The sequence below is a fragment of the Gordonia cholesterolivorans genome, from assembly GCF_039531975.1.
GTDB lineage: Bacteria > Actinomycetota > Actinomycetes > Mycobacteriales > Mycobacteriaceae > Gordonia > Gordonia sihwensis.
In genome coordinates this window covers 1-56,261 of sequence record NZ_BAAARB010000016.1, presented here as the reverse complement: position 1 = coordinate 56,261, position 56,261 = coordinate 1, and the positions used below count along the sequence as shown (strand labels likewise).

The 56,261-nt window shown below is 69.7% G+C and carries 50 protein-coding genes and 3 tRNA genes (1 of these 53 running past the window's edge); 33 read left to right on the top strand and 20 right to left on the bottom strand.

The genetic code is table 11. The features are described from left to right. Positions 1–242 carry the final stretch of a YeiH family protein gene (locus tag ABFX36_RS14220; protein WP_006897477.1) on the top strand. The gene continues 781 nt to the left of window position 1, outside the view, so 242 of the gene's 1,023 nt are visible here — the last part of the coding sequence; the start codon falls outside the window, past its left edge; the stop codon is at positions 240–242. A gap of 77 nt (positions 243–319) precedes the next feature. Here ABFX36_RS14220 and ABFX36_RS14215 read toward each other — a convergent pair whose 3' ends face one another. The 3 genes from ABFX36_RS14215 to ABFX36_RS14205 form a co-directional block, all read right to left on the bottom strand. Continuing rightward, a complete protein-coding gene (locus ABFX36_RS14215) occupies positions 320–742 on the bottom strand; it encodes a DUF779 domain-containing protein (RefSeq protein ID WP_006897476.1) in 423 nt (140 codons plus the stop codon). An 11-nt stretch (positions 743–753) separates the two neighbouring features. Continuing rightward, entirely contained in the window at positions 754–2,277 is a 1,524-nt protein-coding gene (gene exaC, locus ABFX36_RS14210; RefSeq protein ID WP_006897475.1) for an acetaldehyde dehydrogenase ExaC, read from the bottom strand. A gap of 110 nt (positions 2,278–2,387) precedes the next feature. After that, positions 2,388–3,665 carry a sigma-54-dependent transcriptional regulator family protein gene (locus ABFX36_RS14205; RefSeq protein WP_346076921.1) on the bottom strand — a complete coding sequence of 426 codons (1,278 nt, stop codon included), beginning with the start codon at positions 3,663–3,665 and terminating at the stop codon, positions 2,388–2,390. A 210-nt stretch (positions 3,666–3,875) separates the two neighbouring features. On the opposite strand from ABFX36_RS14205, the gene ABFX36_RS14200 reads away from it, so the two are divergent. From ABFX36_RS14200 to ABFX36_RS14175, 6 genes are read left to right on the top strand one after another with little or no spacing between them, the layout of a single operon-like run. Further along, entirely contained in the window at positions 3,876–4,814 is a 939-nt protein-coding gene (locus ABFX36_RS14200) for an ABC transporter ATP-binding protein (protein ID WP_006897473.1), read from the top strand. A gap of 26 nt (positions 4,815–4,840) precedes the next feature. Continuing rightward, the gene (locus ABFX36_RS14195; RefSeq protein ID WP_006897472.1) at positions 4,841–5,617 is read left to right on the top strand and encodes an ABC transporter permease; all 777 of its coding nucleotides are present in this window, start codon (positions 4,841–4,843) and stop codon (positions 5,615–5,617) included. Between the two features lie 34 nt (positions 5,618–5,651). Then, a complete protein-coding gene (locus tag ABFX36_RS14190) occupies positions 5,652–6,764 on the top strand; it encodes a sensor histidine kinase (RefSeq protein WP_346076870.1) in 1,113 nt (370 codons plus the stop codon). A gap of 23 nt (positions 6,765–6,787) precedes the next feature. Continuing rightward, on the top strand, positions 6,788–7,399 hold the full coding sequence (locus tag ABFX36_RS14185; RefSeq protein ID WP_006897470.1) for a response regulator transcription factor: 612 nt from the start codon (positions 6,788–6,790) through the stop codon (positions 7,397–7,399). A 5-nt stretch (positions 7,400–7,404) separates the two neighbouring features. After that, entirely contained in the window at positions 7,405–8,532 is a 1,128-nt protein-coding gene (locus ABFX36_RS14180) for an acyltransferase family protein (protein WP_346076869.1), read from the top strand. 10 nt (positions 8,533–8,542) lie between these two features. Continuing rightward, positions 8,543–9,745 carry a hypothetical protein gene (locus tag ABFX36_RS14175; RefSeq protein WP_006897468.1) on the top strand — a complete coding sequence of 401 codons (1,203 nt, stop codon included), beginning with the start codon at positions 8,543–8,545 and terminating at the stop codon, positions 9,743–9,745. 3 nt (positions 9,746–9,748) lie between these two features. Here the strand turns inward: ABFX36_RS14175 and ABFX36_RS14170 are convergent, their stop codons facing one another. Beyond that, positions 9,749–10,198 (bottom strand): acyl-CoA thioesterase, encoded by a 450-nt coding sequence (locus ABFX36_RS14170; RefSeq protein WP_006897467.1) that lies wholly within the window; start codon positions 10,196–10,198, stop codon positions 9,749–9,751. A 100-nt stretch (positions 10,199–10,298) separates the two neighbouring features. Here ABFX36_RS14170 and ABFX36_RS14165 point away from each other — a divergent pair, with 100 nt between their 5' ends. Next, positions 10,299–11,279 carry an alpha/beta hydrolase gene (locus ABFX36_RS14165; protein ID WP_006897466.1) on the top strand — a complete coding sequence of 327 codons (981 nt, stop codon included), beginning with the start codon at positions 10,299–10,301 and terminating at the stop codon, positions 11,277–11,279. Here ABFX36_RS14165 and hisC read toward each other — a convergent pair. Beyond that, entirely contained in the window at positions 11,271–12,341 is a 1,071-nt protein-coding gene (gene hisC, locus ABFX36_RS14160) for a histidinol-phosphate transaminase (RefSeq protein WP_346076866.1), read from the bottom strand. The two genes, ABFX36_RS14165 and hisC, sit on opposite strands and share 9 nt — an antisense overlap. A gap of 112 nt (positions 12,342–12,453) precedes the next feature. Between hisC and ABFX36_RS14155 the strand changes: the two genes are divergently transcribed. Next, a tRNA-Ser gene (locus ABFX36_RS14155) sits at positions 12,454–12,542 on the top strand. Positions 12,543–12,599: 57 nt separating this feature from the next. Then, positions 12,600–12,672: transfer RNA gene (locus tag ABFX36_RS14150), tRNA-Arg, on the top strand. 117 nt (positions 12,673–12,789) lie between these two features. Here ABFX36_RS14150 and ABFX36_RS14145 read toward each other — a convergent pair. Continuing rightward, positions 12,790–13,674 carry a LysR family transcriptional regulator gene (locus ABFX36_RS14145; protein WP_045537891.1) on the bottom strand — a complete coding sequence of 295 codons (885 nt, stop codon included), beginning with the start codon at positions 13,672–13,674 and terminating at the stop codon, positions 12,790–12,792. A gap of 76 nt (positions 13,675–13,750) precedes the next feature. Here ABFX36_RS14145 and ABFX36_RS14140 point away from each other — a divergent pair, with 76 nt between their 5' ends. Beyond that, a complete protein-coding gene (locus ABFX36_RS14140; RefSeq protein ID WP_346076864.1) occupies positions 13,751–14,992 on the top strand; it encodes an acetyl-CoA C-acetyltransferase in 1,242 nt (413 codons plus the stop codon). Next, positions 14,989–15,759: a 3-oxoadipate enol-lactonase gene (gene pcaD, locus ABFX36_RS14135; RefSeq protein WP_006897462.1), complete on the top strand. Its 771-nt coding sequence runs from the start codon at positions 14,989–14,991 to the stop codon at positions 15,757–15,759. The genes ABFX36_RS14140 and pcaD overlap by 4 nt, the downstream gene beginning before the upstream one ends. Positions 15,760–15,771: 12 nt before the next feature. On the opposite strand, the gene ABFX36_RS14130 is transcribed toward pcaD, so the two are convergent. The 4 genes from ABFX36_RS14130 to benA form a co-directional block, all read right to left on the bottom strand. Further along, complete coding sequence (locus ABFX36_RS14130) at positions 15,772–18,345, bottom strand: helix-turn-helix transcriptional regulator (protein ID WP_346076862.1); 2,574 nt, start codon at positions 18,343–18,345, stop codon at positions 15,772–15,774. An 83-nt stretch (positions 18,346–18,428) separates the two neighbouring features. After that, positions 18,429–21,221 carry a benzoate 1,2-dioxygenase electron transfer component BenC gene (gene benC, locus ABFX36_RS14125; protein WP_062366163.1) on the bottom strand — a complete coding sequence of 931 codons (2,793 nt, stop codon included), beginning with the start codon at positions 21,219–21,221 and terminating at the stop codon, positions 18,429–18,431. A 9-nt stretch (positions 21,222–21,230) separates the two neighbouring features. After that, positions 21,231–21,764, bottom strand: a complete 534-nt coding sequence (benB, locus tag ABFX36_RS14120; protein ID WP_346076860.1) for a benzoate 1,2-dioxygenase small subunit — start codon at positions 21,762–21,764, stop codon at positions 21,231–21,233. A 44-nt stretch (positions 21,765–21,808) separates the two neighbouring features. Further along, a complete protein-coding gene (benA, locus tag ABFX36_RS14115; protein WP_346076858.1) occupies positions 21,809–23,227 on the bottom strand; it encodes a benzoate 1,2-dioxygenase large subunit in 1,419 nt (472 codons plus the stop codon). A 246-nt stretch (positions 23,228–23,473) separates the two neighbouring features. Between benA and ABFX36_RS14110 the strand changes: the two genes are divergently transcribed. The 6 genes from ABFX36_RS14110 (at position 23,474) to ABFX36_RS14085 (ending at position 28,115) form a co-directional block, all read left to right on the top strand. Beyond that, positions 23,474–24,397 carry a LysR family transcriptional regulator gene (locus ABFX36_RS14110; protein ID WP_062366168.1) on the top strand — a complete coding sequence of 308 codons (924 nt, stop codon included), beginning with the start codon at positions 23,474–23,476 and terminating at the stop codon, positions 24,395–24,397. Then, complete coding sequence (locus tag ABFX36_RS14105) at positions 24,394–25,497, top strand: mandelate racemase/muconate lactonizing enzyme family protein (RefSeq protein WP_006897457.1); 1,104 nt, start codon at positions 24,394–24,396, stop codon at positions 25,495–25,497. The genes ABFX36_RS14110 and ABFX36_RS14105 overlap by 4 nt, the downstream gene beginning before the upstream one ends. A gap of 58 nt (positions 25,498–25,555) precedes the next feature. After that, positions 25,556–26,413 carry a catechol 1,2-dioxygenase gene (gene catA, locus ABFX36_RS14100; protein WP_006897456.1) on the top strand — a complete coding sequence of 286 codons (858 nt, stop codon included), beginning with the start codon at positions 25,556–25,558 and terminating at the stop codon, positions 26,411–26,413. A 4-nt stretch (positions 26,414–26,417) separates the two neighbouring features. Next, positions 26,418–26,699, top strand: a complete 282-nt coding sequence (gene catC, locus ABFX36_RS14095) for a muconolactone Delta-isomerase (protein WP_006897455.1) — start codon at positions 26,418–26,420, stop codon at positions 26,697–26,699. A gap of 111 nt (positions 26,700–26,810) precedes the next feature. Further along, complete coding sequence (locus ABFX36_RS14090; protein ID WP_346076854.1) at positions 26,811–27,503, top strand: hypothetical protein; 693 nt, start codon at positions 26,811–26,813, stop codon at positions 27,501–27,503. Between the two features lie 15 nt (positions 27,504–27,518). Beyond that, positions 27,519–28,115, top strand: coding sequence for a putative glycolipid-binding domain-containing protein (locus tag ABFX36_RS14085; protein WP_346076852.1), 597 nt, complete (start codon positions 27,519–27,521; stop codon positions 28,113–28,115). Between the two features lie 10 nt (positions 28,116–28,125). On the opposite strand, the gene ABFX36_RS14080 is transcribed toward ABFX36_RS14085, so the two are convergent. Beyond that, the gene (locus ABFX36_RS14080) at positions 28,126–29,079 is read right to left on the bottom strand and encodes a prephenate dehydrogenase (protein ID WP_428832063.1); all 954 of its coding nucleotides are present in this window, start codon (positions 29,077–29,079) and stop codon (positions 28,126–28,128) included. A 69-nt stretch (positions 29,080–29,148) separates the two neighbouring features. Here ABFX36_RS14080 and ABFX36_RS14075 point away from each other — a divergent pair, with 69 nt between their 5' ends. From ABFX36_RS14075 to ABFX36_RS14055, 5 genes are all read left to right on the top strand, one after another. Continuing rightward, positions 29,149–29,670 (top strand): tRNA adenosine deaminase-associated protein, encoded by a 522-nt coding sequence (locus ABFX36_RS14075; protein ID WP_006897451.1) that lies wholly within the window; start codon positions 29,149–29,151, stop codon positions 29,668–29,670. Positions 29,671–29,678: 8 nt separating this feature from the next. Next, entirely contained in the window at positions 29,679–30,182 is a 504-nt protein-coding gene (locus tag ABFX36_RS14070) for a nucleoside deaminase (RefSeq protein WP_346076848.1), read from the top strand. Between the two features lie 103 nt (positions 30,183–30,285). Beyond that, positions 30,286–30,615 (top strand): mannosyltransferase, encoded by a 330-nt coding sequence (locus tag ABFX36_RS14065; RefSeq protein ID WP_346076846.1) that lies wholly within the window; start codon positions 30,286–30,288, stop codon positions 30,613–30,615. A 67-nt stretch (positions 30,616–30,682) separates the two neighbouring features. Continuing rightward, positions 30,683–30,770 (top strand) — tRNA-Ser (locus ABFX36_RS14060). 113 nt (positions 30,771–30,883) lie between these two features. Beyond that, positions 30,884–31,513: a PepSY domain-containing protein gene (locus ABFX36_RS14055; protein ID WP_346076844.1), complete on the top strand. Its 630-nt coding sequence runs from the start codon at positions 30,884–30,886 to the stop codon at positions 31,511–31,513. Positions 31,514–31,516: 3 nt separating this feature from the next. Here ABFX36_RS14055 and ABFX36_RS14050 read toward each other — a convergent pair whose 3' ends face one another. Then, positions 31,517–32,590: a D-alanine--D-alanine ligase family protein gene (locus tag ABFX36_RS14050; RefSeq protein WP_346076842.1), complete on the bottom strand. Its 1,074-nt coding sequence runs from the start codon at positions 32,588–32,590 to the stop codon at positions 31,517–31,519. Positions 32,591–32,629: 39 nt separating this feature from the next. Here ABFX36_RS14050 and ABFX36_RS14045 point away from each other — a divergent pair, with 39 nt between their 5' ends. Continuing rightward, positions 32,630–33,946 (top strand): UDP-N-acetylmuramoyl-tripeptide--D-alanyl-D-alanine ligase, encoded by a 1,317-nt coding sequence (locus tag ABFX36_RS14045; RefSeq protein WP_006897446.1) that lies wholly within the window; start codon positions 32,630–32,632, stop codon positions 33,944–33,946. Between the two features lie 137 nt (positions 33,947–34,083). Here the strand turns inward: ABFX36_RS14045 and ABFX36_RS14040 are convergent, their stop codons facing one another. Then, the gene (locus ABFX36_RS14040) at positions 34,084–34,542 is read right to left on the bottom strand and encodes a hypothetical protein (protein WP_346076841.1); all 459 of its coding nucleotides are present in this window, start codon (positions 34,540–34,542) and stop codon (positions 34,084–34,086) included. A 44-nt stretch (positions 34,543–34,586) separates the two neighbouring features. On the opposite strand from ABFX36_RS14040, the gene tgt reads away from it, so the two are divergent. The 4 genes from tgt to ABFX36_RS14020 all read left to right on the top strand — a co-directional run bounded on the left by tgt (position 34,587) and on the right by ABFX36_RS14020 (position 39,876). Continuing rightward, positions 34,587–35,852 carry a tRNA guanosine(34) transglycosylase Tgt gene (gene tgt, locus ABFX36_RS14035; protein ID WP_428832062.1) on the top strand — a complete coding sequence of 422 codons (1,266 nt, stop codon included), beginning with the start codon at positions 34,587–34,589 and terminating at the stop codon, positions 35,850–35,852. Positions 35,853–35,942: 90 nt separating this feature from the next. After that, positions 35,943–36,761 carry an ABC transporter ATP-binding protein gene (locus tag ABFX36_RS14030; protein ID WP_346076837.1) on the top strand — a complete coding sequence of 273 codons (819 nt, stop codon included), beginning with the start codon at positions 35,943–35,945 and terminating at the stop codon, positions 36,759–36,761. A 4-nt stretch (positions 36,762–36,765) separates the two neighbouring features. Next, positions 36,766–39,348, top strand: coding sequence for an ABC transporter permease (locus ABFX36_RS14025; RefSeq protein WP_006897442.1), 2,583 nt, complete (start codon positions 36,766–36,768; stop codon positions 39,346–39,348). Positions 39,349–39,381: 33 nt separating this feature from the next. Further along, positions 39,382–39,876 carry a hypothetical protein gene (locus tag ABFX36_RS14020; RefSeq protein ID WP_062366338.1) on the top strand — a complete coding sequence of 165 codons (495 nt, stop codon included), beginning with the start codon at positions 39,382–39,384 and terminating at the stop codon, positions 39,874–39,876. A 197-nt stretch (positions 39,877–40,073) separates the two neighbouring features. Here ABFX36_RS14020 and ABFX36_RS14015 read toward each other — a convergent pair whose 3' ends face one another. Next, positions 40,074–40,841 (bottom strand): class I SAM-dependent methyltransferase, encoded by a 768-nt coding sequence (locus tag ABFX36_RS14015; RefSeq protein WP_006897440.1) that lies wholly within the window; start codon positions 40,839–40,841, stop codon positions 40,074–40,076. A gap of 28 nt (positions 40,842–40,869) precedes the next feature. Here ABFX36_RS14015 and ABFX36_RS14010 point away from each other — a divergent pair, with 28 nt between their 5' ends. Continuing rightward, positions 40,870–42,000, top strand: a complete 1,131-nt coding sequence (locus ABFX36_RS14010; RefSeq protein ID WP_045539056.1) for a glycosyltransferase family 4 protein — start codon at positions 40,870–40,872, stop codon at positions 41,998–42,000. 1 nt (position 42,001) lies between these two features. On the opposite strand, the gene ABFX36_RS14005 is transcribed toward ABFX36_RS14010, so the two are convergent. The 3 genes from ABFX36_RS14005 to ABFX36_RS13995 all read right to left on the bottom strand — a co-directional run bounded on the left by ABFX36_RS14005 (position 42,002) and on the right by ABFX36_RS13995 (position 45,612). After that, entirely contained in the window at positions 42,002–42,652 is a 651-nt protein-coding gene (locus ABFX36_RS14005; protein ID WP_045539052.1) for a ScbR family autoregulator-binding transcription factor, read from the bottom strand. Positions 42,653–42,954: 302 nt separating this feature from the next. Beyond that, complete coding sequence (locus ABFX36_RS14000) at positions 42,955–44,682, bottom strand: MmpA family trehalose lipid delivery protein (RefSeq protein ID WP_346076833.1); 1,728 nt, start codon at positions 44,680–44,682, stop codon at positions 42,955–42,957. Between the two features lie 15 nt (positions 44,683–44,697). After that, positions 44,698–45,612: an HpcH/HpaI aldolase/citrate lyase family protein gene (locus ABFX36_RS13995; RefSeq protein ID WP_006897435.1), complete on the bottom strand. Its 915-nt coding sequence runs from the start codon at positions 45,610–45,612 to the stop codon at positions 44,698–44,700. Positions 45,613–45,653: 41 nt separating this feature from the next. Here ABFX36_RS13995 and ABFX36_RS13990 point away from each other — a divergent pair, with 41 nt between their 5' ends. Then, positions 45,654–46,895 carry a polysaccharide biosynthesis protein gene (locus ABFX36_RS13990; protein WP_346076830.1) on the top strand — a complete coding sequence of 414 codons (1,242 nt, stop codon included), beginning with the start codon at positions 45,654–45,656 and terminating at the stop codon, positions 46,893–46,895. Here ABFX36_RS13990 and pgfA read toward each other — a convergent pair. Next, on the bottom strand, positions 46,882–48,006 hold the full coding sequence (pgfA, locus tag ABFX36_RS13985; RefSeq protein ID WP_346076829.1) for a cell envelope lipid trafficking protein PgfA: 1,125 nt from the start codon (positions 48,004–48,006) through the stop codon (positions 46,882–46,884). The two genes, ABFX36_RS13990 and pgfA, sit on opposite strands and share 14 nt — an antisense overlap. Positions 48,007–48,086: 80 nt before the next feature. Here pgfA and ABFX36_RS13980 point away from each other — a divergent pair, with 80 nt between their 5' ends. Continuing rightward, complete coding sequence (locus ABFX36_RS13980) at positions 48,087–49,319, top strand: acyltransferase family protein (protein ID WP_346076828.1); 1,233 nt, start codon at positions 48,087–48,089, stop codon at positions 49,317–49,319. Here the strand turns inward: ABFX36_RS13980 and ABFX36_RS13975 are convergent. Both ABFX36_RS13975 and ABFX36_RS13970 read right to left on the bottom strand, forming a co-directional pair. Continuing rightward, positions 49,276–53,433 carry an alpha-(1->3)-arabinofuranosyltransferase gene (locus tag ABFX36_RS13975; protein WP_346076826.1) on the bottom strand — a complete coding sequence of 1,386 codons (4,158 nt, stop codon included), beginning with the start codon at positions 53,431–53,433 and terminating at the stop codon, positions 49,276–49,278. The two genes, ABFX36_RS13980 and ABFX36_RS13975, sit on opposite strands and share 44 nt — an antisense overlap. A 104-nt stretch (positions 53,434–53,537) precedes the next feature. Next, positions 53,538–53,738, bottom strand: coding sequence for a DUF2613 domain-containing protein (locus ABFX36_RS13970; RefSeq protein WP_045537208.1), 201 nt, complete (start codon positions 53,736–53,738; stop codon positions 53,538–53,540). A 91-nt stretch (positions 53,739–53,829) separates the two neighbouring features. On the opposite strand from ABFX36_RS13970, the gene ABFX36_RS13965 reads away from it, so the two are divergent. Next, on the top strand, positions 53,830–55,026 hold the full coding sequence (locus tag ABFX36_RS13965; protein WP_197078046.1) for a glycoside hydrolase family 3 N-terminal domain-containing protein: 1,197 nt from the start codon (positions 53,830–53,832) through the stop codon (positions 55,024–55,026). A 31-nt stretch (positions 55,027–55,057) separates the two neighbouring features. Next, entirely contained in the window at positions 55,058–55,681 is a 624-nt protein-coding gene (locus ABFX36_RS13960) for a TetR/AcrR family transcriptional regulator (protein WP_006897043.1), read from the top strand. Positions 55,682–56,261: the final 580 nt, after the last annotated feature.

Sequence of the window (56,261 nt, the reverse complement as noted above, 5' to 3'; positions counted from 1 at the left end):
TGTTCGTGGTGGGATTCGTCGCGTGCGCGATCCTGCGGTCCACCGGAGTGCTGCCCTCGGCGGTCATCTCCGTGGGGCACGAGGCGCAGGTGGTGCTGCTGACGATCGCGATGGCGGCTCTCGGACTCGGCGTCCGCATGGAGGTCATGCGCAGGGTGGGATGGCGTCCCTTCGTCCAGGCGGCGCTGACCACCGTCCTGGTGGCCGGTGTGGCACTCGGCGGGGTGCTGCTCGCCGGGTGAGCTCCGATCGGGAAAACTTTGGCTCCCGGAACGGTCTCTCAGACCGTTCCGGGAGCCAAAAATTCTGCGGGTCGCCGCTACACGCCCAGGTCTGCCCCGGTCAGGGGCGGCGAATCCGCGAGTGCGGCGTTCTCCTCATCGGTGAACACCCGCGATCGGGACAGGAACCGGACGCCCTCGGGGGCTTCGAGGGAGAATCCGGCTCCGCGGCCGGGAACCACATCGAGGATCAGCTGCGTGTGCTTCCACAGTTCGAACTGGTCGCCGTTGATCCAGATGCGCACCGCGGGCAGCGGTTCGGGCAGTTCGACCTCGCCGACGAGCACGTCGCGCTGGCCGACCCGGTACTCGCCGACCGGGTAGCACATCGGAGCGGAGCCGTCGCAGCATCCGCCCGACTGATGGATCATGAGCCCGCCGTGAAGCTCCGACAGCTTGGTCAGGAGCTCCACGGCGGAGTCGGTGGCAACCACGCGCGCGACGGTTGCAGGCTCGTTCATCGCACGCCGGCTTAGAAGAAGCCCTTGGCGCTCTGCGCGTAGCCGACCAGCAGGTTCTTGGTCTGCTGGTAGTGGCTGAGCATCATCAGATGGTTCTCGCGGCCGACGCCCGACTGCTTGTATCCGCCGAAGGCGGCGTGCGCCGGGTAGTCGTGGTAGGTGTTGGTCCACACCCGGCCGGCCTGGATGTCGCGGCCCGCGCGGTAGGCGACGGCGCCGTTGCGGCTCCACACGCCGGCGCCCAGGCCGTACAGCGTGTCGTTGGCGATGGAGAGCGCGTCGTCGTAATCGGTGAACGAGGTCACCGACAGGACCGGTCCGAAGATCTCCTCCTGGAAGATCCGCATGTCGTTCTTGCCGCCGAAGACGGTCGGCTGGATGTAGAAGCCACCGGAGAGGTCGCCGCCCAGATCGGCGGGCTCGCCGCCGGTGAGCACCTTGGCGCCCTCCTGCTTGCCGATCTCCAGGTACGACTTGATCTTCTCCCACTGATCGTTGCTCGCCTGGGCGCCCATCATGGTGTCGGTGTCGAGCGGGTTGCCCTGCTTGATGGCGGCGACCCGGGCGACGGCGCGCTCGAGGAAATCGTCGTAGATGCTGCTCTGCACCAGCGCGCGGCTCGGGCACGTGCACACCTCGCCCTGGTTCAGGGCGAACATCGAGAAGCCCTCGAGTGCGCGGTCGAGGAAGCCGTCGTCGGAGGCCATCACGTCCTCGAAGAAGATGTTCGGGCTCTTGCCGCCCAGCTCCAGGGTCACCGGGATCAGGTTCTCCGACGCGTACTGCATGATGAGGCGGCCGGTGGTGGTCTCGCCGGTGAAGGCGATCTTGCGGATGCGGTTGCTCGAGGCGAGCGGCTTGCCCGCCTCGACGCCGAAGCCGTTCACGATGTTCACGACGCCGTCCGGCAGCAGATCGCCGATCAGGCTCATCACGTACAGGATCGACGCCGGGGTCTGCTCCGCCGGCTTCATGACGATCGCGTTGCCCGCGGCCAGGGCCGGGGCCAGCTTCCAGGTCGCCATCAGGATCGGGAAGTTCCACGGGATGATCTGACCGACGACGCCCAGCGGCTCGTGGAAGTGGTAGGCGACGGTGTCCTTGTCGATCTCGGAGATGCCGCCCTCCTGGGCGCGGATGGCGCCGGCGAAGTAGCGGAAGTGGTCGATCGCCAACGGGATGTCGGCGGCGAGTGTCTCGCGGACGGCCTTTCCGTTCTCCCACGACTCGGCGACGGCGATCGCCTCGAGGTTCTCCTCCATGCGATCGGCGATTTTATTCAGGACGGCGGCGCGCTCGGCGACCGACGTCTTGCCCCACGCGGGTGCGGCGGCGTGCGCGGCGTCGAGCGCCAGATCGATGTCCTCGGCGGTGGAGCGGGCCACCTCGCAGAAGGTCTTGCCGTCGACGGGCGACGGGTTTTCGAAGTACTGACCCTTCACCGGCGGAACCCACTTGCCGCCGATCCAGTTGTCGTAGCGGGACTGGTAGCTCATCAGCGAGCCGTCGGCTCCGGGCTTTGCGAAGACGGTCATGATGCTTGCACTCCTTCGTGGATTCACTTCAATCGGTGAGGTGAATCACACACTAGGGGTGGTGTGGTTGCAGTCGCGTTGCATCGCGGCGCGGGGTGCGCCCGGCGCCCTCAGCGCCGCACTCCGAACCGCCGATCGAGCAGCCGGACCCGCCCCTGTGCGACCGCCCGCTGCGGATGTCCGGCGGGGAGCCGCTGGGCGAGCGCGTTCCACGCGGTGATGTCGTCCCGGCCGTGCGGCGAGGCGACCCACGCGTTCAGGGCGACGAGGTCGCCGGTGCCGAACATGCGCGATCGCAGGTCTTCGCGCACTTCGTCGAACAGTTCCACCACGCCGGGGGCGAGGGACTCGGCCAGCAGTCCGCCGCGCCCCAACGCCCGGACCGCCGCGGTCAGATCGCCCGCGGCGATGAGCCCGCGCAACTCGTCGACGTCGGAGCCGGCGTCGACGGTGAGCCGGTACGGGCGGGCGGCGATCACATCGCCGAGGTCGCGCCGCAGCCGCGAGATCTCGGCGCGCACGGTGACCGCGCCGAGCACCTCGTCCGAGAGCATCGTCGCGAGTTGCTCGGTGCCCAGGCCTTCGGGGTAGCTCTGCAGCAGGAGCAGGATCTCCGCGTGCCGCGGCGACAGCGTTCGGGCGGCGCCCGCGGCATCGTGCCAGTGGGCGGGGCCGTCGGTCAGCACGGTCAGCCGGGGGCGCGTGTCGGGTCGGACGAAGGTCTCGGGTGCGGCGAGGTCGACGGCGCGTGATTGCAGTTCCCGCTCCACCGCGGCGACCACCGATCGGACCGCCGCGAGAGCGAACGGTGCCGCGGCCGCGGGTCCGCCGGTGACGTCGACGACGCCGAGCAGTTCGCCCGACACCGGATCGTGCACCGGGGCCGCGGCGCAGTTCCAGTTCTGGACGGGACCGGAGAAATGCTCCGGACCGATGATCTGCACACCGCGATTCATCGTCAGGGCGAGTCCGGGCGCATTGGTGCCGACGGTGTCCTCGCTCCACACCGAGCCCTCGACGAAGTTGATGCGGGCCGCGGCGTCACGGGCTCCGTGGTCGCCCTCCACCCACAGAAGCCGGCCCTGGTTGTCGGTGAGCGCGACCACCACGCCGGAATCGGCGATGTCGTCGAGCATCAGCGACTGCACCAGCGGCCGCACGGCCGCCAGCCGATGCGACGAGCGGTACGCGTCGAAGGCATCACCCGACATGGGGGCACCGGCGTCGTGGCCGGGTTCCACCTCACCGGGATCCACTCCTCGGCTGCGGGACCGCTCCCACGATTCCCGGACCAGCGAGCGCACGGAGTCGTCGGCGGGTGAGACACCGGCGAGGAACTGCTCGTAGGCACGGCGGACGCGAGTCGACACGCCGGCGCCGTCTCTCATCGCGTTCAACTCCCGACTGTTTTCGCAGGTCCTCGTCCTTCGATTGTGCCTGCACGGTGTGACCCGGGCAACGACCGGCCCCGTCGGCGGCCCGGGCTACACCGATTGCCGCGATCGCGAATCGTTGTGCCGGGCCCATGACAAACGTCATGGCGAACCGATGACATCCGCTCTGGGTGACCGGCGTCCCCCGGCGGGAGAGTGAATGTCATGACACAGCGACATCTCACCCCAGCGCGAACCGCGTCGACGGTTCCGGCCATCGCCATCTCCGATCTGTCGAAGCGGTTCCGCGGCTCGAAGGGCGAGACCGTCCAGGCCGTCGACGGCATCGACCTTCAGATCCAGCCCGGCGAAGTGGTGGCCTTCCTCGGGCCCAACGGCGCGGGCAAGACGACCACCATCGACATGATCCTCGGCCTCACCACACCCGACTCCGGCGAGGTGAGGGTCTTCGGCCGCGATCCGCGCGAGGCGGCGCGCGCCGGCCGGATCGCCGCGGTCATGCAGACCGGCGGACTGCTCGACGACTTCACCGTCGCCGAGACCGTCTCCACGGTCGCCGCGCTTCACGGGCGCACCGCCGACATCCCCGAGGTGATGCGCCGTGCCGACATCGCCGATCTCGGCGCTCGCAAGGTCTCCCGGTGCTCGGGCGGTGAGCAGCAGCGACTCAAGTTCGCGCTGGCGTTGCTGCCCGATCCCGACCTCATCGTCCTCGACGAGCCGACCGCCGGGATGGACGTGGAGTCGCGCAGGACCTTCTGGGCCGCCATGCGAGCCGACGCCCAGCACGGCCGCACCGTCCTGTTCGCCACCCACTATCTGGAGGAGGCGGACTCCTTCGCCGACCGCATCGTGATGATGGCGAGCGGCCGGGTGGTCGCGGACGGCTCCACCGCCGACATCCGCGCCCGGGCCAGCCGCCGCATCGTCTCGGCCGTCCTCGACGACGACGCCGTGCCCGGTCTCCAACGGGTGTTCCCGGACCTGGAGATCACCGAACGGCGCGGCGGCCGGATCTATCTGTCTCTCGAGAACTCCGACGTCCTCGCCCGCCACCTGCTGACCAGCACCCGCGCCCGCGACCTCGAGATCGCCAGCCACAACCTCGAAGACGCGTTCGTCGCGCTGACCACCGGCGCCTGACGCGCCGAGACCTGAAAGGCATTGCCATGAGTCTCAATTCCACCCTCGCTGCGAGCAGCGTGTCGACCGTCTATCTCCGTAACGACATCCGCCGCGTTCTGCGGAACCGGCGAGCGATGATCTTCACGGTCGCGATGCCCGCCCTCCTGTACCTCGTCTTCGGCGCCACCCAGAAGAGTTCCGAGACCGTCGGCAGCGGCAACGTCGCCTTCTACGTTCTGGTCGGCATGGCGTTGTACGGCGCGGTCCTGGCGGCGGCGTCGAACGCCGCCGCGGTCTCCATCGAGCAGCAGGCCGGCTGGACGCGCACACTGATGATGACCCCGCTGCGGCCCGCCGGTTACGTCTCGACCAAGGTCGCGCTCGCGTTGACCATGAGCGCACTGCCGGTGGTGCTGCTGGCCGTGGTCGGCGCGATCTCCGGAGCCACCGCCCCGGTCGGAGTCTGGGCGGTGTGCCTGGTGTTGGCGTGGCTCGGCTCGGCCGTCTTCGCGGCGCTGGGGCTGGCCCTGGGCAGCATTCTGAAGTCCGACGGCGCCATGCAGGCCCTCGGCGGCGTGCTCGCGCTGCTGGCCTTCGCGGGCAACGTCTTCGTCCCCCTGAACGGAACCATGCTGCGGATCGCCGAGTTCACCCCGATGTTCGGCGTCGTCTCGCTGGCGCGGTACCCGCTCGACCACGGGGTCACCGTCTACGGCACCCCGATCTCCCTGTGGGTGATCATCGCGAACATCGCCTTCTGGGCCATCGCATTCGCCGTTGCGGCAAGCTACTTCTACAACCGCAGCACGCGCAGGCAGTAGTTCGCGCCGTGCCGGGACCAGTTTGGAGGAACCGATGACCGCAGCGCCCGCCCCCACCTCACCGTGGCGGAGCGGGCGCTGGCTGTTCGCGGCCGTGTGGCTGCTGTTCATGGGGTATCCGATCGCCGGGATCATCACCGCCGACGCGCGATGGCTGATGAAAGCTCTGGCCCTGGCGATCATCGCGGTGTTCGTCGTCGTCTATCTGCTGCTGTGCGTGTACTCGATGTTCGACTGCGATCCCCGCTCCGCGCCGGCGCGCAACGCCGCGATCGCCCTGCTCGCGGTTCTGATGATCGGACTGATGCCGCTGCTGCGCGCGGACGCGTTCTCCGTGGCGCCGTTCGTGATGGCGGCGGTCGCCTTCGCGGCACCGTGGCGGGTGGGGTATTCGCTGGCCGGGGTGGCGGCGGTCCTCGTCTCGGCGGTGGTCGTCCCGGAATTGTTCGGGTGGGAGCTCGACAGCGGCTTCCTGATCGTCCTGCTGGTCGTCGGCATCACGATGGGGTTCTCGCGCGTGATGCGCGACGGCGAGCGCGACCGGGAACTCGCCGCCGAACGCCAGCGGGAGCTGAACGGGCAGCTCGCGGTGGTCGCCGAACGCGAACGCGTGGCCCGCGACGTGCACGACATCCTGGGGCACTCGCTGACCGTGATCTCGGTGAAGTCCGAGCTCGCGGGCCGGCTCGTCGATCTCGATCCGGCGCGGGCGAAGCAGGAGATGGCGGAACTGAACGCGCTCGCCCGGCAGGCGCTCGCCGAGGTCCGGTCGACGGTCGGCAACCTGCGTGCGCCGGAACTGCCGAGTGTGGTCGCGGCCGCGGAGATCGCGCTGACGGCGGCGGAGATCGACGCCGACCTGCCGGATCCGGACGCCTACGACGGTCCGCACGCGGCGCTGTTCGCATGGGTGCTGCGCGAGTCGGTGACGAACGTCGTCCGCCACAGCGGAGCCACCCGATGCGTCGTGACGCTCACCGATCACAGCCTGACCGTCGCCGACAACGGTCACGGCTCGCCGCTGTTGACCTTCGGGAACGGCCTGCGCGGGCTCGCTGAACGGGTCGAGGCCGGCGGCGGACGCCTGACGGTCGATTCCGATGCCACCGGCACCACGGTGACCGCGAGCGTGGACGAGGGACGGTAGGTTCTTCTCCGAGAGGGGGACCGGTGGAGACCATCCGACTGCTGCTGGCCGACGACCAGGCACTGGTCCGCGGTGCGCTCGCGGCGTTGCTCGATCTCGAGCCCGACCTCGCGGTGGTCGCGCAGGTGGGCCGGGGAGACGAGGTGGTGGACGCGGCGCGGTCCAGCGGCGCGCAGGTGTGCCTGCTCGACATCGAGATGCCCGGGGCCGACGGCATAGAGGCGGCCTCCCGCATCACGCGGGAGCTGCCCGGAGTCCGCTCGCTGGTGGTCACCACCTTCGGCCGGCCCGGATACCTGCGCCGCGCGGTGGACGCCGGTGCGTCCGGATTCGTCGTCAAGGACACCCCCGCCGCCGAACTGGCCGACGCCGTGCGACGCGTCCACGCCGGGCTCCGCGTCATCGATCCGACGCTGGCCACCGAGAGCCTCACCAGCGGTGACAATCCGCTCACTCCGCGCGAGACCGAGGTTCTCACCGCCGCGCTCTCGGGTGCGACCGTCGCGACCATCGCGTCGCAGGTGCACCTCTCGGCGGGCACCGTGCGCAATCACCTGTCGTCGGCCATCGGCAAGACCGGCGCGTCGACGCGGGCCGAGGCCGCGCGGATCGCACGCGATCGGGGCTGGATCTGACCCCGGTGCGACGCCGCGTCCCCGCACTGACCGGTGTCCGGACCGTCGCCGCGCTGTCGGTCTGCCTCACGCACGCCGCGTACTGGACCGGCCACTACACCGACGACTACGTGGGTCGGTTGCTGTCTCGTTTCGAGGTCGGCGTCGCGCTCTTCTTCGTCCTCTCCGGCTACCTGCTGTTCGCGCCCTGGGTGCGGGCGTTGCAGGAGACGCAGTCCGGAGCGCCGGCCGAGTATCCGGGGCTGCGGCGCTACACGTGGCATCGGGTGCGGCGGATCGTGCCCGCCTACTGGGTCACGGTGCTGGCGGTGGACGCGATCTTCCTGGTGCGCGCGGACACGTCCGACTTCGGTCACGGGTGGTCGGACCTGCTGCGGAACCTCACATTCACCCAGGTGTACGGGCTCGGACACCTGCACACCGGCCTCACCCAGATGTGGAGCATGGCGGCGGAGGTGGCCTATTACATCGCGCTGCCGCTGGTGGCGTGGCCGATCGCGCATCTGGTGTGCCGCGATCGGTGGCGGCCCGACCTGCTGCTCGTGTGCCTGGGCGGGATGCTGCTGGTCTCGCCGTTGTGGACGGTGGTGGTGCACGGGTCCGACGGCGTCGAACCCACCGCGCGAATGTGGCCGCCCGCCTTCGCGAGCTGGTTCGTCGGCGGGATGGTGCTCGCCGTCCTGGCCCGGACGGTGACGCGGTGGCCCGCGATCCCGAGCGTCGCTGTCGCGGTCGGTGCGTTCCTGATCAGCGGCGGCGCGGTCGCCGGAGAGCCGACGATCGTGCCGGCCGACGCCGGAGCGACGGTCGTCAAACACACGCTCTACCTGGTGGTGGCCCTGGGTCTGGTCGGTCCCCTGGCGATCGGCCCCGGCGACGACGCGTGGTCCCGGGTGTGCGGCAGTCGGCCGATGGTGTGGTTCGGCGAGATCTCCTACGAGTTCTTCCTGGTCCACGTGATGGTGCTGGAGTTCACGATGGATCTTCTCGGGTACTCGGTCTTCACCGGATCCACCCTCGCGGCCTTCGTCGTGACCAGTGTCATCAGCGTGCCCGTCGCGTGGTCGCTGCATCGCCTCACCGCCCCGCTGTGGCGGGATTCTCCCACGCGATCTGTCGGGGTCCGCGGGTAGAATCGGCGCCATGACCTCACCGCAGCGTGCTGTCACGGCAGCCGATCTCCGTCAGTGGACGACGGATGCGCGGGTGCCCGGGCAGCCTGCGGAACTGTCCGACACCGCGTGCATTCTCATCGCTGCCGGCTATCTCGTGCCCACCGCGCGGGCGACGGTGGTCCGCCGCGTCTCGCAGGGACTGCCGATGCCGGTTCCGCAGTCGGGATTCAGTGAACTGCGGCGCGTGCAGCGCGGAATCGTGCACGCCGAGCGCAAACTGGCGTCGACGATGCTGCCGGGCGTCGTGGTCCCGATCATCCGGTCCCGGATGGCCGGGCTCACCCGCCGGCGCGACGAGGCGCACCGCGCGGTCGTCACCGGCAAGGGCGTCTTTCCGTCGGGTATGCGGGCCATTCGCCGAGAACGCCGCGAGAACGTCTACCTCGAGGTCGATGAGCGCGAGCAACTCTTCGCCGGGCTGCTCTGCACACCGGTGGCGAACCTGTCCACCTCGGGTGCCCGCTGGGCCGGCACCGATGCCCTGGACAAAGTGGCGGGAATCGTCGACAAGGTCGCCGGGCGCGCCGGACGCAGGCAGGTGGAGCACTGGGCCGACGAAGTCTTCGGAACCATGCCCACCACGCAGGACTCGTCGCGCGGTTCGAGCTTCGCCGACGGCTACGAGGCACTCCTGTTCGTCGCCGGCCACTACTACGACCGCATCCGGACCAACCCGGCCTGGCTGTCGGACCACTTCGAGATGCAGCGGGTGCAGGTGAACCTGCACGCCGAACTCGCCGAGATCGCCTCCGACGTCGTGGCGCTGCGGGCGTTGCGCGTCGATCTCGACCGCGCTCGGGACAACGGCGGTTTCGATCCCGGCTTCGTCGCCCACATCAGAGAGCGCGAAGAGGCGTTGCGGCCGGTGTGGACCGAACTGATCGACCGCGTCCACGCTCTCATCGACATCTGTGCGACCGTCGAGTCCGCGGCTGTCGAGTTGCGGCTGCTCAACGAGTTCGACCGTGCCACCACCATCGACGCGCGCATCGACCATCTGCTCTCGCGCTCCGGCGACCGCGAACTGTCCGCGGACCATTCCCGCAGGCTGTCGCAGCAGGTGCGCAGCGGCGAAGAACAGCTGCGCATCTACCGGGACGTCCTGCAGGGCAACATCGCTCAGCTCGGCACGGCGGCACCCGCGCAGCTTCCGGAGAAGTACGAGCCCTGAGTCTCAGGAGCGGGTCCACTCGCGCAGACGGTCCTTCTCGGCGGCGGTCAGGCGCCGCAGACTGTGCTTCTCGATGTCGACGACGGCCATCTGAGTGGTTGCGACGCACGCCGGGCGCGCCCCCGCGGGCGCGGCGGCGCCGGCGATCTCGTAGCCGATCGTGAAGTCGACCGATCGGAAACCCTTGATCCACATCCCGATCCGGAGCGGCGAATCGTCGTGGTGCAGCTGTGCTCGGTACCGGATGTCGACGTGGACGATCATCGCGCTCTTGATGTGCGGTGCGTAGTCGTCCCCGGCGCTCAGGAGCCACTGGATACGTGCCTCCTCCATGAGGGTCACCATCCGCGCATGGTTGACGTGACCGAAGGCGTCCATGTCCGACCACCTGACGGGGACCTGCGCGGTGAAGGCGTGGCGACGGCCGTCCGGCAGCGTCGAGGTCTCGGTCATGTCGCCGATCCTAGTGCCGGCCCAGCACGCTGCTCGGCATCGACGTTCACACGGTCGACACTTTCGCCGGGTACGCTGGGCGACCATGTGGTGCGATCGTATGTCACTGAAGCTGGTCACCGCCGGGTCTGTCGTCGCGGCTGCGGCCATGCTGGCGTCGGTGTCGACCGCACCGGTCAACGCCGCTCCCAAGGGGGCGCACGTGGTCGCGGAGAAGGTTCGGAGCATTCACCGGGTGGACCTCACCGTCAAGTCGGCGGCGATGAACGGCTCGGTGCCGGTCACGGTTCTCAGCCCCGGCGGCTCCGGTCCGCGGCCCACCGTGTACCTGCTCGACGGCGCGGACGGCGGAGACAAGGTCAGCGACTGGATCACCAAGGGCGGCGCCGAGTCGTTCTTCGCCGGGCGCAACGTCAACGTCGTCCTGCCTGCCGGTGGAGCGGGCAGCTTCTACACCAACTGGGAGAAGCCGGACAAGAAGCTCGGCAAGCCTCAGTGGGAGACCTTCCTGACGCAGGAGCTGCCGCCCGTGATCGACGCGAAGTTCAGCGGGTCCGGACGTAATGCGGTGATGGGTCTGTCCATGGGCGGCCAGTCGGCGTTCGCCCTCGCCACCCGCCACCCCAAGCTGTACCGCGGTGTCGCCTCGATGAGCGGCTGCCCGCGTGTGTCGGGTCAGGCCAACGAGGCCTACGTCCGCGCGACCGTCGCGAAGAGCGGCGCCAACGCCGACAACATGTGGGGTGCGCCCGGCTCCAAGGACTGGGTGCAGCACGATCCCGCCCACAAGCTGGACGCCCTGCGCGGGAAGGCGTTGTACATCTCGTCCGGTTCGGGTGCGGTGGGACCGCTCGACCTGGCCGCCAAGCGTGACCCCAAGGACGGCCCGGAGAACGCGCAGATCGCTGCCGGTTCGGCGCTGGAGGTGGGCGCGAACCGCTGCTCGCTCGAGTTCGCGACACTGCTGCGCGCCAACGACATCCCCTTCACCTCGGGATTCCGCCTGATCGGCACGCACAGCTGGGACTACTGGAAGCGCGACCTGCCCGAGGCGTGGAACGCCATCGCGCCCTCACTCTGACCGCGCGCCGGCGTACTTCTCCGCGAAGGTGAGGAAGGCGTCGTTCTCTGCGGGATGGGTGACGGTGACCCGCACCCCGTCGCCCGCGAACGGTCGGACGATCACCCCGGACTCGGCGCACTCGGTCGCGAACGGCATGGAGTCGTCGCCGAGCATCAGCCACACGAAGTTCGCCTGTGAATCGGGTACCCGGTAGCCGAGCTCGCGCAGTCGTGCCGTGACGCGTTCACGTTCGGCGACCACCGCGTCGGTCCGTGCCAGCAGCTCGTCCTGTGCGTGCAGGGAGGCGACGGCCGCGGACTGGGCCACACTGCTGACGGTGAACGGCACGTGCACCTTGTTGAGCGCGGTGATCACCTCCGGATCGCCGACCGCGTATCCGACCCGCAGGCCGGCGAGTCCGTACGCCTTCGAGAAGGTGCGCAGGACCACCAGGTTCGGGAACTCGCGCCGCAGTTCGAGGGCGTCGTACGCGAACGGTCCGGTCAGCCGCATGTACTCGAAGTAGGCCTCGTCGAGCGCGACGACGATGTCTGACGGCACTGCGGCCAGGAAGTCGCGCAGCGCCTGCGCCTCGACCACCGTGCCGGTCGGGTTGTTGGGGTTGCACACGAAGATCAGGCGCGTCCGGTCGGTGATCGCGCCCGCCATGGCTGCGAGGTCGTGCACGGCGTCGCCGGTGAGCGGGATCTGGACCGGGGTGGCGCCGACGACGCGCGTCGCCACCGGGTACATCTCGAACGAGCGCCAGCCGAACAGCACCTCGTCGCCCGGGACGGCGGTGACGGTGATCAGGTTCTGGCAGAGGATCACCGATCCGCAGCCGATCTGGATCTCCGCGGGGGTCACGCCCAGGCTCTTGGCCAGTTCGTCGGTGAGCTCCACCATCCCGTTGTCGGGGTAGCGGTTGGCCGTCGCTGCGGCCTCGGCGATGGCAGCGGCCACGCCGGGGAGCGGGGGGTCGGTCACCTCATTGCTGGCGAGCTTGATCGCGCCCGGAAAGGTCTTGCCGGGGACGTAGACGGGCAGGGTGTCCAGATCGGGGCGGATTCGCATGCTCACCCCTCAAATGTACGTCTGACCTGCGGGTCGATGCTCATCCGGTCGGCGATTTGCGTCCCGACGCTCCCTCTGTGTAATGTTTTGCCCCGGCGGCCCGAAAGGACTCCACCAGGGAGGCGTGCCAGAGCGGCCGAATGGGACTCACTGCTAATGAGTTGTTCCATGAAAGTGGAACCGGAGGTTCAAATCCTCTCGCCTCCGCCGACCGGGACACGCACCCGGTACAATTGAAGAAGTGCGGATCGCAAGATCCACTACGCGCCCGTAGCTCAACGGATAGAGCATCTGACTACGGATCAGAAGGTTTGGGGTTCGAATCCCTACGGGCGCACTCCGAGAAGGTCCCCGTCGTTCGCGACGGGGACCTTCTCGTCGGTGGAATACGGCACAAGTTCCTAGAACGACGAACCGGCGCCATTGGGCGGACCGTCAGCGCCCTCGTACCGGCTCACTCCGCGGCGATCCGCCGCAGGACCGTCAGCGCACGCTCGACGACGGGAGACGCCGGCTCGGGAATCCATGCCGCGGACAGATCGATTCCTGCCTCGGGGCGCAGCGGAAGGTACCGGACTCCGGCGATGTCGAGAGCCGACGTCGGCTCGGGAACCACCGACACTCCGAGCCCGGCGGCCACGAGCGTGACGAGAGTCGAGGTCTCGGTCACCTCGTGCCGGATCCGCGGAACGAACCCGGCGTCGGCGCACAGGCCGGTGACCAGTCCGTTGAGCGCCGAGCGGCCGTGGCCCGCGTGCATCACGAAGTCGTCGTCGCGCAGGTCGGCCAGATCCGCCTCGCCGCGTCCGGCGAGCCGGTGACTGTCGGGAACCAGCGCGATCAGTCGATCGTGGCGCACCGGCTCCACCACCACGCGCGCACTGGTGACCGGGGGCCGCAGCAGCGCCAGATCGATCCGGCCGGCCTCGAGCGCCGTCACCTGGTCGGGGGCCAGCATCTCGCCGCGCACGCTCACATCGACGCCGGGCAGCTCGTCGCGCAGTGCTCGCACCAGACGCGGGAAGAGTGAATAGGTGGCCGATCCGACGCACCCGATCGTCAACGCGCCCTGCATGCCCTCGGCCACCCGGTGCGCCTGCTCGCCGGCCGCATCGACGGCGTCGAGGATCTCGCGGACCCGGTCCAGATACACCTCCCCGGCCGGAGTCAGTTCCACGCGACGGGTCGATCGCGTCAGCAACTGGACGCCGAGCTCTTCTTCGAGCTGTCTGATCTGCGAAGACAGCGGCGGCTGCGCGATGTGCAGACGTTCGGCGGCGCGACGGAAGTGCAGCTCCTCGGCGACCACGCGAAAATACCGGAGATGCCGCAGTTCCATGATTGATACCTCTCCTGTTTCAGCGATCGTAGAACATGTACTTCACGATATGGGTCCGGCTTTCTAGGCTGGACGCATGGTTACTGCGTCCGGCATTCGCACCCACGACGACATCGTGATCTGTTCCCCGCTGCGGACACCGGTCGGCCGCATGGGCGGAGCGCTGGCGAAGCTGACGGTCGACCGCCTCGCGACCGACCTGCTCAGCGAGCTCGTCGCCCGGACCGGTCTCGGAGAGAACGAGGTCGACGACGTCGTGCTGGGACAGGGGTATCCGAGCGGCGAGTCGCCGGCTCTCGGCCGGATCGCCGCCCTCGACGCCGGACTCGGCGCCGGGGTGCCCGGAATGCAGCTCGACCGCCGCTGCGGCTCGGGTCTGCAGGCCGTCCTGTCCGGGGCGGCGCAGATCGCCGGGGGAGGGGCCGATCTGATCGTCGCGGGCGGCGCCGAGTCGATGTCCACCGTCGAGCACTACGCGCTCGGCCTGCGCACCGGGGTCGGGCAGGGTGGCGTGGAACTGCGCGATCGCCTCGATCGTGCTCGGTTGACGGCGGGCGGGCAGTCGCATCCGGTACCGGGAGGGATGATCGAGACCGCCGAGAATCTGCGCGCCCGCTACGGACTCACCCGAGAGCAACAGGATCGGCTGTCCGCCGAATCGCATCGCCGTGCCCTCGCCGCCATCGAGGCCGGCCGATTCACCGACGAGATCGTTCCGGTCACCGTCCCGGGCGGCCGCCGCGACCCCGACGTCGTCGTCGACCGGGACGAGCATCCACGTCCCGGCACCACGGCCGAATCGCTGGCCCGACTGCGGCCGATCCGCCTGGCCGTCGACCCCGACTCGACCGTCACCGCCGGAAACGCCTCGGGCCAGAACGACGGCGCCGCGATGATGGTGGTCACCACACTCGCCGAAGCGGAGCGGCGCGATCTCGATCCGATGCTCGCACTGCGTTCGTGGGCCGTCACCGGATGCGCACCCGAGGAGATGGGGATCGGGCCGGTCGGTGCCACCGCCAAGGCACTCGCGCGCGCCGGACTGACACTCGACGACATCGACCTCATCGAACTCAACGAGGCCTTCGCCGCGCAGGTGCTGGCCGTCCTGGCCGAATGGGGAGTCGAGCCCGGCGACGAGCGGCTCAATCCCAACGGCTCGGGCATCTCGCTGGGCCACCCGATCGGAGCGACCGGCGCGCGGCTGGTGGTCACCGCTGCCCATGAGGCGAGGCGACAACGCGCCCGAAACGTGCTGGTCACGATGTGCATCGGCGGTGGCCAGGGACTCGCGGCCGTGTTCGAGGCGATCCGATGAGCGCCGTCGACGTCCACGCGGTGGTCAGCGGCCGGCCCGACGGACCCGCCGTCGTGCTCTCCAACTCGCTCGGCTCCACGCACCGGATGTGGGACGCGCAGATCGCCGATCTGGAACAGCACTTCATGGTGATCCGCTACGACACCCGCGGTCACGGGCAGAGCCCGGTGCCGGACGGGCCGTACAGCATCGACGACCTCGCCGATGACGTGCTGGCGCTCCTCGACGGTTTCGGCGTCGACCGCGCCCACCTGGTGGGGCTCTCGCTCGGCGGCATGACCGCGATGCGGGTCGCGGTCCGCGCACCGCACCGCGTTCGGCGCCTGGCGCTGCTGTGCACCGGGGCCCGGCTGGCCAACGCCGAGTCGTACGCGGAACGGGCAGCCGCCGTGCGTGCGGACGGTGTCGCGCCGATCGCCGAGGCGGTGGTGAGCCGCTGGTTCACCCCCGAGTACCTGTCCGCCGACGCCGAGCGGAAGCGCTACTACGAGGCGATGGTCGCGGGCACGCCCGCAGAGGGGTACGCGGGCTGCTGCGAGGCGATCGCCGCGATGGATCAGCGCGCCGATCTGCCGTCGATCTCCGCGCCGACCCTGGCGATCGCCGGCCGCGACGACACCGCGACCGGACCGTCGGTCCTGGCCGAGATCGTCGACGGCGTCCAGGACGGTCGGCTGCTGGTGGTTCCCGAGTCGGCCCACCTGGCCTGTGCTCAGCAACCGCAGATCGTGAATCCGGCATTGCTGGACCATCTGCTGGCGCAGTAGCCGCTGCCGAGATCACCGGCGCAGCGCGGCCAGCTCCGAACGCGACCGGACGCCGAGTTTCGCGTAGATGCGGGTCAGGTGGTACTGCACCGTCTTCGGTGAGATGTAGAGCTCGGCGGCCACCTCCCGGTTGCTCATCCCGGAGGCCACCAGCGCGGTCACCGACTCCTCCTGCGGTGTCAGCTCCGCAGAACTGCGGTCGCCGCGAACCGCGTGCAGGCCGCCGGCCTTCAACTCGCGGTCGCAGCGGTCGACGTACGCCGTGGCTCCGAGCGACCGGTAGATGTCGCGGGCGTTGCCCATCACCGCATCGGCGGCGCGCCGCTTGCCCGCCCGGCGGAGAGTCTGCCCGTAGGCGAAGTTGACGCGCGCTTGGTCGTGCCGCAGGGGCAGACCGTCGAGAAGCTCGAGGGCCTCCTCGAACTTCCTTCGCGCGGAGGCGATGTCGCCGATGGCACCGAGATAGCGGCCGCGGGCGTAGCGGAGCCGGGCACCGGCCGAACGATGCCCGCGCAGGTCGGCCAGTTCCTCGTGCGGGCGGAGCAGACTGTCGGCGGCCTCGAGCCGGCCGTCGAGTACCAGCGCGTTGGCCAGCACGTCCACCCACGGCCACCAGCCCGGTTCGGTGAGAGCCGGAGTGTCCTCGGCGAGGAGCCTCAGCGGGGAGAGAACCCGGGTGACCTTGTTGTAATCGGCGGCCGCCTCGGCGATCTGCGCCTGTGCCAGCAGCAGCGGAATCTGCATGATCTCGTAGTCGCCCGCCAGTCGGGCCGAATGCGCGACCGCGGCGTCCGCGGCCTCCCGGTCGCCTCGGAGGCAGTGGACCTGAGCCGCGGTCCAGTCGGCGAGCGGGGTGGCGAGGGTGATGCCGCTGGTGGTCGCGAGCTCGCGCGACTGCGCGACGGTGAGCAGTGCCCCGTCCCAGTCGCCGGTCACGAACCGCAGACGGGCCAGCCAGCCCAGTGCCCACAGCGTGATGCGTTTGGAGCCGCCCAGATTCGCCATCGACACCGCCGTCTCGAGACTGGTGCGCGCGGAGTCCACCTCGTCCAGCCCCAGCTGCAGCCAGCCGTGGCCGATGGCGACCCGCTGCGTCTGCGCTCCGAACCGGACGTCGCGGCCCAGCGCGTCGTACGACGCGACGGCGTCGGCCGTGCGGCCGGACCATGCCAGGCCGAGCCCGCGGATCGCGGCGGCCTCCACACCGGCGGGCGAGGCGGTTCCGGCCATGTCGATCGCGCGGTCCGCCCAGCCGACGAGGCGCTCGCCCTGACAGCGGACCAGGCAGTGCAGTACGTAACGCTGCGCGATGAGGGCCGCGATCGCGGGTTCGCGCTCCACGCTGACGATGCCCCACGCTCTGTCGAGCCGGATCCGGGCCTCGGCCGATCGTCCGCGCAGGATCGCCAGATAAGCGAGTGTCGCATTGCGCAGCGGAGTCTCGCGAAGGCTCTCCACCGTCGGCACCATGGAACCGGCGGTGAGGCAGTCACCGTCGGCCAAGAGCGCGTCCACCGAGAGCGTCACTCGTTCGGCATGCCGGAGCGGCTCGTCGGTCAGCCGCCCGGCCTCACGGTAGAGCTTGGCGGCCTCCGCCCATTCGCCCGCGCCGCCCCGATCGGCCGCCAGTGCGGCGACCTCGTCCGCGAGTTCGGCGTCCGGCACCGGTGCGGCGGCGACGCGATGGTGCAGTCTGCGTGCCGGATCCGCCACCAGCTCCGAGGCTCGGCGGTGCAGCAACCCAGTCCGCTTGGGCCCCAGCACTTCGAGTACCGCGGCACGGGTGACCGGAGTCGGCACGGCCAGGGCCGAGGCGGCCGGACCGACGGCGGCGGCCGGCTCCACGAGCCCGGTTCCGACCGCCTCGTCGACGGCGGACAGCACGTCGCCGACCGCCGAGAGTTCCACGGCCGTGCCGAGTGAGTCCGGATCGTTCAGAATCGCGATCGCCTCGATGAGCCGCCGCGTCTCCGGTCGGCACGCCGCCAGGGCGGTCTGGACCCGTTCCACCTCACGGGCCGGTGCGGGCAGGGCTGCGTCGGCCCGCGACCACAGACGGTCGGGCAACTCGTCGAGCAGTTCGACGATCTCGCGCGGTCGGCCCATCGTGTGCCTGGTCAGTTCGTCGAGAAGAGACGGGTGCACCGACCGCCCGCGGGCCGCGGCGATCTCCGCCACGGCGCTGCGGTCCAGACCTGGAAGTCGCAAGGTGTCCGGCAGCAGGTCGGCGATGGCGGGCGTGGACCGCTCCGCGGCCAGGATCACCGTGACGTGGGCCTGCGGACGCGCGGCGGCGAGCCGCCCGAGCCGGCGCAGAGCCGCGTCGTCCGCATGATCGGCGTCGTCGATCAGCAGCGCTGCGGGGTCGTCACCGAAGAGCTCGGCCGGATCGCCGAGCTCGGGTGCGGCGGCGACCCGGACCCGGCGACCCCGCAGGATCTCCGACAGGCGCCGCAGCAACGTCGACTTCCCGGCACCGTGCGGGGCTGTGATCAGCACGAAGCCGGGACCGGCGGCGTCGGCGACGCGGCCGGTCAGCTCCGACAGTTCGTTCTCCCGGCCGACGCAGGCGGCCTCGATGATCATGGTTGTCGAGGTTATTCCTGTCGGGGGCGGACGCGTGGCGTCGCTCGCGGTCGACTGCCGCGAACGACGGGCACGCATGGGGCTCACCCCTGGTCGCCGCCGGCGACCGGAAGCACCGAACCGGTGATGTACGAGGCCTCGTCGGAGGCCAGGAAGCAGATCGCCGCGGCCTGTTCGTCGAGGGTTCCGTACCTGTTCATCAGGGAGGCGTCGAGCGTCTGGTCGATGTGTGCCTGGAACCATTCGCGCTGCGTGTCGTCGGCCGGCACCGGTGTTCCCCGTGAAACACGGCGCGGCGGGGCGTCGGTTCCGCCGGGGGCAGTGGCCACCACTCGCACACCGGCCGGTGCGTACTCCATCGCCAGGGAGGCGGTGATCGCGTTGACCCCGCCCTTGGCCGCGGAGTACGGAATCCGATGGATGCCCCGGGTGGCCGCCGAGGAGACGTTGACGATGACGCCGCCGCCTCGCTCCACCATCGTGGGCAGCACCGCGCGGCAAGCGTAGAGCGTGGTCATCAACGAACGGTCCACCTCGGCGCGGATCTCCTCGTCGGTGAACTCGGTGAAGGGTTTGAAGTTGATGGCGCCGCCCACGTTGTTGACCAGCACGTCCACCCGCCCGTAGGCGGCCAGCGCGCGATCGATCACCTCCGCGGCGCCGGCATACGACTCCAGATCGGCGTTCACCGCGATCGCGCCGGGTCCGCTCGCCGACAGATCAGACGCGACCGTGCGCGCGTACTCGGACCGGTCGGCCACCACCACGCGTCCGCCCTCGGCGCTGATCCGGCGGGCCGTGGCCTCGCCGATGCCCTGCCCGGCGCCCGTCACGACGACGACCTTCCCGGCGAACCGTCCCGGAGTCACGAACCGTGGCTTGCGAGCGGCGAGTTCGTCGGCCATCGCTCGCCGCATCGTCTGCTTGGATCGTTCGCCGTGTGCGCTGATGAGGGCGCGGGCGGTGTCGCGGTCTCCGGCTTCGAACGCGGCGACGATGTCGAGATGGTCCTGGGTGCACAGGGGATGGCACCAGGTGGCGGTCCGCAGTACTTCGCTCATCCGGCCCTTGACCCCGAGCGCGGTGTACGCCTCCAGCAGGTGGGTGTTGCCGGTGACGTGGAACAGGTAGTCGTGGAAAGCGGCGTTGGTGGCCGTGTACTCGGCTGAGTCGACGAAGCGATCGCCGTCCACGTACGGGACGGTGGCCTCCGCGAGGAGGCGATACCCGGCGAGTTGCTGCGAGGTCATCCGGCCGATCATCAACTCGAGAGCACCGAGTTCCAGCGCGGCTCGGGCTTCGAAGAGCGCATCGGATTCGTGGATCTCGGGATGCTCTTCGCCGATCTCATAACCCTCGGAACCGACCGTCGGGACCTCTGCGGGTGCAATGCTCGCGGGCTCGTCCGCCGTGGTCCCGGGCTGGGTTGCCACCGATTCGGCGGCCGCGTCGACGTCCGCCACGGGGGCGGCAGCCGAGCCGGGGAACACCTCCTGCCCGGCGATCGACCTGGCCGCACCGGGTTCCAGGACTCCGGTGTCGGCGTCGAGCAGAGCAGACGGTTCGGCGGCGGTCGGCTCCGGCCAGATCCGCTGCCCGGCGATGCGGGCCCGGGACTCGTCCGCGCCCGGCGCGGACCGCGGTTCGAGACCGGGCAGGCTGATCGCCGGAAGCACCGGCTGCCCCGCGACGGCGCGGGCGTCGAGGGCGGGCGCGATCGGCACGTCGACGGGCGCCTCGGCGTTCGCCGACGCCGATGCCGCGACTGCGTCGGTCACCGGCTCGGCGGGCGACGGGCCCGCAGCGAGGGCGAACTTCTCGTAGTAGAACCCGGTCAGTTCGATCCCCGCCTCGACGAAGTGTCTGCGCACCGATTCGACCATCGGCGGCGGCCCGCACAGGTAGGTCGCGACGTCGCCGCCGTAGAGGTGACGGGGAGCGATCAGCGAGGTGACGTAGCCCTTGTTCGCGGCGCTGCTGCCGGGATCGGAGACGCAGTGGTCCCAGGTGAATCCGGCGACCTCCGACTGCATCCGGTCGAGCGTCTCGGTCTCCACGAGGTCGTCGTCGGTGGAGACGCCGTAGATGAGATGGATGCGGCGCGCGCTGCCGTCGTGGCGCAGCTTCCGCAGGATCGCGAGGATCGGCGCGAGGCCCGTGCCGCCGGCGAGCAGCAGTGCCGGCCGCATCGATTCGCGCAGGAAGAACGATCCGTGCGGCCCGCGCAGCGTCAGCAGATCGCCGGTCGACGCCCGGTCGGTGAGATAGGTCGACATCGCGCCGCCGGGAGTCAGCTTCACCAGGAAGACGAGAGTGTCCTCGTGCGGTCCGTTGGCGAAGGAATACGAGCGGCGCACCGGACTCCCGCTGCCGTCGTCCGTGCCCGGAACGTCGATGTTGACGTACTGACCGGGCAGGAACGCCAGCTCGGAGCGGTTCGGGATCTCGACGGACAGGCGCATCGTGGTGGGCGAGAGGCGCTCGAGCCCGACCACGGTGGCGCTGAACTCGGCGGCCTGGGTCTTGGCGACGTCCGACGTGGCCGCGATCTGCAGCACCAGGTCCGACCGCGGCTTCATGCAGCACGGCAGGGCGTAGCCGTCGGCCGACTCCGCGGGCGACAGGGCGTCGTCGATGTACGTGCCGCCGTCGTAGTCGCCCGATTCGCACATGGCCTTGCAGGTGCCGCAGGCGCCGTCGCGGCAGTCGAGCGGGATGTTGATCCGCTGCCGGTACGACGCGTCTGCCACCGTCTGGTCCTCGCGGCAGTCGATGAACTTGGTGACCCCGTCCTCGAAGGCGAGTGCGACGCGGTGCGTCGGCGCCTCGGCGGGTGCCGCGGTGCGTCCGGATGCGGGGCCGGAAGTGACAGTCATGGTGAGTCCCTAGAAGTGGTAGACGTCCACCACGTGGTGGATGTAGTCGTTCTTGAGGACCACGGTCTTGCGGCGGATCAGCGGTGCCTCGCCGGAGAAGTCGATCGTGTAGAACGACGTGCCGTAGTACGGGTCGACGGTGTGATAGCGGAAGTACATGGTGTGCCAGTTGAACCGGACGTCAACCATGTCGTCGCGCCGTTCGATCACCTCCACGTTGGTGATGTTGTGGCTGGTGCGCGGCTCGGGAAGCGACGTCGCCGACGACCGTTCGGTACGGATCCGGAACACCCGGTCCTCGAGCCCGCCCTTGTTGCCGTAGTAGATCAGCGAGATCTCCCGTCGGGGGTCTTCGGTGAGGCGATCGTCGTCGGCCCACGACGGCATCCAGTAGACGACGTCGTCGGCGTAGCAGTCGAGCCACTTCTCGAACTCGCGGTCGTCGAGGTACCGTGCCTCGCGGTAGAGGAACTGTTCGATGGCGTTCTGGGTGATGAGCTTGCGGCCGTCGGTGTCGGCCGGAGTGGTCTGGGCGGTAGTCATGAGTCCTGTCCGATCTCGGGTACGAAGTGGTGGTCCGATCGCGCTCAGCCGACGGCGGTCTCGACGTCCTCGGCATCGACGGCGCGGCGCATGGTCTTGAGCCAGTAGCCGTGCTGCACGGGGTAGAGACCCTCGTCCTCGTTCTTCAGGCCGGCGGAGATCACGTTCGGCATGTCGAGCGCGGTGGCGACCTCGTCCGGACCGGTGAGCCAGTGTTCGGCGCCGCGGCTCATGTCGTTCCAGGGCGCGGCGGTCGCGCGGAAGGTCAGCTGGCACGACCGGAACTCCTCGAGGTCGTCCGGCGTCGCCATTCCCGACGCGTTGAAGAAGTCCTCGTACTGGCGGATGCGGTGGGCACGGGCGGCGTCGCTCTCACCCTTCGGCGCGATGCAGTAGATCGTGACCTCGGTCTTGTCCGGTGCGATCGGGCGGAAGTGCCGGATCTGGGTGGAGAACTGGTCCATCAGGTAGACATTCGGATACAGGCACAGATTGCGTGAGCCCTTCACCATGAACTCGCCCTTGGCCTCGCCGAACTGGGCCTTGAGTTCGTCCATCCGGTCCCACAGCGGCCGGTCCTGCGGGTTGGCCGCCCAGGTCCACAGGCACAGGTGACCGTGCGGGTACGACCAGTAGCCGCCGCCGGACTTGCCCCATCCGCCGGCGTCGAGCACCTTCGCGTCGTTCTTCGACTCCCCGGTGGTGCGCCGGGAGGTGGTGGCGGCGTAGTTCCAGTGCGTCGCGGTCACGTGGTAGCCGTCGGCGCCGTTCTCCGCCTGGACCTTCCAGTTGCCGTCGTAGGTGTAGGTCGACGCGCCGCGCAGCACCTCCAGGCCGTCCGGCGACTGGTCGACGAGCATGTCGATCACCCGGCGGGTCTCGCCCAGGTGTTCCTCGAGGGGGAGGACGTCGGCGTTGAGGCTGCCGAAGAGGAACCCGCGATAGCTGTCGAACCGCGCGACCTTGGTGAGGTTGTGCGATCCCTCGCAGTCGAAGGTGGACGGGTATCCGGCGCCGTCGGGGTCCTTCACCTTGAGCAGGGTGCCGTCGTTGCGGAAGGTCCAGCCGTGGAACGGGCAGGTGAGCGTCATCCGGTTGTCGGTCTTGCGGCGGCAGATCATCGCTCCGCGGTGCGCGCAGGCGTTGATCAGGCAGTTGAGTTCGCCGTCGCGGCCGCGGGTGATGACCACCGGCTGGCGGCCGATGTAGGTGGTGAAGTAGTCGCCCGGGTTCGCGACCTGGCTCTCGTGCGCGAGGTAGATCCAGTTCCCCTCGAAGATGTGCCGCATCTCCAGTTCGAAGATGTCCTCGTCGGTGAAGATCCGGCGGTTGGCGCGGAACACCCCGGCCTCGCGGTCGTCGATGACGGCGTCCCGGAGTACTTCGCGGACGTGCTCGCGGGTGTCCGCGGTGATCGCCGTACCGGGAATCGACGCGCTGGGGCGAGAACTGGTCGCAGTCATTGAGAACCTCCTGTGTGCGTTGTCCCTCGACGGTCCCATCTCGTGATGGCACTCACACCAGTAGAAACCCCAGTGTTGACCCAGGCGTAGATTCATAAACAGGACAGATCAATAAGGCGAAAATGAGTCCTGGTGTCGTATGGATCTTGTGCTTACCGTGGTCGTACGGATGATCCGGATCACACAGCGGGGCGACTATGACGATGCGTCCCGGCCGGTGAATCGACACACCGACAGGAGCGCGACATGGAGCTACGGCATCTGCGATATTTCGCCGCCGTCGCCGACACCTGTCATTTCGGGCGGGCGGCGGACCGGTTGCACATCGCGCAGCCGGCGTTGTCGTACGCGATCCGCCAACTGGAGGCCGAGCTGGGGGTCTCGCTGTTCGCCCGCACCACCCGTCAGGTGACGCTGACCGCGGCGGGTGAGTTCCTCAAGGGCGAGGTGGACCGGATTCTGGTGGGCATCGACGCGGCCGTCGACGGCGTGCAGCGCGTCGCGGCCGGCCGCAGCGGTGTGGTCCGCCTGGGACTCACCGGCATCGCCGTGTTCTCGCATCTGCCGCGCATCGCCCGGGCCGTCCGCAGCGAACTGCCGCACGTGGAGTTGCGGATCGTCTCCGATCTGCTGACCCCCGACCAGTGCGATCGGCTCCGCGACGGCGCCATCGACCTCGGCGTACTCCGGCCGCCGGTGGTCGGAGAGGGGATCGAGGTCCGGACGATCGACGTGGAGCCACTCGTCCTGGCGGTCGCCTCCGACCACCGTCTCGCGGTGGAACCGGTGGTCTCGGTGGACGATCTGCGCAGCGAATCGTTCGTCATGTACGACAGTCGCGACTCGGCGGTCAACGAGGCCGCCGTCCGCACCTGCCGCACAGCGGGCTTCGTCCCGCACCGCGCCCACGACGCCTCCGGCACCCCGGTGCTCCTGGCGCTGGTCGCCGCCGGACTCGGCGTGGCCCTGCTGCCCGCCTCCGTCCGCGCACTGCCGCTGGAGAACGTCGTGGTGCGCGACCTGCCCGACACCGGAACCATGCCGGTGGCTCTCGCCCGGCGCGCGGGCGACGACAACCCGGTGGTCGACGCCGTGGCCGCCGTCGCCGCCGCTGCATTCGCGTCCGCGTCCGCGCGGGCCCTGGACTCCTCGATGGGAGAGACACGTTGAAGATCACCCGGGTGGAATCGATTCCCTTCTCGATTCCCTACCTCAAACCCCTTCACTTCGCCTCGGGCGAGGTGCACGCGGCCGAGCACGTCCTGGTCCGCGTGCACACCGACGACGGGGTGATCGGCGTCGCCGAGGCGCCGCCGCGGCCCTACACCTACGGCGAGACCCAGCGCGGCATCGTCGCCGTCATCGAGGACGTCTTCGCCGAACAACTGCACGGCCTCACCCTGCTCGAACGCGAACAGGTGGGGGCGAGGCTGGCACGGACCGTCGGCAATCCCACCGCCAAGTCGGCGATCGACATGGCCCTGTGGGACGCCTTGGGCAAGACCCTCGGCCAGCCGGTCTCCGAACTCCTCGGCGGATACACCGACCGTATGCGGGTGAGCCACATGCTCGGCTTCGACGACCCGGCGAAGATGGTCGCCGAAGCTCAGAAGGTGCGCGAGCGGCACGGTATCTCGACGTTCAAGGTGAAGGTCGGGCGGCGCCCGGCCGAGCTCGACATCGCCGTCGTCCGGGCGCTGCGCGAACACTTCGGCGACAGCGTCGAGCTGTACATCGACGGCAATCGCGGCTGGACCGCCGCCGAATCGGCCCGCGCCATGAAGGAGATGGCCGACCTCGACCTGCTGTTCGCCGAGGAACTCTGCCCCGCCGACGACGTCCTCGGGCGTCGCTGGCTGGTCGGCAAGCTCGACATCCCGTTCATCGCGGACGAATCGGTGCCCACGCCGGCCGACGTGACTCGCGAGATCCTCGCGGGATCGGCCACGGCGATCAACATCAAGACCGCCCGCACCGGATTCACGCAGTCGCGGCGTGTGCATCACCTGGCGGAGGGCCTCGGCCTGGAGATGGTGATGGGCAATCAGATCGACGGCCAGATAGGCACGGCCTGCGCGCTGGCCTTCGGTGCGGCGTTCGAAGCGACCTCGCGCTATGCGGGCGAACTGTCGAACTTCCTCGACATGAGCGACGACCTGCTCGCCGAACCGCTCCAGATCCGTGACGGCTGCCTGCAGACCTCATCCCGCGCCGGACTCGGAATCGACATCGACCCCGACAAACTCGACCGCTACCGCACCGACAAGTGAACGACTCCTCGCACAGCCCATGGGCGAGACGACGAACTGAAGATCAAAGGAGACAGTCATGACCACCACCGAGCACAGCCCGTCCGCCGCGGCGTCAGGCGCATCCGCCACCGAGCGCTTCCAGCAGGACAAGTCGCCGTACGACGCCGTCAAGAACGTCAGCCCCGAGCGCGTCGACAAGCTCGCCCGCCAGGTGCTGGCCGGGGTCCACCAGACGATCCGCGACAACCAGGTCACCTACGACGAGTACAACGCCCTCAAGGCGTGGATGATCCAGGTGGGCCTCGACGGCGAGTGGCCGCTGTTCCTGGACGTGTGGGTGGAGCACGTCGTCGAGGACGTCAACACCGCGCACCGCCACGGCAACAAGGGCTCGATCGAAGGGCCGTACTACGTCCCGGATGCGCCCGAGCAGGGCGCCGAGGGCACCATCCCGATGCGCGACGGCGAGGCGGGCGATCCGCTGGTCTGGGAGGCGCAGATCACCTCCACCGACGGCACCCCGCTGCAGGGCAAGGTGGAGCTGTGGCACGCCGACGCCGACGGCTACTACTCGCAGTTCGCCCCGGGCATCCCGGAGTGGAATCTGCGCGGCACCTTCTCGACCGGCCCCGACGGCAAGTTCAAGATCACCACGATCCGTCCCGCCCCCTACCAGATCCCGACGGACGGCTCGTGCGGCAAGCTGATCGCCGCCGCCGGCTGGCACGCGTGGCGCCCGGCTCACCTGCACGTCAAGGTCTCGGCTCCGGGGCACGAACTGCTGACCGCCCAGCTGTACTTCCCGGGCGATCCGCACAACGGCGACGACATCGCCGACGCCGTGAAGCCGGAACTGATTCTCGACCCGAAGCCGGACGGTCACGGCGGCTACACGATCGATTACGGCTTCGTGCTCGATCCGGTGGAGGGCTGAGCCGATGCTGTTCCACGTCCGGATGGATGTGCGGATTCCGCACGACATGGACCTGACGGTCCGTGAGGAGACCGTCGCGCGGGAGAAGGCGTACTCGCAGGAGCTTCAGCGGTCGGGCAAGTGGCCGCAGATCTGGCGCATCGTCGGCGAGTACTCCAATTACTCGATCTTCGACGTCGAGTCGAACGACGAGTTGCACGAGATCCTGTCGGGGCTGCCGCTGTTCCCGTACATGGACATCACGGTGACTCCGCTGGCGACGCATCCGTCCGACGTCAAGGCCTGACCGATCCGGCCGCGACTGCCCGGATTCTCGATCGGGGATCCGGGCCGTCGGCGTGCCCGGGCCGTCGCCTCTGGCACCATCGAAGGGAGGACGTCGTCGGGAGGAGCCGCCGTGGACCGGTCATCGCAGCCGGCGCCGGGATACCGGCCGCCGCTGGCTCCCGGGCAGTCGTACCCACCGCTCGGCTACAGCGAGCACGGCGCTCCGTTGTTCACCTACGACGACCGGGAACGCGCTCTCGCCGGGCCGCAGCCCGCGGCCGCGCCGCCCGATCCCACCCCACCCGCGCCCGCGCCGCAGCCACCTCCGGATCGACGTCGCGGTCTCGCCGTCGGCGTCGCCGTCGTCGCCGTCGGGGTGCTGTGCCTGGCGCTCGCCTTCCGGATGTTTCCGACCGGCGACGACGGCCCGGTGCGGCGAGCCGATCCGCCCGCCGCGCAGTCGACCGACGATCCCTATCTGCGGGGCCTGCCCGACCAACCCGAACAGTCGGTGCCGCGCGATCCCGACAGCGCGCAGCCGCCGGTCCACTCCGGCGCCGCGACGGTGGAGTACCAGGTCGACTCCGGGCGCGCGACCATCCTGTACGTCGACGACACGTCGGTGAAGATCGAACGCAACGCCGGCGGCACGTGGCGGCACACCGTGCGCGGCAGCCAGAACGCGCTGCTGCGGGTCAGCGTGATCCTCTCGGACACCGATCCGGCATCGTGCAGCATCACGGTCGACGGCAAGGTGGTCGACCGTCAGACGACGCAGGACGCGCAGTCTTCGGGCATGCTCACCTGTCGATACGAGGGATGACGCTACCGTTAGAGAATGACTTCCTTCGACGCGTCGTCCGCCGATGCCGGCGTGAAAGCGATGCTGACCTGGCGTAGCGCCGACGGCGATCGGTTCGAGCAAGTGCGGCTGAATCTGAGCGGTGCCCGGGTCCGCGCGTACGGCCGCATCGTGGCCGCCGCCACCGACACCACCGAGGCCTACTCCGCATCGTACGAACTCGTCACCAACGACAGCGGGGTGACGCGGCGGCTGTCGGTGCGCCTGCTGCGCGCCGGCGGCGAGAGCTCGCTCGACATCAGCCGTGACATGGACGGTCGTTGGATGGTCCAGTCGCCGACCAGCACCGTGCGCAGCGACTTCGACGGGGCCGAGATGATCGACTTGGAGCTCTCGCCCTTCTTCAAGGGACTGCCGATCCGGCGTTTCGGGATCGCCGACGGCGTCCGCCGCGACGACGTCCCGGTCGTCAGGCTCCGGCTGCCCGACTGTGAGATCGACTCGGTGCAGAAGAGGTACGTCGGCGGCCCGGAAGGCCGCGTCACGGTGATCGGTCCCAAGGGACGTCGCGATCTGACGGTCGACGACGCAGGCATCGTGCGCGACTACGCGGGTATCGCGACGCTGATCTGATCCGGGCCGCTCAGCCCATCCACACCCGGGCCAGGTGGGCCTGCCTGCGCAGTTCCTCCTGCCACCGGGCATCGCCGATCCGGACGCCGGTGATCGGCTCCGGCGGCGATCCGGCGATCCGCTCGTACTTGCGCCGCGCGCGGTGACCGTCGTCGACGATCACCGCGACGTCGCCGTGCTCGCGCAGCGCGTCCCGCGCGGTGATCAACCGGTCGATCGTCTCGCTCAGCGTGTTGAGCAGGGCCACCGAGTTGGCTTCGAGCATGGCCCGCTGCAGGTCGGGGGCGGTACCCGCCACCCGAGTGCCGTCCCGGAAGCTGCCTGCGGCCAGCCGGAGCGCGAGGTCGCTCTCACCCGCGCCGACCGTGGCGGTCACCGCGGCGGTCAGATGCGGGTTGTGGGAGATCGCCGCCGCCGCGCGGTCGTGCGCGTCGTCCGCGGCGGGTACCACGTACGAGCCTGCGGCCAGGGCGATCCCCGCGACGTCGAGCCAGTCGTCGGCGACGGTGTCGTCGTGCGTCGCGACCATCCACATCGCGCCCTCGAAGAGCCCCGGATCGGTGGCCGGCCAACCCGACTCGGTGGTGCCTGTCATCGGATGCCCGCCGACGTACCGGGCCCGCGGATGGAGCCGTCCGACGAGGTCGGAGACCTGCTCCTTCACGCTCACCACATCGGTGAGAAGACAGTCCGGCGCCAGCTCCCGGACCGCGGTGATCATCGGTTCGAGTGCGGTGAAGGGAGTCGCCAGAACGACGATCGCGTCGTCGTTCCGGGCGCGCTCGAGGACCGCGGACAGGTCCGTGGAGGCGTCGTAGCCGTCGGCCGCCGCGGCCTCGACGGTGCCCGCCGAGCGGTTGTAGCCGAACGCGGGACCGCCCGTGTCGGAGAGGCGGCGGAGCAGGGACCCGCCGATGAGGCCGAGACCGAGGATGCAGACGGGGCGAGACGGTGCAGCAGACACGGTTCCAGCGTGGCACATCGGGGTCGGTTCGACTTGGGAGAGTCCCGAAAACCGACTACGGTGGCGGTCATGGCGAAGCCCGGTGCGCAGAGCGAATACGACGAGGTCGAAGGATTCGCTGTCGCGGTCGTCCGCGAGGAGTCGGGGTGGAAGCTCACGACGCTGAAGCCGTCCGCTCTCGACAGTCTCGACGACGCCGAACTGCAGCTGCGGGAACTGCGGGCCACCGGAGCCGTGTTCGGCCTCCTGGACGTGGACGACGAGTTCTTCCTCATCGTCCGGCCGGCTCCCGCCGGAGCCCACGTGCTCCTCTCGGACGCCACCGCGGCGGTGGAGTACGACATCGCCGCCGACGCCCTCGACGCGCTGCACGTCGACATCCCCGACATCGATCCCGACGAGCTCGACGACGTGGATCCGTGGGAGGAGGGCGACCTCTCGATCCTGGCCGACCTCGGTCTGCCGGACGCCGTGCTCAGCATCATCGTCGGTGACACCGATCTGTACGCCGACGAGCAGATCGGCATGATCGCCGCGCGCCTCGGCTTCGCCGACGAGCTTGCCGCGGAACTCGACAAGCTCGGTCGCTGACCGGGTCCATGCCGGTGGACCCCAGCCCGCGACCGGATCGGGGAGCGGTGGACCGGGACGCGGCGGCCCTGATGTCCGTCGCACTCGAAGCGGCACGGGATGCGGACTCCCGCGATGTCCCGATCGGGGCAGTCGTCTTCGGGCCGGACGGGAGCGAGCTGGCCCGTGCCGCCAACCGCCGCGAAGCCGATGGCGATCCGTCCGCTCATGCCGAGATCCTGGCGCTGCGGGCGGCCACCGCCCGCCACGGCGACGGATGGCGGCTGTCGGGCTGCACCCTGGTCGTCACCGTGGAGCCGTGCACGATGTGCGCCGGCGCGATCGGACTGTCGCGCGTCTCGCGGCTGATCTTCGGTGCCTGGGAGCCGAAGACCGGCGCCGTCGGGTCACTCTGGGACGTGCTGCGCGATGAGCGGCAGCTGCATCGCCCGGAGGTGCTCGGCGGGGTCCGTGAGGACGAGTGCGCCGCGCTGGTCCGCGACTTCTTCGCCGGCCGTCGGGGTCAGCCCTGAACTATCCCTGAATTCGCTTCCGGGCTCTCGCCGCGCGCGTGCGCCTGTGGCAGATTGAGGAGGTGGGCGCAGCCCGCGCAGACATCGCGAGAAGGGGAATGAGATGTCCGATCCCATCGACAAGATCACCGAGGTCGTCGACACGGTGGTGCGCAAGGTCGACGAATTCGCCAGCAGCGAGCAGGTCACCGGTGCCGTGGAGAACGCGAAGTCCGCGTTGACCGAGTTGGCCGCCAACGAGCACGTCGCCGGCGCCGTGGAGACGGCCAAGGACAAGCTGTCCGAGATCGCGAGCAACGAGCACGTCGTGAGCGCGGTGGAGACGGCGAAGGGAAAGCTGGCCGAGATCGCGAACAGCGAGCAGGTCACCGGCGCGGTCGAGACGGCCAAGGAGAAGTTCGACGATCTCGTCAACAAGCGCTCCGGACACTGAATCGTCGAGAAACTGGGTCTGACCTGCCGATTTCGTGCTGGTGACGGGCTGCGGTACAGTTCTTCGCGGTGGCGTGTCCGAGCGGCCGAAGGTGCGACACTCGAAATGTCGTGTGCGGTAACCCCGCACCGGGGGTTCAAATCCCTCCGCCACCGCCGAGGGCCCCTGATCTGCAGAGCAGGTCAGGGGCCTTTTCCAATGTCCGGCCCGGAGAATGTCCGTACGGTGTGAGTCACGTGACGAGACTTCTCTTCTGGGAGGACACGCCTTGAACACACATGCGCTGAACATCAGACTCTCGGCAGCCGCGGTACTGGCCGCGGGCGCAGGTCTGCTCGCCGGGTGCGGAACCGACGACGCGACGCCGGAGACGAAGACCGAGACGATCACCCAGACCGCCGGGTCGCAGTCGCCGGCGGCGTCGTCGGCCGCGCCGTCGCGAAGCGGTGTCGATCTCGCCGCGACTGCGCCCGCCGTCTCCTGGCGCGACGCACTGCGGACCGCCGGAGCGCAGTTCACCGGGTCGCCCACCGCGGTCAAGCTCGAGACCGAGCACGGCCGGACCGTGTACGAGATCGAGCTGGCCTCCGCCACACAGGAATCCGACATCACGATCGACGCCGCGAACGGCGGCGTGGTCGCGAAGACGACCGACGATCTCCACAGCGACGACGCAGCCCACGCCGGCGCGGAGCGGTTCGAGGCGGGTGAAGTCACCGTCGAACCCGATCGCGCCATGAGGGCCGCGCAGGCGCGAGTCGATGGACCGGTGTCCGAGTGGAAGCTCCATCGCGAGAACGGCCGCCTGGTGTACGAGATCAACGTCGGCACAGCCGGCGACGACACCGAAGTGGTCGTCGACGCAGCCACCGGTGAGGTGATCGGCACCGACCGATGACGCTCAGTGCTCGGTGGAGAACGAGCTCCGTCGGCGATGCACTTCGAGCGCCAGCGTCACGAGGCGGTCGATCAGGTCGGGATAGGTGATCCCGGTGGCCTCCCACATCTTGGGGTACATCGATCCGGGGGTGAAACCGGGAATCGTGTTGACCTCGTTGAGGAGCCAGCCGCGACTGTCCTCCTCGTAGAAGAAGTCGACGCGCGCCAGGCCCGCGCAGCGCAACGCCACGAAGGCGTCGGCGGCCAGCTCGCGCACCTGCGCGATCGCCTCGTCCGACAGCGGTGCGGGAATCATCAGCTCGGCGGCACCGGTGACGTACTTGTCCTCGTAGTCGTAGAAGTCACTGCCGGGCTTGATCTCTCCGGGGAGGGACGCGTCGGGGGCGGCGTTGCCGAGGACGGCCACCTCGACCTCGCGGCCGGTCACCGTCTCCTCGATGACGACCACGTCGTCGTAGCGGAGGGCGTGGTTGATCGCCGCGTCGAGTTCCTCGATCGAGTCGGCGCGGCTGACGCCGACGGACGAGCCCATGTTCGCCGGCTTCACGAACACCGGCAGACCGAGTTGCTCGGTCGCGTCGGCCAGCACCTGGCGGGCGTCGTCCACACCGTCGCGGAAGGTGATCCACTTGCACTGCGGGATGCCCGCGCGAGCGGCGATCTCCTTCGCCATCGCCTTGTCCATGCAGACCGCCGATGCCAGCACTCCGCAGCCGATGTACGGCAGCTTGAACAGCTCGAGCATGCCCTGCACGGTGCCGTCCTCGCCGTGCGGCCCGTGCAGCAGCGGGAACACCACGGTGAGGTCTTCGGGACGGCCGGCCAGCACCTGAAGCGGATTCACCTCGGGGCCTTCGACGTCGAGACTGTTCGGCAGTTCCGCGCCTGCGGCCAGGGCTTCGGCCGCGGCGTCGTTGCGGTGCCATCCGCCGCGCTTGTCGATGCCGACCGGGATCAGGCGGTACTTGGAGCGGTCCGCGGCGGCCAGTACATGGGCGGCGCTCACACGGGAGACGTCGTGTTCGGCGGACACTCCGCCGTAGAGGACGACCAGGCGGATGAGGGGGGTGCTCATGGATGCAACCATACGTGCTTGCTTGTACCGTGGTCTGTCGTGCATCTCCTCGCCAGTCAGATCGCCGCCGCGACCGGCGGCACCCTTCACGGACCGGATGTGACGGTCGATTCCGCGAGCATCGACTCGCGGTCCGCGCGGCCCGGTCAGCTGTTCGTGCCGATCGTCGCCGCGCGTGACGGCCACGACTACATCCCGGCGGCGGTGCAGGCCGGCGCTCCCGTGTACCTGACCGACAGGACGCCGGATCCGGCCCTCGCCGCGACGGCCGTCCAGGTCGCGGACACCGCCGAGGCGCTCGCCGATCTCGGTCGCTTCGTCCGCGCCGGACTCACCGGCAGCGTCGTCGGCGTCACCGGCTCGGTCGGCAAGACGTCGACCAAGGACCTGCTCGCCGGCGTGCTGTCGACCACCTTCCGCACCGCCGCGAGCGAGAAGTCGTTCAACAACGAACTCGGGCTGCCGCTGACCCTGCTCGGCGCACCCGACGACACCGAGGCCGTCGTCCTGGAGATGGGCGCGCGCGGTGTCGGTCACATCGCACAGCTGTGCTCCATCGCCTCCCCGACGGTCGGAGTGCTCACCCGCGTCGAGGCGGTGCATCTGGAGATGTTCGGCAGCATCGAGGATGTGGCACGGGCGAAGGGCGAACTCGTCGAGGCTCTGCCTGCCGACGGACTCGCCGTTCTCAACGCCGACCACCCGGTGGTCGCGGCGATGGCGTCGCGGACCAGCGCGCGGGTCGTGACCTATGGTGTCGATCCCGCCGCGGACGTGCGCGCCACCGACATCGTGCTCGACGACCAGTTGCGTGCGGCCTTCACTCTGCACAGCCCGTGGGGCAGCGTGCCGGTGCGGCTCGGGGCACGCGGCGAGCACCAGGTCGGCAACGCCCTGGCCGCGGCCGCGGCCGGCGGCGGCGTGGGGGTGTCGGTCGAGCGGATCGCCGATGGCCTGCTGCGCGCGGGTCTGTCCGGACTGCGGATGGAGATGAGCACCACGGCCGCGGGAGTCGTCGTCATCAACGACGCCTACAACGCCAACCCGACGTCGATGGCGGCGGGCCTGTCGGCACTGGCGCGCGTCGAGGCCGGACGCCGGTTCGCGGTGCTCGGCACGATGGCCGAACTCGGAGACGACAGCGACGCCGCCCACCGCGCCGTCGCCGAGCGGGCCCGTGAACTGGGCGTGACGGTGATCGCGGTGGACGAGCCCGCCTACGGCGACGGCGTGGCGCATGTCTCGGGCATCGAAGGCGCCGTCGACGCACTGAGCGGACTCCGCAGCGGCGACGCTGTGCTGGTCAAGGGCAGCCGGGTCGCCGCCCTCGAACGAGTGGTGCAGGCGCTCGGCTGAGCGTCGCACCGCGTCACCACACACAAACACTACATTCGACGACAGAACCCCCGTCCCGGACGGGGGTTCTGTCGTCGAATGTCGCGTTTACTGAGCGGTCTACTGCGCGCTCGACTGCGCGTGTTGGCCTGCGAGCCTCAGTTGGGCATCAGCGCGAAGGCCTGGCCGCCCTTGGTGCAGCGGGCGAGTTCGCCGACGGTCGTCGACGGTCCGCAGTCCCAGCCCGACACGGTCTGCGGTGCGCCGGTCGCGATCAGGGGTCCGTACTGATTCGCGATGTCCTTGGCGGACGAGCAGGACAGGTCGCCCGCGACGATGTGGATCTGGAGGGCGCCGTCGGGCCCCTTGGTGGGGCCGCAGGTCTTGTCCCCGGACGACGACGTCGCCTCGCCGGTGCTCTCGTCCGTGGCGGCGGTGCTCTGGGGCTTCGGTCCGCCGACCACCGGGACGCTGGTGTCGCTGGAACCGGTGACCGCGGAGGCCCCGGACTTGTCGGCGCCGGACGACGCCTCGTTCTCCGAACCGCAGGCGGTGGCGGCCAGGGCGATCGAACAGCCGAGGAGTGCGGTCGCGGCCAGTTTCATCGTGCGAGTCATGGGCACAACGCTAACGAATTTGAGCGGCCGAGCGCACGGCTGGGATGATGGCCTGCGTGACCACCAGCCACTTCGCTCCGCGAACCCGCCTCGAAGGCACCACCGGGCGCACCGGGACCATCACCACACCGCACGGCGAGATCCAGACCCCTGCCTTCATCCCGGTGGGAACCAAGGCCACCGTCAAGACGGTCCTGCCGGAGTCGGTCGCCGCGCTCGGCGCGCAGGCCGTGCTCGCCAACGCCTATCACCTCTATCTGCAGCCGGGGCCGGAGATCGTCGATCAGGCCGGCGGTCTCGGCCGGTTCATGAACTGGCCCGGACCCACGTACACCGACAGCGGCGGCTTCCAGGTGATGTCGCTGGGCGCGGGCTTCAAGAAGGTCATCGCGATGGACCTGGTCGGCGAGCAGGACGACCAGAAGATCGCAGACGGCAAGGAGCGGCTGGCCAACGTCGACGACGACGGAGTCACCTTCAAATCGCACCTCGACGGGTCGATGCACCGGTTCACCCCCGAGGTGTCGATGCAGATCCAGCACCGGCTCGGCGCCGACATCATCTTCGCCTTCGACGAGCTCACCACGCTGATGAATACGCGCGGGTACCAGGAGCGGTCACTCGAACGCACTCGGCAGTGGGCCATTCGGTGCCTCGCCGAACACAACCGGCTCTCCGTCGAGCGCTCGCATCGTCCGCAGCAGGCGCTGTGGGGTGTGGTGCAGGGGGCGCAGTACGAGGACCTGCGGCGGAAGGCGACTCGCGACCTCGTCGAGCTGAGCCGCATCGATCGTGAGAACGGCGGCAAGGGTTTCGGCGGCTACGGCATCGGCGGCGCGCTGGAGAAGGCCAATCTCGGCACCATCGTCGGATGGGTCACCGACGAGCTCCCGGACAACGCCCCGCGGCATCTGCTCGGGATCAGCGAGCCGGACGACATCTTCACCGCCATCGAGAACGGCGCCGACACCTTCGACTGCGTCTCGCCGACCCGGGTGGCGCGCAACGGTGCGATCTACTCGTTCGACGGCCGGTACAACATCACGAATGCCAAGTACCGCAACGACTTCCGGCCCCTCGATGAAGAGCTGGACAACTACTCGACGCAGTACACCCGTGCCTATCTGCACCATCTGTTCAAGGCGAAGGAAGGTCTGGCGTCCACGCTCGCGACCCTGCACAACCTCTCGTTCACGATCACCCTGGTCGATCGCGCCCGGCGCGCGATCGACGAAGGCGACTACGTCGAGTACCGCGACGAGTTCCTGCGCCGCTACTACGCCGGAACCCGGCAGGCCGAAGCCCGATAGGTCCGGATCGCGCGGCGAATCGTCGGGCGAGGCGGTGATTCCGGGTGGTCCCTGATGCGCGGGCGGCGCAATTCTGACACCTTTGTCTGCATGACAGAAACAGCACCGGCAGGCAAGCATGCAATGATCGCGGCGCGTGCGGACGACGTGGTGAAGACGTACGGCAGCGGCGACACCGCCGTGCACGCGCTTCGGGGCGTGTCGATCGGATTCCGTGCGGGAGAGTTCACCGCGATCATGGGGCCGTCGGGCTCCGGCAAGTCGACCCTGATGCACTGCCTGGCCGGACTCGACACGGTCACCGAGGGCGAGGTGCACATCGGTGACGTCGGTCTGGCCGGTCTGTCCGACAAGGAGATGACCAAGTTGCGGCGCGACCGCATCGGATTCGTCTTCCAGGCGTTCAACCTGGTGCCGACGCTGACGGCCGAGGAGAACATCACCCTGCCGCAGGGGATCGCCGGCCGCGAGGTCGACCGCCCGTGGTTCGACACGGTGATCGACCGCCTCGGCATCCGGCCGCGACTGAACCACCGTCCCAGTGAACTCTCCGGCGGCCAGCAGCAGCGCGTGGCCTGCGCCCGCGCACTCGTCGGACGTCCGGACATCATCTTCGGCGACGAACCCACCGGCAACCTCGACTCCCGCTCGTCCGGTGAAGTGCTCGCCATCCTGCGCGCCGCGACCGACGAGTTCAACCAGACCGTGGTGATCGTGACCCACGATCCGCGCGCGGCGTCGTACGCCGACCGCGTCGTCTTCCTGGCCGACGGCCAGATCGTCCGGGAACTGCAGCGCCCGTCCGCCGACGACGTCTTCGAGGTGATGCGCAATCTCGACGACTCGGCACCGGGACAGGACGACCACGGGCAGTCGGCGCGTCCCGCCGGATCCGGCGAGGTGAACTGAACCGATGGCTGCCAACGTCATGCGCAAGGTTTCTCTGAGAAGCCTTGCGTCTCACAAGATCAGGTTGATCCTGACGGTGTTCTCGGTGGTGCTGGGCACCAGCTTCGTCGCGGGCGCGGTCATCTTCACCTCGACCGTGGCCACCGCTTTCAACTCGATCTTCGACAACGTCGCGCAGGGAGTCGCGGTCGAGATCACCGCGGCGGGCAACGAAGCACCCGGCGTGCCCGTGACGATCGTCGACGATCTGAAGAAGAACGAGCAGAAGCTCGGAATCGAACGGGTGGCCGCCTCGAACTCCGGGCCGGTGACGCTCGCCGATTCGTCCGGCCGGGCCGTCCAGACCGGCGGAGCGCCGAGCGTCGGCATGAGCTACCTCCCGCCCGACGAGGCGGTCGGCGAGGACATGAAGTTCAGCGAAGGCCGCGCACCGGAGAAGTCCGATGAGATCGCGGTCAACTCCCAGGCCGCCGACAAGGGCGGGCTCAAGGTCGGGAGCCGGACGAAGGTGGTCGTCGGAGCCGGGCTGGCCCCGCCGATGGACGTCACCGTGGTCGGTCTCACCGACATGCCGTCGTCCACCGGCGGTTATGTCGGGGTGCTCTTCGACCAGGCGACCGCCGCCAAGCTGTTCTCGGATGGCAAGTACGTCTCGACCGTCGACCTCGCGGCCCGTCCCGGGGTGTCCGACGACCAACTGCGCGACGCCGTCCACGCCCATCTGGCCGACGTGGTCGCCCGATCGGGGAAGACCGACTTCGATCAGCTGTACAAGGTCCGCACCGGCGAACAGGTGCGCGAGGACCAGAAGGAGAGCATCCAGCAGTTCCTGACGATCTTCCGGGCCATCCTGCTGGCTTTCGCCGCGATCGGCCTGCTGGTCGGCACCTTCATCATCTACAACACCTTCTCGATGATCGTCGCCCAGCGGAACCGTGAGCTCGCGCTGCTGCGCGCGATCGGCGCGAGCCGGGAGAACGTCTCCCGGTCGGTGCTGCTCGAAGCGCTGATCGTCGGCGTCATCGGCGGGCTGATCGGTCTGGCGCTGGGTGTCGCGATCGCCGCAGGCCTGCTCGCGTACACCCAATCGCAGGGCCTGCCGTCCAACGGCATCCAGGTCGGCGCGGCCGCGATCATCTCCGCGGTGTTCGTCGGAGTCGTCGTCACCCTGCTCAGCGCATGGATTCCGGCACGCCGAGCCTCGCGCATCCCGCCGGTGGAGGCCATGCGCGAGAGCACCGTGGAACCCGGCGCCGGCTCGCTCCGCGTCCGGACCCTGCTGGCGGCCGTCTTCGGTGTCCTCGGCGTCATCGCGCTGGTGATCGGCGGACTCGGGGAGGGGGCCGGCTCGGCCACCATCGTCGGAATCGGGGCGCTCCTTGCGGTGATCGCCGTGGTGCTGGGGGCACCCGCCATCTCCCAGCCCGTCGTGGGCGCGTTCGGCGCCCTCTTCCAGAAGCCCTTCGGCACCGTCGGCAAACTGGCCAGGACCAACGCGGTCCGCAACCCCCGGCGTACCGCGGCCACCGCGTTCGCACTCACCCTCGGCCTGATGCTCGTGGTGGTGATCGGCACTCTCGGATGGTCGTTCAAGGGCACCGTCGACTCGTCGGTCGACAAGGGCATCCGCGCCGACTTCATCGTCACCGGCACCAACAACATGCCGCTGCCGCTCTCGGTGGTGGACGCGGTCAAGGAGGCTCCGGGAGCGGACAAGGTGGTCGCGCAGGCATACGGCGAGGCCCGCTACGACGGGAAGGACACCTACGTGACCTCCCCGTACGGTGGTTCGATCGGTGACGTCGCGTCCATCAACGTGCTCGAGGGCAGCCTGGATCTGCCGGACGACGGGCTCCTCATCAGTTCCTCGCAAGCGCGCGACAACGGTTGGAAACTGGGGCAGACGGTCACCTTCACCAGCGGTACCGGCGACGAGGTCGCCACCGAGGTGACGGGGATCTTCGAGGACAACCAGGCGATCGCGTCGTCGATGGTGGGCTGGCCGACGTACGAGCAGCTCATGCCGGTCGCGATGAAGCGGATCGCGGGCCCGGTGCTGGTGACCGCGAAGCCCGGGGTGAGGGCGGCCGACCTGCGTAAGCAACTCGAGGACGCCACCGCTGAGTACCTCACCGCCCAGGTGCAGGATCGCGATCAGTTCAAGAACTCGATCTCCTCGCAGATCGACCAGATGATGGCGACGCTGTACGCGCTGCTGGCCCTGTCACTGGTGATCGCGGTGCTCGGCATCGTGAACACGCTCGCGCTGTCGGTGGTGGAGCGCAGACAGGAGATCGGCATGCTGCGTGCGGTGGGCATGAGCCGGGCGCAGGTGCGCCGCACGATCTACCTCGAGTCGACGTACATCGCGGTGTTCGGGGCGCTGCTGGGCACCGTGCTGGGTCTCGCGATCGGCATCCCGCTGGTGCGGACGCTGGCGTACTGGGGTCTGGAAGGCGTGGTGATCCCGTGGGCGCTGATCGGCGGGACGCTGGTCGGAGCCGCGGTGGTCGGGGTGATCGCAGCGCTGTGGCCTGCGGTGACCGCCGCTCGCACCCGCCCGCTCGAGGCCATCACCGCAGAATGAGGGGCTTCTCGCACCGGGTATACGGTGGTCGGCATGACTAGCCCCTCGCCCTCGGGCCGCGGCCGCACGGTGGTCCTGTCGTTGATCGTCGTCCTCGCGGTGATCATCCTGGCGGCCGTCGGTTTCCTCGTGTTCCGGTCGGGTTCGCCGAACTCGGGAACCGACCGGCCCTCGGCGACGCCGACCACCGTCACGACCACCAGCGAGGAGAGTGAGACGATCTCGTCGCCGAAGCCGACGCCGACCCGGACCACCCCGCGGGTGGAGCCCGGCTCGGTCACCTATCAGCTCACCGGAGACGGCGACGTGGTGGCTCTGGCCTATCGCGATTCCGGCGGTCGGGTGGTGGTCGCCGCGACGGGGACTCCGTGGTCGGCCAAGACGGTCGTGCCCGACCGCGAGGTCGAGATGACAGCGATCGTGGTGCGCGGTCCGGTCACGTGCACGATTCTGCAGGGCGACGACATGATCTCGTCGAGCACCAGCCGCGGCGGTCCGCTCCGCTGCGCGGGACGGTTGCCGCGCTAGACCGGTCCGTCTGCCTGCGAGGCACGCCGCGTTACGCGGCGTGCCTCGTTTCGTATTGTGCTCAAACACCTGTTCGGGATAGTTATCCACAGTTATCCACAACCTTCATCCACAATGTGCATGAATTACACACATGTAATTTCCACAGTGTGGATGGATTCAGGTGTGGGAAGCGTGTCCCGAAACCGCCCCTGACCTCAGTTTTTCCGGAGCACGAGGACCAGGTTGGTCGCTGCCGCCTCGCGGACCACGGGGATGTGCACAACTGGCCATGCGAACCTGGGGAGATAGCGCGGAATGGCGGCCAGCAGTTCGGCGTCGGCTGTGGATCGTGCCCAGCGCAGTCCCGCGGCAGCGGTGATCGGAAACAGCGACACTCCGTAGAGGTTCTTCGGCAGGTGACCGGTGCGCCGCGTGTACCAGCGCGCGGCGCGGTGGCCGCCGAGGTAGTGAGTCAGTCCCATCTCGTGGCCGCCGAACGGACCCCACCAGAGGGTGTAGCTGAGGACGATCGTTCCGCCCGGCCGGGTGACCCGGACCATCTCGTCGGCCATCGCCCACGGGGTCCGAGTGTGCTCGGCGACGTTCGACGAGTAGCAGACATCGACGCTTCCGGTCCGGAACGGGAGATGCTCGCCCTGCGCGCGGACCGCCGACCGTTGGTCGATCCCGGCGGCCGCCATCTCTCCCGCGTCCGGTTCCACCGACAGATAGGCGGCACCGCGATCGCGGAAGGCGTCGGCGAAGAACCCGGGCCCGCCCCCGACGTCGAGCACGGTGGCGCCCCGCAGCGGGCCGGGGTGGAGAGAGTCGATCATCACGGCGGTGTCGTGTGCGAGCGCCGAATAGAACCGGGCCGGGTCGGACTGCTCGTACCGGAAGGCGTCGAGGAGCCGCACCGAACGACGGATCGTGGCGTGCCGACCGAAGGCGGCGGCGGGAGCGGGGAACCGGGAACGCGGCATGCAGCCAGGTTCGCATACGCTGGAACGAATGAGCGTCCCGACCGATGTCCTGCTGCTGTGCTGGCGTGACACCGGCCATCCCCAGGGCGGGGGCAGCGAACGCTACCTCGAACGCGTGGGCGCCGAGTTCGCCGCCCGGGGTTCGCGCGTCACCCTGCTCACCGCCCACTATCCCGGTGCTGCGAGGAAGCAGACGGTCGACGGGGTGCGCATCGTCCGCGCGGGCGGTCGGCTCACCGTGTACCCGCGGGCTCTGGCCACCGTCGCCGCGGCCCGCTGGGGACGGGGACGGCTGGCCGGGTATCGGCCCGACGTCGTCGTCGACACCCAGAACGGCGTTCCCTTCTTCGCGCGCCTCGTCGCTCCCGCGCCGACCGTGGTCCTGGTCCACCACTGTCATCGGGAGCAGTGGCCGGTGGCGGGGCCGGTCCTGGCCCGGGTGGGTTGGTGGATCGAGTCGAGGATCGCGCCGCGGATCCACCGCCGGAACCGCTACATCACGGTCTCCGAACCATCCGCGGCCGAACTCACCGGTCTCGGTGTGGACCGGCACCGCATCACCGTCGTGCGCGGCGGAGTCGACCCGGTGCCGAACGGTATCGATGTGACCGGGCGGTCGGGCGGTCTCCGCCTGATCGCCGTCTCGAGGCTGGTGCCGCACAAGCAGATCGAGGACGCGCTCGAGGTGGTGGCCACGCTGTCCGCCGCGGGCGCGGACGTGCACCTGGACGTCGTCGGGGACGGATGGTGGGCGGGCCGGCTGCGCGCGCAGGCGCAGTCTCTGGGAGTCGTCGACCAGGTCAGCTTTCACGGGCACGTGAGCGATCGGCGCAAGCACGAGTTGCTCGCCGCCGCCGACGTCCATCTGATGCCGTCGCGGAAGGAGGGATGGGGGCTGGCGGTGATCGAAGCCGCACAGCACGCGGTTCCGACGATCGGCTATCGCAGTTCGGCGGGGCTGGCCGACTCCATCGTCGACGGGGTCACCGGCGTGTTGGTGGACGACGCCGTCCAACTCGCCCGGGCCGCCGCGGCCCTCGCGGCCGACCCGGATCGGCGGCGCGCGTTGGGGGAGGCCGCACGGGACCGTGCAGAGCAGTTCTCCTGGGCGGGAACCGCGGACGGGTTCGCGGCGGTCTTCGACGAGGTGTGCGGCTGACTCAGGCGCCGGGTTCGGTCGGCGGAGTCCAGCGTGCCCCGAGCAGATCGGAGCGCGCGGCGATGCGTTCGTCGGGCATCAGCGCCGTCACCAGGTAGTCGGCGAGCCGGTCGATGCGTGCGGGCAGATCGTCGTGGCCCGACACAGCGTAGGAGAGGACGTGGGCGCCGACGAACGACTCGGTGACGAATACGGCGGCCTCCTCGGCGTCGGTGTCCGGCGGCACGTCGCCGTCTTCGACGGCCTTCGTGACGAAGTACTTGATCGCTTCGATCCACGCGAGGTACACGGGGATCGGGGCCTCGCCGGAATGCAGTTCGATGATGAGGCGGATGCCCGCGCGGACCACCGGGTCGTCCACCAGCAGGCGGCCCATCTCCCGGCACAGCATCACGAGCTGTCGCATGCCGTAGGTGTCGGTCTGCGCGATGGTTCCGACCGCCCTCATCGAGGTGGCCTGGAATTCGTCGACGACGATCGCCGCGAGGTCGTCCTTCGACTGGAAGTGGAAGTAGATCGCGCCGCGGGTGAGGCCGGATTCGCCGACGATGTCGTTCAGTCGCGCCCGTTCGTAGCCGACGCGACTGAAGAGATTCGCGGCGGCGACCACGATCTGACGACGTGTCTCCACAGCCCTGGCCTGCTGGGCCATCGCCGCCCCCTCGGTGTATGAGAAATGCGCTCTGATGTGGTCGTATTCGGCACATATGGTAACCGAGCGCGCTTGCGCGATATTACTTCAGAGTATACGGTTACATACCGGTGGACCGGTTTAGCCGGACACGACAACTGGAGCTGCGACATCGGCTGGGACACGGAGGATTTCCGCCGACTGACCGAGGGGTGCTTCAGCGACGTGCCGGACCGGGTGCACCGACGCCAGTGCGCGACCCCCGCGCTCGATCCGAACGCGAGGGTGGCGCACTGGCGTGCTTCTGCGGCGTGCTCGCCGCATCACTTCCGTTGAGCCGCTTCGTCTTCCTCGGTCTCCGGGGCCCTTCGACGGACGACGGCCGCGGCGAGACCGGCGGCCACCGAACAGATCCAGAGGACCAGGGCCGCGAATGCCGCCGCCCGCGCGGCGGTCGTCGGAACGGGCGCGGCCACGGCACCGGGAATCCGGTACACGGTCAGATGCTCGCCCGAGTAGGCCGGAGCGGTTGCGGCCAGCAGGGTGGGCGGGTCCGACTCCTCGGCCACCACCCAGCCGACGCCGAGCCGTGCCAACCGCTGCGGGTCGCCTCCGTCTCGGAGAACGTCGAGGACCTGCGCCGTCCGGCCGGTGGGGGAGTCCACCGTCGTCCCGTCCACGGTCAATTCGCCCGAACCGATCACCGGTGCGTCCAGCATGCGCGGGAGCGGAGACAGCGACGGCCCCCGGGCCCACGACAGCCGTCGCACGGCGTCGCCGGGCCACAGGGCCACTGAGCCGCGGGCGCCGTCCGTGTCGTGGCCGACGAGCGCCGTCACCCGGGCGTAGTCGTCGGGGTAGATCACCGGCCGGATCTTGCCGCCCACACCCCAGGCGAGGTCGGGGAGCGGTGCCACGATCAGTGCGATCACCGCCGCTGCGGCGAAGCCGGCCGGTACGAGTGCACGCAGTGCGGTCACGGCGGCCGCCGCCGCGACCGCGACGAACGGGACGGCGAGCGCGAGGTATTTCTGCGTGTCGCGCAGCAGCCCGGCACCGGGCACATGCGCCAACAGGACGTCCATCACCGCCAGTCCGGGCGGTGTCGCAGCGACCACCACCGCCGCGATCGCGACCGCCGCCAGGAGTGCCTGCCCGGCGACCGCGGGGCTCAGTGCCCGGCGCATCCGGACCAGGACGCCGGTGCCGACCGCCACCACCGCCAGCAGCATCAGTGTCGCGACCAGGGCCCAGGGGGTGGTGCGGCTGGCGGGGACGGCGTCGGCGTTCCAGATGCCGCCGAGCCCGAGGGCGGTGCCGAGCAGCCCGAGCCCCGGCTCGGCACGCAGCGCGAACACCGCGGCGCCGCCGGAGGACCCGACGTCCGACGCGACCGCGGAGGCCACCAGCCAGGGAGAAGCGGTGATGAGCCAGCATCCCGCGGCGAGTCCCGCCGTCCGGATCGGCAGCCGCACCGCCGCCGCGGTGGCCACCGCCACGATCCCGGCCAGAAGCGAACCGGTGGGCGTCAGGCCGGCTGCCGCGAATATCCCGGCGAGACCGGCCCATTGGCGCCACGACCGCCGGCCGTCGGCCAGGTCGAGCACCGCGCACACCGTCCACCCGAGGGCGGCGTAGCCGGCCAGCAGACTCCAATGCCCTTGCAGCAGGCGCTCTGCCACGTAGGGATTCCAGATCCCGACGACGGCGGCGGCCACCGCACCGGCGGTGGCGGCGCGCGGGACGAGCCTGCGGGCCAGCCGCCCATAGCCCACTCCGGCCGCGAAGACGGCCAGGATCGTCAGGCCGGCCACCAGGAGGCCGCCGTCCACGAGACGCGAGCCGAGGGCGAGCAGCGCGTCCTGCGGGACCGCTCGCGGCGCCGTGCCGTCGATGCCGAGCGCGGCGGCCGTCAGCGCCAACTGCGGAGTCGCGACCGCGTCCCGGTAGAGCAGGTGGTTCCCGACCAGGGGCGCGCAGATCAGGGCGGTGAGCAGAGCGCTGACCGCGTAGACCGCCGCCCCGGTCGTGCGCGTGGAGGTGGCGGTCACCGCACTGCCGTCGGATCAGAAGTGGTACGTGTCGGTCGGTGCGGGCATGTGGTCGTTGATCCCGTAGTCGCTCGGGACGATCTCGTATGCGCGGGCCAGTTCCAGAATCTTGGTGGCACGGGCGATCCGAGGCAGGTCGGAGCCGTTGCGGATCTCGCCGCCGTCCGCCTCGAACTCGGTGAAGAACTCACGCGCCCACTTGATCTCATCGTGTGACGGCGACAGCCCCTCGTTGACCGACGCGCACTGGTCGGGGGTGAGGCAGATCTTGCCGGTCATCCCGAACTCCGCGCTGACGGCCGTCGCCTCCGACAGCTTCAGGGCGCTGGAACCGACGGTCGGGCCGTCGATGGCCGACGGCAGGTTGGCGGCCTTGGCCGCGATGGTGAACCGCGACCGCGCATAGGCCAGCGTGGTCGGCTGCTCACCGAAACCGGTGTCGCGGCGGAAGTCGCCGATGCCGAACGCCAGGCGGAAGGTGCCCTTGGCGGAGGCGATCTCGTTGATCCGTTCCAGGCCCCGGGCGGTCTCGACCAGCGCGACGATCGGCACGCCCGGGACACGCTGGGCCGTCTCGGTCACGTGATCGACCGATTCCACCATCGCCAGCATGATCCCGCCGATGGACGTCCCGGCCAGCGCGGCGAGATCCGCCGCCCACCACGGGGTTCCGAAGCCGTTGATGCGAACCCAGTCGGAGTGACCGTCGGCGAGCCAGCGGACCACGTTGTCGCGGGCGGAGTCCTTGTCCTTCGGTGCGACGGCGTCCTCGATGTCGAGGATGACGATGTCGGCGCGGGAGCGCGACGCGGCCTCGAACCGGTCGTACTGCGCCCCGTTCACCAGGAGCCAACTGCGGGCCAGTACCGGGTCGATGCGGGACCCGACATCGGAGGGGTCGGGCTCGTTGAATGGTTCGGTGTCGTACATCGACTCTTAGCGCTCGTCTCGATCAGCTACGGATACTGCCGATGCAGTCTATCGCGCAGCGGCCGGGCACACTGGTCAGCATGGTCGACGCCGCCACGCCCCGCCGCGGGTCCACCGTGCGGTCGGTCGGCTGGGTCACCGCGGGTTCTCTCCTGGCCAATCTGCTGGCGTACGTGGTGCAGGTTCCGGCGAGCCGTGTGCTGGGGCCGGACGCCTTCGGCGAGTTCTCGGTTCTCAACGCGGCCATGCTCATCGCCTCGGTGCCGGCGCTGGCTCTGCAGGCGGTGGTGGCGCGCGAGGTGGTGCGGGGAACGCCGTCGCGTCGGCTGTGGAGGCTGATCGGCGTGGTCTTCGGCGTCGTCGCCCTGGTGTCGGTGCTCGCGGTGGCCGCGATGATGAGGATCGCGCACACCGATCTCGGACCCACCGCGGCAGCGCTCGCCGGTGCCGCACCGCTCGCGGTGGTCTCGGGCGGCCAGGGGCTGCTTCAGGGGGCGGGGCGGTTCCGGTTGCTCGGGGCGGTGCTCGCCGGCGTCGGGCTCCTGCGGTCGGTGCCCGTGGTGGGCGCGGTGTACGCGGGGGCGGACGCGGCCGGCGCGCTCGCGGCGGGGACGCTGGGAACGGCCGTCGCGGCGGCGCTGGTGGCCGCGGTCGCCGCAGCCGCGATCGGTCCGGCCGGACGCTCCCGAGGCGCGGCAGTTCCCGGGTCGCGGCTCACGCTGTCGGCGGTGGTCGCCGCGTCGGGCGTGCAGTTCGTGATGATCGTCGCGGTGTCGGTGGATCTGCTGCTGTCCCGATCGGTGCTGACCGCCGCGGACGCGGGCGTCTACGCGCTCGGCGCCGTCGCCACCAAGGCGGCGTTCTGGCTGCCGCAGGCCATCGGCGTGGTGGTGTACCCGAGGCTGGCCGACCCGGTGCGTTCGGCCGCCGCTCTCCGCGGCGCGGTCGGCGTCCTCGCGCTGACGGGTCTGGTCACCACCCTGATCGCCGCCGTCGGCGGCGGATTGGTGCCCGTGGTGATCTCCGACGACTACCGGCCGGTGGCGGGGTTGATGTGGTTGTTCGCGCTCACCGGAGCCCTGCTCGCGGTGCTGCAGCTGATGCTGTTGACCGCGATCGCTCGCGACCGCGCGCGGGGTGCGATCCCGGCGCTCGTGGTCCTCGTGGTGGAGGCGTCGGTGATCCTGACCGCGGTCGATTCGGTGGCCGGACTCGTCGCCGTCGCCGCCGGGGCGGCGGCCTGCGCGGTGGCCGCGACCGGCGTCTGGCTCACCGCTTCCTGACGCCGTCGTCTTCTCGCCCGTTCCGCACGCCGGTGCGGTAGACGTACACCGCTCCGCCGATCAGCGCCAGCACGCCCACGGCGCCGAGTGCGACGGGCAGGGTCCGCGTCACCAGAGTCACCGGGCGGGCGCGGTGCCGGGCGGCGTCGGCCCCGTCGATCCGGCTCTGCCGATCACCGGTGAGGACGGTGCTCAGATTGGGCAGGCGAAATCCCGTCAGCGCCGGATTCGACCCGGCTTCGCCCGGCGCGAACCGGTACTCCTCCTCGATCTCGATCCGCTCGTCCACCACCACGCCGGTCGCCGTGTCGACGAACAGGTCCCGAGTGGCGCGGTGATGGAGGCTGGCGGTCAGTCGTCGGCTCGGCGCCACTCCGGGGAAGGTGCCGAACCACGAGGCCGGGCGGGTGATCACTCCGCGCGGATCGGTTCCCAGCGCGCCCAGGTCGGTGTCGGGGATCACCGCGCGCAGCCGGACCACCCTGCGGCCGTCGATCTCGGTCTCACCAGCGGCCTGCAGCGGAACCGTCTGCCTGGTGGTGACGTCGAAGTAGTCGCCGGGATCGTCGAAGCCGTACGGCAGTGCGTAAGTGCGGCCCCGGCGGTCGGGGACGGCGACGGCGGCGTGCTTGTCGTCGTACTGGATCTCCGACCGCCCGGTCGGCGACGCCGTCACCCGGTTCACCGTCACCCGGTCGATGGTCGCGGCCAACGTGGGCTCTGCGCAGACTCGCTCGGCGTCCTGGGCCCTGCCGTCGACGAGGTACGAGTCCACGCCCAGCGCCGTGGCCGCCTGCAGTGTGACCACGTCGGAGTCCGACGGCCTCACCGCGACCGTCCGGCGGCGCTGCTGCAGATGCGCCTCGAGCACTCTCGCCGCGGGCGAGTCGATGGAGCAGCGGTCGAGGACCGTCGTGTCGTCGGAGGAGTCGGCGATCCATGTCTGGTCGACGCTCAGCGGAAGTTTCCTCAGGCCGGGACCGATGATCGGGCCCATCGCGACCGCCGCCGCCAGCAACAGTGCGCCGAGGAAGAACGCGGTCGGGGCGATGAGGTCCCGGGTCGACCAGCGCGGACCGGTCCGGGGGCTGTCGGGAGCGGCGTCGGACATAGCGTCGACTGTATGTGAGGGGGCCGGCCGCTCGTCCGGGCTCCCGCCGCCGCCCTCGCGCGGCTTACTCTGGGCAGGACATGTCTGACTCGCAGCCGGCACCGGCCCGGCGTTTCTACCCCCAACTGGAGGGCCTGCGCGCCGTGGCCTCGCTCGGCGTGCTCACGACGCACGTCGCCTTCCAGACGCGGGTGACGCAGTGGCCGGTGCTCGGAGAGATCCTCGGCCGCCTCGACCTCGCCGTCACATTGTTCTTCGCGCTCAGCGGATTCCTGCTGTGGCGCCCGTATGCCGCGGCGGCCCGCGACGACGGGGCTCCTCGGCCCGCCGTGCGCCGCTATCTCCGACATCGCTTCGTCCGCATCTGGCCGGCGTACGCGCTGGTGGTGGTCGCGGTGCTGGCTCTGCTGCCGCAGGCGCGCGGCGCCTCGGCGACGGTCTGGCTGGCCAATCTCACCCTCACCCAGGTGTTCGTCCCCCTCACTCTCGCGCCCGGCCTCACCCAGATGTGGAGTCTGTCGGTGGAGGTCGCGTTCTACCTGCTTCTGCCGGTGATCGGCTTCGCGCTGTACCGGGTACGGGGTGCCGCCGCCCGCCGCCGCATCCCGATCATCGTCGGGGTCGCGATCGTCAGCCTCGGGTGGACCTGGGTGACGCGACTGCTCGCGCTTCCCGCCGGTGTCGAGGCGCGCAACTGGGTGCTCGGGTACCTGCCGTGGTTCGCCGTGGGGCTGGTGCTGTCGGAGATCGCGGCCGCCCTCGCCATCGGCGGGCTCGACCGCCGATCGCGCGCAGTGCGGCTCGGCGCCGACCGCCGGGTGATGCTCGTGGTGTTCGTCGTCGCGTACGGACTCGCGTGCACGCCGATCGCCGGACCGGTCGGGCTCGGCGACATGACTCATCTGGCCTACGTGGCCAAGATGGTGCTCGGCGCCGTCGCCGCATTCGCGGTGCTGGCGCCGCTGGTGCTGTCCGACGGCCCGTTCGTCTTCCTCGACTCTCGGGTGATGAACGCGCTCGGCCGATGGTCGTACGGCATCTTCATCTGGCATCTCGCGGTGCTGAGCGTGGTCTTCGGGCTGTTCGGCATTCCGATGTTCGACGGTCACTTCGTATCTGTGTGGCTGCTGACGGTGATCATCACCGTCGCGCTCTCGGCCGCCAGCTACGCGTTCGTCGAGGAACCGCTCCGGGCGCGGTTGTCGGCGCGGGAGAAGCGACGGACCGCGGAGGTGCCCGCCGACGAACCGACGCCGGAACGCGCCGGCGTCACCGCGGCCGGCCGAACAGCGCCGCCGCCACCGCCGCGCTGACGGCGATCAGCGCGAACGCCTGGGCCCAGCCGCTGTAGCCGGTGTAGGCGGTGCCCGAATGCCAGGGTCCCGCGGCCAGCACCACCGTCGCCGCGAGCATCGCCGTGAACGTCAGCGCCGGTCGTAGGCGGGCGGAGAGCCGCCAGGTGACGGCCCCGGTCGCCGCCGCGATCAGCGCCCCCGGCCAGCCGGTCAGCAGGAACGCCGCCGCGAGGGCCGCGGCGGACGCCGCGGCGACCGCGCCTCGTCCGGCGCGCACGCCGTCGTCCGGCCGCACGGCCGGCTCGCAGCGGCGCCGTCCGAACCTCGGACCGAAGGCGACGGCGAACAGAACCACCACCAGCGCCAGACCGGCGCCCAGCGCCCACCGGTACGGCGAGTCGAGGTCGACGGTGAGCGCGACGGTGCCGCCCGTTCCCGCCGGCACGATCCAGCCCTGCTGCCAGCCGTTCACCACGACCGGCTTCAGTTCTCGGCCGTCGGCGCGTGCATGCCAGGCGGGATTCGTGCTCTCGGGAACGAACAGGATGCGGTCGGTGTCGGCGGCGTCCACCGTCAGCCTCCGGTCCGTGGGCGCCCATTCGGTCACCTGCGGGTGTGTCACCGCAGGCGAGGAGGCCTCCGCGCCGGGACGCCGGAGGGTCACCGCGTCGACGGTGAAGGCGCGTCCCGGATTCACCGCGACCTCCTGCTCACCCGCCGGCAGTCGCAGCGACGGGCCGGGGCACGCGGTCGCCGATACGCTCTCGCCGCGGCGCAGCGCGCCCACGGTGGTGCGGACATGCAATCGGAGCATCTGGCCGGCTGCCGTGACACCCATGCCGTACGGGCCGGACGGGTCTGTGGCGCAGCCGATCTCGATGATGCGATGGTCGTCGTCGGGTACGTTCGGGCCGCCCGGCAGCACTTGGGCCTCGCTGATGCCGACCGGTGCGTCCTTCGCGAAACCGAGATCGTTGACGTCGATCAGGTCGCTCTGCTTCTCGATCGTCAGCACCACGGTGTCGGCCCGGGCGGCGGGAACCGACAGCACCCCGTCCGTGCCGACCCGCGCTGTCGTCCGCGCCACCGTCCGATCACCGTTCCGCAACTCCACGGCCACGCGGGTCGGGTGCGCCGGATAGTCCGCGGGCGTCTGGAGACGGATCCCGGACACTTCGCGAGGGGCGGGCAGATGAAGGGTCAGAACGGGTTTCCTTCCCTTCGGGAACGTGTCCGGATCCGGTGCGGTCCACGTGGTGTTCGGATCACCGTCGACGGCGGCCGATGCGTTGCCGCGCGGATCGGCCACCGACGACTGCGCCTCCGCGCGGATCACGCCGGTGCGGGCCAGCAGATCCGAGAGTTCACCGCCGGCCTTCGGTCGCAGCGTGACATGCACATCGGCGTCGGTCTGCGACGGCACCGACAGGGTCCGGGAGAACACGCCCGGCGTCTCCGGACTCAACCCCACCGCCGGCGAGCAGCGCACCCGGCCGTCCGCCGCGGTGACGCAATCCGGGATCGGACCGAGTTCGGGGGAGAGCACCCAGCCGGACACGTTGTCTGCGGCGTCGAGTGTCGGCAGCACCGTGCGCTGCCGGATCGACAGCGGGACACCGGTGTTCGCGTCGGCGACCGACAGTTCGGCGATCGCGAACTGATTACCGGCCGAGCCGTCGGCGGTGTCGATGGCGCGGACCTGGACGCTCGACGTGGGCCCCGACGGCACCAGGATCCGGGTCGGCACTCCGGGTTTCACTCCCTGAGCCACGGTGCTGCCGGAATCGGATGAGACCAGCAGCGTCGAGACGTCCGGCCCGAGCGCCTTGGCCGTCGTGACGGTCACCGCGAGGTCGTCCCGCGGATGGGTGAAGTCGATCGAGAGCCACCTGCCGACCGCCGACTCCAGACCGCGACTGACCCAGGCGGTGTCCGGATCGCCGTCGAAGGCGGCGGCGGTGGAATTGGCAGGCGACGTCCGGCCGGGCTGCGTCGCGTCGGCGGCCGAGCCCGAACTGGTCACGCGCACCATGCCCGGCTGGTTGTCGAGCAGCCATTGCGCGCGGACCAGCGGCTGGTCCGGCACCGGGTAGTCCGGCGCCGCGTTCTTGGTCAGCCGGGGATCGTCGGGGCCGCGAATAGCCGAGGAATGGTCGTCGACCCGCCCGAAGTCGGTCTCCCGGTCGACGGGGGCGTCGGTCACCACCGCCGGAGCGTCGGGCAGGCCCGCGCGCCTCGCGTCCGCGGTCAGCAGCGCCGGACCCAGCGGTTCCTCTCCGGCTCGGCTGCGGGCGTCCTCCACCGCGGCGAGGGCCTCCGGTCCGCCGGTCACCCGCGTCATCGCGCCGACGTCCACCAGTCCGGGCGCGCCGGCGGTCGTGGCACCGGTGCCGTCGGGAGGTCCGACCCGGTAGACCGTCACCGCCGGCATCGGCGGACGCAGTCCGTCGTCCACGACCACGCCGTCGAGCGTCGGCGGTGAGACGTCGGGACCGAACCGGGCCGCCTCCGTCAGTCCGGGTGAGTTGCGGATCGCCTGCGCCACCAGCAGCGGTCGTGCCGACCGTGACGTCACCGCGTCCAGATCGGCCCGCAGCACCAGGTATCCGACACCCTGTTCGGCGAGTGTCGCGGCCAGTCCCGGTGATCCGCGGCCCGAGCTCAGCGCCCGTTGCACCGAGTCCATCGCGCGGATGGCGCCCGGCGGCGTCAGGGGAATCGCGTCGCGGACGGCCCACGGCGAGTGCGCCAGCGCCTGCAGCGGTTCGTCGCGCGTGAGACCCCAGATCTGGTCGGCGAAGGGCGCTCCCGGGACCACCAGGGCGCGCGACGGAGTCGGGGAGCCGGCCTGCGCGGCGTCGAGCCAGTCGGCCGTCTGCTGCCAGTAGTCGGGGACCGCGCGGTAGCTCTTGGCCGGTGCCAGCCCGCCGGTCCACAGCAACGACCCGGAGCCGAACGCGGCGATCACCACCACCAGTGCGGCGGCCACACCTCGTTCGGCACCGCGGCTGCGGATCGGGACACGGACACGCGCGAGCAGATGCGCGATTCCCATCGCGAGGGGGAGCCGGACCAGCGGATCGAACTTGTGGATGTTGCGCAGCGCGGCGCCCGGACCGTCGAGGAAAGCGATGACGGTCTCACGCACGGGCGAGCCGAGTGCTCCCGGATATCCGAGACACAGGGCGAGAAGGCCGATCACCAGGATGGTCAGGAAGCGGCGGCGGTGCGGCATCGCCCGCATCGTGAGACCGGCCAACCCGGCGGCGGCGAGGATGCCGGTCGCGACCACCGCGGCCGGCTCGGAGACCAGAACGGCGCCCACAGCGCGTTCCGGGGAGACGAACGGCGTCCACGAGTCGGTGCCGCGCAGCACTTCGGTGAGGGAGGTCCATTCGGTGGTGACGCTCGCCGACTCGATGAAGTCGAGGAAGGGCGGGGAGACCCGCGAGAGGATCAGCAGCGGCACCACCCACCACAGGCACGCCATCGCCAGACCCGCCGCCCACCATGCGCCGAAGACCAGTCCGCGACGGCGGTGTCCCCGGTCGCGCCGCGCAGTCGCCAGCAGCCACCAGATCGCCGACACCGCCACGGCCGCAGCCGTGGCGACGGCGTTCACCGCACCCATCAGCGCCACCGCGCATGCGGACCGGGCCGCGTTGCGCCACAGTGGACGGGGGTCGGACGCGTCGAGAGCCCGGACCACCGGGAGCAGCACCCAGGGCGCCAGCATCATCGGCAGCGTCTCCGAGGAGATGGTGCCCAGCGTGGTCATCACGCGGGGGGCCAGTACGAAGACCCAACCGGCGATCAGCCGCGATGTGAACGACCCGACGCGCAGCGCCTCGGCGAGACGGACCACGCCCAGGAAGCCGACGGTCAGCAGAATCGCCCACCAGAATCGCTGAGTGATCCACGGCGGCACGTGCAGGATCTCGCCGACGGCGAAGAACAGGCCGTGCGGGAAGAAGTATCCGTAGGCCTGGTTCTGGATCTGGCCCATCGGGGCATCCGGCGACCACAGGTGCGCGGCGCGGGTGAGGAACCCGATCGGATCGGCGGTCAGGTCCAGCTTGGTGTCGGGCGAGATGCGGCCGGGGCGCTGGAGTAGACAGACCGCCAGCGCCACGACAGCGACGATGAGTGCCTGCGCCCGCGTCAGAACCCGGCCCGGGCCGCCCGGCTCAGTTGCTGCGGGACTCGACCGAGCGGACCGGCGGAGGAGTGCGCGAGTCAGTTGTTGGCGTCTTCGCCGCCGCGGGATCCGTAGTCCACCGATCCCTGAACGAAACCGTTGTCGGCGTTGAAACTGTTCACGTCGGTCGACGGCTTGGTTTCGGAGGCGAGCTGCCCGCCGAGGAAGACGGCGCCGATGCCGACGAGCACGCCGGCCACTCCGGCGACGGCACCATAGATCAGGCGTTCACGCAGCATGGATTCCAAGGTACCAGTTCAGTCGGCGCCGCCCGGGCTTCGTCCGCCGCGCCGATCCGGCCGTCGCGAGCGAGCATGAAACACTGGGTGGATGAGCCCGCTCACGCATCTACGTCCCAGCCGTGCTCTCGTCGCCCTCGTCGCAACGGCAGGCCTTCTCGCCTCCGCGGCGTGCTCGGACTCGACCGGCGATCAGGCCGCACCGTCGTCGCACACGACGACGAGTTCGCGGACCGTTTCCGCCTCGAGCAGTGCTCCGACGGTTCCCGCCGCGTGCGGCTCCGAGGAACTGGCCGGGATGAAGCTGCGCGACAAGCTCGCTCAGCTGCTGGTGGTCGGGGTGCAGAACGGGGCCGACGCGCGGCGGGTGGTCGCGAAGGAGCACATCGGCGGAGTGTTCGTCGGCAGTTGGACCGACCTGTCGATGCTGAGCGACGGCACCGTCGCCACGCTCTCGAAGAGCCAGAAGGTCCCGCTGATGGTGACCGTGGATCAGGAGGGTGGCCGAGTGAGCCGCCTCAAGTCGCTGGGCATCGACATGCCGTCGGCGCGTGTGCTGGCGCGCACCAAGACGCCCGAGCAGGTCCGGCAGCTCGCCAAGGCGGCTGGCGAGAAGATGGCGAAGCTCGGTGTCACCGTCGACTTCGCTCCGTCGGCGGACGTCAGTGCCGAGCCCGACGACGAGGTGATCGGCGACCGGTCGTTCTCGAACGATCCCGAGGTGGTCACCGAGTACGCCGGTGCCTATGCGCGCGGGCTGCAGGACGCGGGCATCATGCCCGTGTACAAGCACTTCCCCGGCCACGGGCACGCATCGGGGGATTCGCACACCGGCGCCGTCACCACGCCTCCGCTGGCGGACATGCAGAACACCGATCTCGTTCCGTACCGGACTCTGCTGCGCAGTCCCGGGACCGCGGGCGTGATGGTCGGGCACCTGATCGTTCCGGGTCTGACCGGGCCGGAGACGCCCGCGAGCATCAGTCCGGCGGCGATCGGCATGTTGCGCACCGGCAAGAAGTACAACGGACCGGCGTTCGACGGCGTCGTCTTCTCCGACGATCTGTCCGGCATGAAGGCGATCACCGACAAGTACACGATCGAACAGGCGGTGCTGAAGGCGATCACCGCCGGCTCGGACATCGGCCTGTGGCTTTCCACCGATCACGTGACCTCGGTGCTGGACACCTTGGAGAAGGCGGTCGCGGACGGGAAGCTGTCGCAGCGCCGGATCGACCGCTCGGTGCTCCGGATCCTGAAGGCCAAGCACGTGGTGAACTGCTCCTGACGCGTTCTTACTCGATGGTAAGTTTGTAGTCATGGCTAGCGGAACCAAGCGGCTGCCGCGGGCAGTTCGAGAGCAGCAGATGCTCGATGCTGCGATTTCAGCGTTCGCTGCGAACGGCTTCGCGGATACCTCGATGGACGCCATCGCCGCCGAGGCCAAGATATCCAAGCCGATGCTCTACCTCTACTACGGCTCCAAGGACGAACTGTTCAGCGCCTGTATCGCGCGCGAGTCCGGCCGGTTCATGGAAGCCATGTCGGCGGGTTTCGATCCCACGATGAGGCAGAAGGACCAGGCGCGCACGCTGGTGCGTGAGTTCCTCCGGTTCGTCTATCAGAACTCCGATTCGTGGCGAGTGCTCTACCGGGTCGCGGTCGGGACCGCGACGTTCGCACACATCGTCACCGAGAGCCGCGAGGGAATCACCTCGATGATCACTGATCTCATCCGCCGCGGCACTACTACCGAGGGCGCGAGCGACGTCGACTTCGAACTGACGGCGGTGGCCCTCGTCGGCGCCGGCGAGGCCGTGGCCGACCGGATCGCCGAAGGCGACATCGACCTCGAAACGGCCACCGACCTGCTGCTCGGCATCACCTGGCGCGGTCTGCGCGGTGTCGGAGTGTCGGAGGACGCCGTCGGCGACGAGACATAGTCGGATCCCTCACGCCGGCCGGGCCCGGTTTGAGTGAGCCTTCCAGGCCAGTTGAGCGAACTCTTCCCAAGCTTGTTGAGCGAGTTCTTCCTGAGGCCTGTTGCGTGGGTTCTTCCTTAGGCCAGTTGAGCGAGCGCAGCGAGTCGAAACAGACATGCACATGTTTCGACTCGCTGCGCTCGCTCAACAAGCCTGGGAGAGGACTCAACAAGCCTGGGAGAGGACTCGGCGAGTTGCCCTTGCGGCTCGTCGTGCGAGCTTTCCCTAGGCCTGTTGAGCGAGTTCTTCCTTCGGCCAGTTGAGGGGGTTCTTCCTTCGGCCAGTTGAGTGGGTTCTTCCTTAGGCCAGTTGAGCGAGCGGAGCGAGTCGAAACAGACATGCACACGTTTCGACTCGCTGCGCTCGCTCAACAAGCCTGGGAGAGGACCCAACAAGCCTGGGGGAGGACTCGGCGTGAAGCGCCCTGGGTTTGTTGGAGGCTCCTGACCTTGGAAACGAGGATGGAGTTATGCCGAAGGAACTGGCGAATGGGAAGCCGACGACTCGTCGCTACTCGGTCGAGGAGAAGGCCGCCGCGGTG

Excerpts from the sequence above, each read along its gene's own strand:
- ABFX36_RS14215 (WP_006897476.1), bottom strand. The coding sequence starts at position 742 with ATGAACGAGCCTGCAACCGTCGCGCGCGTGGTTGCCACCGACTCCGCC.
- exaC (WP_006897475.1), bottom strand. The coding sequence starts at position 2,277 with ATGACCGTCTTCGCAAAGCCCGGAGCCGACGGCTCGCTGATGAGCTAC.
- ABFX36_RS14205 (WP_346076921.1), bottom strand. The coding sequence starts at position 3,665 with ATGAGAGACGGCGCCGGCGTGTCGACTCGCGTCCGCCGTGCCTACGAG.
- ABFX36_RS14200 (WP_006897473.1), top strand. The coding sequence starts at position 3,876 with ATGACACAGCGACATCTCACCCCAGCGCGAACCGCGTCGACGGTTCCG.
- ABFX36_RS14195 (WP_006897472.1), top strand. The coding sequence starts at position 4,841 with ATGAGTCTCAATTCCACCCTCGCTGCGAGCAGCGTGTCGACCGTCTAT.
- ABFX36_RS14190 (WP_346076870.1), top strand. The coding sequence starts at position 5,652 with ATGACCGCAGCGCCCGCCCCCACCTCACCGTGGCGGAGCGGGCGCTGG.
- ABFX36_RS14175 (WP_006897468.1), top strand. The coding sequence starts at position 8,543 with ATGACCTCACCGCAGCGTGCTGTCACGGCAGCCGATCTCCGTCAGTGG.
- ABFX36_RS14170 (WP_006897467.1), bottom strand. The coding sequence starts at position 10,198 with ATGACCGAGACCTCGACGCTGCCGGACGGCCGTCGCCACGCCTTCACC.
- ABFX36_RS14165 (WP_006897466.1), top strand. The coding sequence starts at position 10,299 with ATGTCACTGAAGCTGGTCACCGCCGGGTCTGTCGTCGCGGCTGCGGCC.
- ABFX36_RS14145 (WP_045537891.1), bottom strand. The coding sequence starts at position 13,674 with ATGGAACTGCGGCATCTCCGGTATTTTCGCGTGGTCGCCGAGGAGCTG.
- ABFX36_RS14140 (WP_346076864.1), top strand. The coding sequence starts at position 13,751 with ATGGTTACTGCGTCCGGCATTCGCACCCACGACGACATCGTGATCTGT.
- pcaD (WP_006897462.1), top strand. The coding sequence starts at position 14,989 with ATGAGCGCCGTCGACGTCCACGCGGTGGTCAGCGGCCGGCCCGACGGA.
- ABFX36_RS14130 (WP_346076862.1), bottom strand. The coding sequence starts at position 18,345 with ATGATCATCGAGGCCGCCTGCGTCGGCCGGGAGAACGAACTGTCGGAG.
- benC (WP_062366163.1), bottom strand. The coding sequence starts at position 21,221 with ATGACTGTCACTTCCGGCCCCGCATCCGGACGCACCGCGGCACCCGCC.
- benB (WP_346076860.1), bottom strand. The coding sequence starts at position 21,764 with ATGACTACCGCCCAGACCACTCCGGCCGACACCGACGGCCGCAAGCTC.
- benA (WP_346076858.1), bottom strand. The coding sequence starts at position 23,227 with ATGACTGCGACCAGTTCTCGCCCCAGCGCGTCGATTCCCGGTACGGCG.
- ABFX36_RS14110 (WP_062366168.1), top strand. The coding sequence starts at position 23,474 with ATGGAGCTACGGCATCTGCGATATTTCGCCGCCGTCGCCGACACCTGT.
- catA (WP_006897456.1), top strand. The coding sequence starts at position 25,556 with ATGACCACCACCGAGCACAGCCCGTCCGCCGCGGCGTCAGGCGCATCC.
- catC (WP_006897455.1), top strand. The coding sequence starts at position 26,418 with ATGCTGTTCCACGTCCGGATGGATGTGCGGATTCCGCACGACATGGAC.
- ABFX36_RS14085 (WP_346076852.1), top strand. The coding sequence starts at position 27,519 with ATGACTTCCTTCGACGCGTCGTCCGCCGATGCCGGCGTGAAAGCGATG.
- ABFX36_RS14075 (WP_006897451.1), top strand. The coding sequence starts at position 29,149 with ATGGCGAAGCCCGGTGCGCAGAGCGAATACGACGAGGTCGAAGGATTC.
- ABFX36_RS14070 (WP_346076848.1), top strand. The coding sequence starts at position 29,679 with ATGCCGGTGGACCCCAGCCCGCGACCGGATCGGGGAGCGGTGGACCGG.
- ABFX36_RS14065 (WP_346076846.1), top strand. The coding sequence starts at position 30,286 with ATGTCCGATCCCATCGACAAGATCACCGAGGTCGTCGACACGGTGGTG.
- ABFX36_RS14050 (WP_346076842.1), bottom strand. The coding sequence starts at position 32,590 with ATGAGCACCCCCCTCATCCGCCTGGTCGTCCTCTACGGCGGAGTGTCC.
- ABFX36_RS14040 (WP_346076841.1), bottom strand. The coding sequence starts at position 34,542 with ATGACTCGCACGATGAAACTGGCCGCGACCGCACTCCTCGGCTGTTCG.
- tgt (WP_428832062.1), top strand. The coding sequence starts at position 34,587 with ATGATGGCCTGCGTGACCACCAGCCACTTCGCTCCGCGAACCCGCCTC.
- ABFX36_RS14030 (WP_346076837.1), top strand. The coding sequence starts at position 35,943 with ATGACAGAAACAGCACCGGCAGGCAAGCATGCAATGATCGCGGCGCGT.
- ABFX36_RS14025 (WP_006897442.1), top strand. The coding sequence starts at position 36,766 with ATGGCTGCCAACGTCATGCGCAAGGTTTCTCTGAGAAGCCTTGCGTCT.
- ABFX36_RS14020 (WP_062366338.1), top strand. The coding sequence starts at position 39,382 with ATGACTAGCCCCTCGCCCTCGGGCCGCGGCCGCACGGTGGTCCTGTCG.
- ABFX36_RS14015 (WP_006897440.1), bottom strand. The coding sequence starts at position 40,841 with ATGCCGCGTTCCCGGTTCCCCGCTCCCGCCGCCGCCTTCGGTCGGCAC.
- ABFX36_RS14010 (WP_045539056.1), top strand. The coding sequence starts at position 40,870 with ATGAGCGTCCCGACCGATGTCCTGCTGCTGTGCTGGCGTGACACCGGC.
- ABFX36_RS14005 (WP_045539052.1), bottom strand. The coding sequence starts at position 42,652 with ATGGCCCAGCAGGCCAGGGCTGTGGAGACACGTCGTCAGATCGTGGTC.
- ABFX36_RS13995 (WP_006897435.1), bottom strand. The coding sequence starts at position 45,612 with ATGTACGACACCGAACCATTCAACGAGCCCGACCCCTCCGATGTCGGG.
- ABFX36_RS13990 (WP_346076830.1), top strand. The coding sequence starts at position 45,654 with ATGCAGTCTATCGCGCAGCGGCCGGGCACACTGGTCAGCATGGTCGAC.
- pgfA (WP_346076829.1), bottom strand. The coding sequence starts at position 48,006 with ATGTCCGACGCCGCTCCCGACAGCCCCCGGACCGGTCCGCGCTGGTCG.
- ABFX36_RS13980 (WP_346076828.1), top strand. The coding sequence starts at position 48,087 with ATGTCTGACTCGCAGCCGGCACCGGCCCGGCGTTTCTACCCCCAACTG.
- ABFX36_RS13970 (WP_045537208.1), bottom strand. The coding sequence starts at position 53,738 with ATGCTGCGTGAACGCCTGATCTATGGTGCCGTCGCCGGAGTGGCCGGC.
- ABFX36_RS13965 (WP_197078046.1), top strand. The coding sequence starts at position 53,830 with ATGAGCCCGCTCACGCATCTACGTCCCAGCCGTGCTCTCGTCGCCCTC.
- ABFX36_RS13960 (WP_006897043.1), top strand. The coding sequence starts at position 55,058 with ATGGCTAGCGGAACCAAGCGGCTGCCGCGGGCAGTTCGAGAGCAGCAG.